Source organism: Streptomyces sp. NPDC017936, from assembly GCF_044328485.1.
Taxonomy (GTDB): domain Bacteria; phylum Actinomycetota; class Actinomycetes; order Streptomycetales; family Streptomycetaceae; genus Streptomyces.
Window position 1 is genome coordinate 567,447 of sequence record NZ_JBIRHK010000002.1, and the last position, 55,052, is coordinate 622,498.

56 protein-coding genes, 2 tRNA genes and 1 pseudogene (2 of these 59 cut by a window edge) are annotated in these 55,052 nt (G+C 73.7%); 43 read left to right on the forward strand and 16 right to left on the reverse strand.

Going from position 1 to position 55,052, the window contains the following annotated elements:
- Positions 1-411: the 5' portion of a GPP34 family phosphoprotein gene (locus tag ACH4F6_RS06020; RefSeq protein WP_397958658.1), read on the reverse strand. 219 nt of this gene lie to the left of the window's left edge; only the first 411 of its 630 coding nucleotides appear in the window; it begins with the start codon at positions 409-411; the stop codon falls past the left edge of the window.
- Positions 412-640: 229 nt separating this feature from the next.
- On the opposite strand from ACH4F6_RS06020, the gene tdh reads away from it, so the two are divergent.
- The 9 genes from tdh (at position 641) to ACH4F6_RS06065 (ending at position 8,209) form a co-directional block, all read left to right on the forward strand.
- Positions 641-1,669 carry an L-threonine 3-dehydrogenase gene (gene tdh, locus ACH4F6_RS06025; protein WP_397958659.1) on the forward strand — a complete coding sequence of 343 codons (1,029 nt, stop codon included), beginning with the start codon at positions 641-643 and terminating at the stop codon, positions 1,667-1,669.
- A gap of 28 nt (positions 1,670-1,697) precedes the next feature.
- Positions 1,698-2,891: a glycine C-acetyltransferase gene (locus tag ACH4F6_RS06030; RefSeq protein WP_397958660.1), complete on the forward strand. Its 1,194-nt coding sequence runs from the start codon at positions 1,698-1,700 to the stop codon at positions 2,889-2,891.
- Between the two features lie 31 nt (positions 2,892-2,922).
- Positions 2,923-3,825: a LysR family transcriptional regulator gene (locus ACH4F6_RS06035; protein WP_397958661.1), complete on the forward strand. Its 903-nt coding sequence runs from the start codon at positions 2,923-2,925 to the stop codon at positions 3,823-3,825.
- A gap of 48 nt (positions 3,826-3,873) precedes the next feature.
- Entirely contained in the window at positions 3,874-5,235 is a 1,362-nt protein-coding gene (locus ACH4F6_RS06040) for a B12-binding domain-containing radical SAM protein (RefSeq protein WP_397958799.1), read from the forward strand.
- A 48-nt stretch (positions 5,236-5,283) separates the two neighbouring features.
- The gene (locus ACH4F6_RS06045) at positions 5,284-5,868 is read left to right on the forward strand and encodes a helix-turn-helix domain-containing protein (RefSeq protein WP_397958662.1); all 585 of its coding nucleotides are present in this window, start codon (positions 5,284-5,286) and stop codon (positions 5,866-5,868) included.
- Positions 5,865-6,386, forward strand: coding sequence for a GNAT family N-acetyltransferase (locus ACH4F6_RS06050; protein ID WP_397958663.1), 522 nt, complete (start codon positions 5,865-5,867; stop codon positions 6,384-6,386). The genes ACH4F6_RS06045 and ACH4F6_RS06050 overlap by 4 nt, the downstream gene beginning before the upstream one ends.
- A 30-nt stretch (positions 6,387-6,416) precedes the next feature.
- On the forward strand, positions 6,417-6,776 hold the full coding sequence (locus ACH4F6_RS06055; RefSeq protein ID WP_397958664.1) for an MmcQ/YjbR family DNA-binding protein: 360 nt from the start codon (positions 6,417-6,419) through the stop codon (positions 6,774-6,776).
- Between the two features lie 148 nt (positions 6,777-6,924).
- Positions 6,925-6,998, forward strand: a tRNA-Pro gene (locus ACH4F6_RS06060).
- Between the two features lie 275 nt (positions 6,999-7,273).
- The gene (locus ACH4F6_RS06065; protein WP_397958665.1) at positions 7,274-8,209 is read left to right on the forward strand and encodes an adenosine kinase; all 936 of its coding nucleotides are present in this window, start codon (positions 7,274-7,276) and stop codon (positions 8,207-8,209) included.
- A 290-nt stretch (positions 8,210-8,499) separates the two neighbouring features.
- Here the strand turns inward: ACH4F6_RS06065 and ACH4F6_RS06070 are convergent, their stop codons facing one another.
- From ACH4F6_RS06070 to ACH4F6_RS06085, 4 genes are read right to left on the reverse strand one after another with little or no spacing between them, the layout of a single operon-like run.
- The gene (locus ACH4F6_RS06070) at positions 8,500-8,928 is read right to left on the reverse strand and encodes a (2Fe-2S) ferredoxin domain-containing protein (protein WP_397958666.1); all 429 of its coding nucleotides are present in this window, start codon (positions 8,926-8,928) and stop codon (positions 8,500-8,502) included.
- A 4-nt stretch (positions 8,929-8,932) separates the two neighbouring features.
- The gene (locus ACH4F6_RS06075) at positions 8,933-9,463 is read right to left on the reverse strand and encodes an NUDIX hydrolase family protein (protein WP_365458600.1); all 531 of its coding nucleotides are present in this window, start codon (positions 9,461-9,463) and stop codon (positions 8,933-8,935) included.
- A 24-nt stretch (positions 9,464-9,487) separates the two neighbouring features.
- Complete coding sequence (locus ACH4F6_RS06080) at positions 9,488-10,624, reverse strand: amidohydrolase family protein (protein ID WP_397958667.1); 1,137 nt, start codon at positions 10,622-10,624, stop codon at positions 9,488-9,490.
- A 1-nt stretch (position 10,625) separates the two neighbouring features.
- Positions 10,626-12,029: a glutamine synthetase gene (locus ACH4F6_RS06085; protein ID WP_397958668.1), complete on the reverse strand. Its 1,404-nt coding sequence runs from the start codon at positions 12,027-12,029 to the stop codon at positions 10,626-10,628.
- Positions 12,030-12,427: 398 nt separating this feature from the next.
- Between ACH4F6_RS06085 and ACH4F6_RS06090 the strand changes: the two genes are divergently transcribed.
- A complete protein-coding gene (locus ACH4F6_RS06090) occupies positions 12,428-13,300 on the forward strand; it encodes a Cof-type HAD-IIB family hydrolase (protein ID WP_397958669.1) in 873 nt (290 codons plus the stop codon).
- Between the two features lie 105 nt (positions 13,301-13,405).
- Positions 13,406-14,647, forward strand: coding sequence for an amidohydrolase (locus ACH4F6_RS06095; protein WP_397958670.1), 1,242 nt, complete (start codon positions 13,406-13,408; stop codon positions 14,645-14,647).
- 111 nt (positions 14,648-14,758) lie between these two features.
- Here ACH4F6_RS06095 and ACH4F6_RS06100 read toward each other — a convergent pair whose 3' ends face one another.
- From ACH4F6_RS06100 to ACH4F6_RS06115, 4 genes are all read right to left on the reverse strand, one after another.
- Positions 14,759-15,103 carry a DUF3140 domain-containing protein gene (locus ACH4F6_RS06100; protein ID WP_397958671.1) on the reverse strand — a complete coding sequence of 115 codons (345 nt, stop codon included), beginning with the start codon at positions 15,101-15,103 and terminating at the stop codon, positions 14,759-14,761.
- An 88-nt stretch (positions 15,104-15,191) separates the two neighbouring features.
- Positions 15,192-15,674, reverse strand: a complete 483-nt coding sequence (locus ACH4F6_RS06105; RefSeq protein WP_397958672.1) for a Dps family protein — start codon at positions 15,672-15,674, stop codon at positions 15,192-15,194.
- Entirely contained in the window at positions 15,671-15,928 is a 258-nt protein-coding gene (locus ACH4F6_RS06110; RefSeq protein ID WP_397958673.1) for a WhiB family transcriptional regulator, read from the reverse strand. The genes ACH4F6_RS06105 and ACH4F6_RS06110 overlap by 4 nt, the downstream gene beginning before the upstream one ends.
- 69 nt (positions 15,929-15,997) lie before the next feature.
- Complete coding sequence (locus tag ACH4F6_RS06115) at positions 15,998-16,798, reverse strand: lysophospholipase (RefSeq protein WP_397958674.1); 801 nt, start codon at positions 16,796-16,798, stop codon at positions 15,998-16,000.
- A gap of 175 nt (positions 16,799-16,973) precedes the next feature.
- Here ACH4F6_RS06115 and ACH4F6_RS06120 point away from each other — a divergent pair, with 175 nt between their 5' ends.
- The 3 genes from ACH4F6_RS06120 (at position 16,974) to ACH4F6_RS06130 (ending at position 21,296) form a co-directional block, all read left to right on the forward strand.
- Positions 16,974-18,161 carry a thiolase family protein gene (locus ACH4F6_RS06120; RefSeq protein ID WP_397958675.1) on the forward strand — a complete coding sequence of 396 codons (1,188 nt, stop codon included), beginning with the start codon at positions 16,974-16,976 and terminating at the stop codon, positions 18,159-18,161.
- A gap of 628 nt (positions 18,162-18,789) precedes the next feature.
- The gene (locus tag ACH4F6_RS06125) at positions 18,790-20,376 is read left to right on the forward strand and encodes an alpha/beta hydrolase (protein ID WP_397958676.1); all 1,587 of its coding nucleotides are present in this window, start codon (positions 18,790-18,792) and stop codon (positions 20,374-20,376) included.
- Between the two features lie 146 nt (positions 20,377-20,522).
- Positions 20,523-21,296, forward strand: a complete 774-nt coding sequence (locus ACH4F6_RS06130; RefSeq protein WP_397958677.1) for a sulfite exporter TauE/SafE family protein — start codon at positions 20,523-20,525, stop codon at positions 21,294-21,296.
- Between the two features lie 49 nt (positions 21,297-21,345).
- Here the strand turns inward: ACH4F6_RS06130 and ACH4F6_RS06135 are convergent, their stop codons facing one another.
- Positions 21,346-21,870, reverse strand: coding sequence for a DUF309 domain-containing protein (locus ACH4F6_RS06135; protein ID WP_397958678.1), 525 nt, complete (start codon positions 21,868-21,870; stop codon positions 21,346-21,348).
- A gap of 98 nt (positions 21,871-21,968) precedes the next feature.
- Here ACH4F6_RS06135 and ACH4F6_RS06140 point away from each other — a divergent pair.
- From ACH4F6_RS06140 to ACH4F6_RS06180, 9 genes are all read left to right on the forward strand, one after another.
- Positions 21,969-22,042, forward strand: a tRNA-Pro gene (locus ACH4F6_RS06140).
- Between the two features lie 217 nt (positions 22,043-22,259).
- Entirely contained in the window at positions 22,260-23,243 is a 984-nt protein-coding gene (locus ACH4F6_RS06145) for an aldo/keto reductase (protein ID WP_397958679.1), read from the forward strand.
- A 47-nt stretch (positions 23,244-23,290) separates the two neighbouring features.
- Positions 23,291-23,863, forward strand: coding sequence for a TetR/AcrR family transcriptional regulator (locus ACH4F6_RS06150; RefSeq protein ID WP_397958680.1), 573 nt, complete (start codon positions 23,291-23,293; stop codon positions 23,861-23,863).
- Between the two features lie 203 nt (positions 23,864-24,066).
- The gene (locus tag ACH4F6_RS06155) at positions 24,067-25,245 is read left to right on the forward strand and encodes an acyl-CoA dehydrogenase family protein (protein WP_397958681.1); all 1,179 of its coding nucleotides are present in this window, start codon (positions 24,067-24,069) and stop codon (positions 25,243-25,245) included.
- Between the two features lie 2 nt (positions 25,246-25,247).
- Complete coding sequence (locus ACH4F6_RS06160) at positions 25,248-26,006, forward strand: SDR family NAD(P)-dependent oxidoreductase (protein WP_397958682.1); 759 nt, start codon at positions 25,248-25,250, stop codon at positions 26,004-26,006.
- 360 nt (positions 26,007-26,366) lie between these two features.
- Complete coding sequence (locus ACH4F6_RS06165) at positions 26,367-27,386, forward strand: sugar ABC transporter substrate-binding protein (RefSeq protein ID WP_397958683.1); 1,020 nt, start codon at positions 26,367-26,369, stop codon at positions 27,384-27,386.
- Positions 27,386-28,462: an ABC transporter permease gene (locus tag ACH4F6_RS06170; protein WP_397958684.1), complete on the forward strand. Its 1,077-nt coding sequence runs from the start codon at positions 27,386-27,388 to the stop codon at positions 28,460-28,462. Before ACH4F6_RS06165 ends, ACH4F6_RS06170 begins: the two co-directional genes overlap by 1 nt.
- A gap of 5 nt (positions 28,463-28,467) precedes the next feature.
- Entirely contained in the window at positions 28,468-29,382 is a 915-nt protein-coding gene (locus tag ACH4F6_RS06175; RefSeq protein WP_397958685.1) for an ATP-binding cassette domain-containing protein, read from the forward strand.
- 39 nt (positions 29,383-29,421) lie between these two features.
- Positions 29,422-29,979 (forward strand): GNAT family N-acetyltransferase, encoded by a 558-nt coding sequence (locus ACH4F6_RS06180; RefSeq protein WP_397958686.1) that lies wholly within the window; start codon positions 29,422-29,424, stop codon positions 29,977-29,979.
- A gap of 33 nt (positions 29,980-30,012) precedes the next feature.
- Here ACH4F6_RS06180 and ACH4F6_RS06185 read toward each other — a convergent pair whose 3' ends face one another.
- The gene (locus tag ACH4F6_RS06185) at positions 30,013-30,468 is read right to left on the reverse strand and encodes a GNAT family N-acetyltransferase (RefSeq protein ID WP_397958687.1); all 456 of its coding nucleotides are present in this window, start codon (positions 30,466-30,468) and stop codon (positions 30,013-30,015) included.
- Positions 30,469-30,651: 183 nt separating this feature from the next.
- Here ACH4F6_RS06185 and ACH4F6_RS06190 point away from each other — a divergent pair, with 183 nt between their 5' ends.
- Positions 30,652-31,899, forward strand: a complete 1,248-nt coding sequence (locus ACH4F6_RS06190) for a serine hydrolase domain-containing protein (RefSeq protein WP_397958688.1) — start codon at positions 30,652-30,654, stop codon at positions 31,897-31,899.
- Positions 31,900-32,076: 177 nt separating this feature from the next.
- Here ACH4F6_RS06190 and ACH4F6_RS06195 read toward each other — a convergent pair whose 3' ends face one another.
- The 3 genes and pseudogenes from ACH4F6_RS06195 to ACH4F6_RS06205 form a co-directional block, all read right to left on the reverse strand.
- Positions 32,077-33,081, reverse strand: a complete 1,005-nt coding sequence (locus ACH4F6_RS06195) for a Gfo/Idh/MocA family oxidoreductase (RefSeq protein WP_397958689.1) — start codon at positions 33,079-33,081, stop codon at positions 32,077-32,079.
- A gap of 77 nt (positions 33,082-33,158) precedes the next feature.
- Positions 33,159-33,969, reverse strand: a pseudogene (locus tag ACH4F6_RS06200) (SDR family oxidoreductase); the annotation flags it as partial.
- Between the two features lie 15 nt (positions 33,970-33,984).
- On the reverse strand, positions 33,985-35,148 hold the full coding sequence (locus tag ACH4F6_RS06205) for a phytanoyl-CoA dioxygenase family protein (RefSeq protein WP_397958690.1): 1,164 nt from the start codon (positions 35,146-35,148) through the stop codon (positions 33,985-33,987).
- A gap of 154 nt (positions 35,149-35,302) precedes the next feature.
- On the opposite strand from ACH4F6_RS06205, the gene ACH4F6_RS06210 reads away from it, so the two are divergent.
- Positions 35,303-36,334 (forward strand): LacI family DNA-binding transcriptional regulator, encoded by a 1,032-nt coding sequence (locus ACH4F6_RS06210; protein WP_397958691.1) that lies wholly within the window; start codon positions 35,303-35,305, stop codon positions 36,332-36,334.
- Between the two features lie 95 nt (positions 36,335-36,429).
- Here ACH4F6_RS06210 and ACH4F6_RS06215 read toward each other — a convergent pair whose 3' ends face one another.
- Positions 36,430-37,590, reverse strand: a complete 1,161-nt coding sequence (locus ACH4F6_RS06215) for a Gfo/Idh/MocA family protein (protein WP_397958692.1) — start codon at positions 37,588-37,590, stop codon at positions 36,430-36,432.
- Positions 37,591-37,837: 247 nt separating this feature from the next.
- Between ACH4F6_RS06215 and ACH4F6_RS06220 the strand changes: the two genes are divergently transcribed.
- The 6 genes from ACH4F6_RS06220 to ACH4F6_RS06245 all read left to right on the forward strand — a co-directional run bounded on the left by ACH4F6_RS06220 (position 37,838) and on the right by ACH4F6_RS06245 (position 43,619).
- On the forward strand, positions 37,838-38,488 hold the full coding sequence (locus ACH4F6_RS06220; protein WP_397958693.1) for a GntR family transcriptional regulator: 651 nt from the start codon (positions 37,838-37,840) through the stop codon (positions 38,486-38,488).
- Positions 38,489-38,552: 64 nt separating this feature from the next.
- Positions 38,553-39,302, forward strand: a complete 750-nt coding sequence (locus ACH4F6_RS06225) for a PIG-L deacetylase family protein (protein WP_397958694.1) — start codon at positions 38,553-38,555, stop codon at positions 39,300-39,302.
- Complete coding sequence (locus tag ACH4F6_RS06230) at positions 39,299-40,009, forward strand: 4-carboxy-4-hydroxy-2-oxoadipate aldolase/oxaloacetate decarboxylase (protein WP_397958695.1); 711 nt, start codon at positions 39,299-39,301, stop codon at positions 40,007-40,009. Before ACH4F6_RS06225 ends, ACH4F6_RS06230 begins: the two co-directional genes overlap by 4 nt.
- A gap of 32 nt (positions 40,010-40,041) precedes the next feature.
- Positions 40,042-41,118: a 4-oxalomesaconate tautomerase gene (locus tag ACH4F6_RS06235; RefSeq protein WP_397958800.1), complete on the forward strand. Its 1,077-nt coding sequence runs from the start codon at positions 40,042-40,044 to the stop codon at positions 41,116-41,118.
- On the forward strand, positions 41,115-42,065 hold the full coding sequence (locus ACH4F6_RS06240; RefSeq protein ID WP_397958696.1) for a catechol 2,3-dioxygenase: 951 nt from the start codon (positions 41,115-41,117) through the stop codon (positions 42,063-42,065). The genes ACH4F6_RS06235 and ACH4F6_RS06240 overlap by 4 nt, the downstream gene beginning before the upstream one ends.
- A gap of 222 nt (positions 42,066-42,287) precedes the next feature.
- Positions 42,288-43,619: an MFS transporter gene (locus tag ACH4F6_RS06245; RefSeq protein ID WP_397958697.1), complete on the forward strand. Its 1,332-nt coding sequence runs from the start codon at positions 42,288-42,290 to the stop codon at positions 43,617-43,619.
- 313 nt (positions 43,620-43,932) lie between these two features.
- On the opposite strand, the gene ACH4F6_RS06250 is transcribed toward ACH4F6_RS06245, so the two are convergent.
- Positions 43,933-44,346: a cupin domain-containing protein gene (locus tag ACH4F6_RS06250; protein WP_397958698.1), complete on the reverse strand. Its 414-nt coding sequence runs from the start codon at positions 44,344-44,346 to the stop codon at positions 43,933-43,935.
- A gap of 242 nt (positions 44,347-44,588) precedes the next feature.
- Here ACH4F6_RS06250 and ACH4F6_RS06255 point away from each other — a divergent pair, with 242 nt between their 5' ends.
- From ACH4F6_RS06255 to ACH4F6_RS06310, 12 genes are all read left to right on the forward strand, one after another.
- Positions 44,589-45,152 carry a carboxymuconolactone decarboxylase family protein gene (locus ACH4F6_RS06255; RefSeq protein WP_397958699.1) on the forward strand — a complete coding sequence of 188 codons (564 nt, stop codon included), beginning with the start codon at positions 44,589-44,591 and terminating at the stop codon, positions 45,150-45,152.
- A gap of 38 nt (positions 45,153-45,190) precedes the next feature.
- Positions 45,191-46,732: a sugar ABC transporter ATP-binding protein gene (locus tag ACH4F6_RS06260; RefSeq protein WP_397958700.1), complete on the forward strand. Its 1,542-nt coding sequence runs from the start codon at positions 45,191-45,193 to the stop codon at positions 46,730-46,732.
- Positions 46,729-47,748, forward strand: coding sequence for an ABC transporter permease (locus ACH4F6_RS06265; protein WP_397958701.1), 1,020 nt, complete (start codon positions 46,729-46,731; stop codon positions 47,746-47,748). The genes ACH4F6_RS06260 and ACH4F6_RS06265 overlap by 4 nt, the downstream gene beginning before the upstream one ends.
- Before the next feature lie 112 nt (positions 47,749-47,860).
- Entirely contained in the window at positions 47,861-48,826 is a 966-nt protein-coding gene (locus ACH4F6_RS06270; RefSeq protein ID WP_397958702.1) for a sugar ABC transporter substrate-binding protein, read from the forward strand.
- Positions 48,827-48,988: 162 nt separating this feature from the next.
- Positions 48,989-49,897, forward strand: a complete 909-nt coding sequence (locus tag ACH4F6_RS06275) for a LysR family transcriptional regulator (RefSeq protein ID WP_397958703.1) — start codon at positions 48,989-48,991, stop codon at positions 49,895-49,897.
- 123 nt (positions 49,898-50,020) lie between these two features.
- Positions 50,021-50,941, forward strand: coding sequence for a VOC family protein (locus ACH4F6_RS06280; RefSeq protein WP_397958704.1), 921 nt, complete (start codon positions 50,021-50,023; stop codon positions 50,939-50,941).
- 49 nt (positions 50,942-50,990) lie between these two features.
- Positions 50,991-52,439 (forward strand): NAD-dependent succinate-semialdehyde dehydrogenase, encoded by a 1,449-nt coding sequence (locus ACH4F6_RS06285; RefSeq protein WP_397958705.1) that lies wholly within the window; start codon positions 50,991-50,993, stop codon positions 52,437-52,439.
- Positions 52,436-53,224 (forward strand): fumarylacetoacetate hydrolase family protein, encoded by a 789-nt coding sequence (locus tag ACH4F6_RS06290; RefSeq protein ID WP_397958706.1) that lies wholly within the window; start codon positions 52,436-52,438, stop codon positions 53,222-53,224. The genes ACH4F6_RS06285 and ACH4F6_RS06290 overlap by 4 nt, the downstream gene beginning before the upstream one ends.
- Entirely contained in the window at positions 53,221-53,592 is a 372-nt protein-coding gene (locus tag ACH4F6_RS06295; protein WP_397958707.1) for a VOC family protein, read from the forward strand. The genes ACH4F6_RS06290 and ACH4F6_RS06295 overlap by 4 nt, the downstream gene beginning before the upstream one ends.
- Before the next feature lie 26 nt (positions 53,593-53,618).
- Positions 53,619-54,404 carry an alpha/beta fold hydrolase gene (locus ACH4F6_RS06300; protein WP_397958708.1) on the forward strand — a complete coding sequence of 262 codons (786 nt, stop codon included), beginning with the start codon at positions 53,619-53,621 and terminating at the stop codon, positions 54,402-54,404.
- Complete coding sequence (locus ACH4F6_RS06305; protein ID WP_397958709.1) at positions 54,401-54,865, forward strand: heme-binding protein; 465 nt, start codon at positions 54,401-54,403, stop codon at positions 54,863-54,865. Before ACH4F6_RS06300 ends, ACH4F6_RS06305 begins: the two co-directional genes overlap by 4 nt.
- Positions 54,866-54,868: 3 nt before the next feature.
- On the forward strand, positions 54,869-55,052 hold the 5' portion of the coding sequence (locus tag ACH4F6_RS06310) for a methionine synthase II (cobalamin-independent)-like protein (RefSeq protein WP_397958710.1). The gene runs 845 nt beyond the window's last position; the window shows 184 of its 1,029 coding nt (coding positions 1-184); it begins with the start codon at positions 54,869-54,871; the stop codon falls past the right edge of the window.

The following is a 55,052-nucleotide window of genomic DNA, read 5'->3' on the forward strand; positions in this document are numbered from 1 at the left end:
GCCGCGGGCCCAGCGTTCGGCGGCGCGGCGGCGGGCCGGCGAGTCCACCGGCTCCGGACGGGCCGGCCGCGCCGCGAACGGACGGCCGCGCGGCCGGGTGAGCAGCCCGTCCGCCTCCAGCCGCGCGATGTAGGCCGCCGCCAGGCCGCGGCCGCGGCGCCACAGCCAGTCCTCGACCGACTCGTACGGCTCCACCCGCACGAGCAGCGACACGGCCTGATCCAGCAGGCCCTCCCGCGGCGCCGGCGGCAGACCGGGGACGAGACGGTCGCCGTCGACGGCGAGCGCTTCCGCGACCACCAGGTCGACCGCCTCGGCTCCCGCGAGGGCCAGGGACAGTTCGCCCTGCTCCACCGGGCGCACGGGCGGCACGTCCAGCGAGACGATCAACAGGTCCTGGGCTGTGGTCATGAGCGGCTCCCCGTCACAAGGTCCTGCGTCCAGGGTCGCACCGCGCCGTCGCACCGCGCCGTCGCACCGCGCCGTCGGGCGTGAAGGAAAGCTGTGGCGCCGCTTAAGAAATCCTCGATGGACCCGCACGGGCCGGCTGGGGCAGATTGCTGGTCGAATCCACCCCTCTCCCCGGACGCGGGCCCCTTCGGCGTGCCCGCGCCCGGCATCTCACCACAGGAGCCGTAGCGTGAAGGCGCTGGTCAAGCAGAAGGCGGAGCCCGGGCTGTGGCTCGCGGACGTGCCCGAGCCCGCCGTGGGCCCCGGCGACGTACTGATCAAGGTGCTGCGCACCGGCATCTGCGGCACCGACCTGCACATCCGGTCCTGGGACGGCTGGGCCCGGCAGGCGATCCGCACCCCGCTGGTGGTCGGGCACGAGTTCGTCGGCGAGGTCGTCGAGACCGGCCGTGACGTCACGGACGTCGCGGTGGGCGACCGGGTCAGCGGCGAGGGGCACCTCGTGTGCGGGAAGTGCCGCAACTGCCTGGCCGGGCGCCGCCATCTGTGCCGGGCCACCGTCGGCCTCGGCGTCGGCCGCGACGGCGCCTTCGCCGAGTACGTCGCCCTGCCCGCCTCCAACGTGTGGGTGCACCGCGTGCCCGTCGACCTCGACGTGGCGGCGATCTTCGACCCGTTCGGCAACGCCGTGCACACCGCGCTGTCCTTCCCGCTGGTCGGCGAGGACGTGCTGATCACCGGGGCCGGCCCGATCGGTCTGATGGCCGCGGCCGTGGCCCGGCACGCGGGGGCGCGCAACGTCGTCGTCACCGACGTCAGCGAGGAGCGGCTGGAGCTGGCCCGGAAGATCGGCGTGAGCCTCGCGCTGAACGTGTCGCGGGCCGGCATCGCCACCGGGCAGAGGGAGCTGGGGCTGCGCGAGGGCTTCGACATCGGCCTGGAGATGTCCGGCCGCCCCGAGGCCCTGCGCGACATGATCGCCAACATGACCCACGGCGGCCGGATCGCCATGCTCGGCCTGCCGTCCGAGGAGTTCCCGGTCGACTGGGCCCGGATCGTCACCTCGATGATCACCATCAAGGGCATCTACGGCCGGGAGATGTTCGAGACCTGGTACGCGATGTCGGTGCTCCTGGAGGGCGGCCTCGACCTCGCGCCCGTGATCACCGGCCGGTACGGCCACCGCGACTTCGAAGCGGCCTTCGAGGACGCCGCCAGTGGCCGGGGCGGCAAGGTCATCCTCGACTGGACCGCGTAAGCCACCTGCATCCCTGAGGAGTTCCCCGATGTTCGACTCCGTGCGCGACGACCTGCGCGCCACCCTCGACGAGATCCGCGCCGCCGGTCTGCACAAGCCCGAGCGGGTGATCGGCACCCCGCAGTCCGCCACGGTCGCCGTCACCGCGGGCGGCCGCCCCGGCGAGGTCCTCAACTTCTGCGCCAACAACTACCTCGGCCTCGCCGACCACCCCGAGGTGATCGCCGCCGCCCACGAGGCCCTGGACCGCTGGGGCTACGGCATGGCGTCCGTGCGCTTCATCTGCGGCACGCAGGAGGTGCACAAGGAGCTGGAGGCGCGGCTGTCGGCGTTCCTCGGCCAGGAGGACACCATCCTCTACTCCTCCTGCTTCGACGCCAACGGCGGTGTCTTCGAGACGCTGCTCGGCCCCGAGGACGCGGTGATCTCCGACGCCCTCAACCACGCCTCCATCATCGACGGCATCCGCCTGTCCAAGGCCCGCCGCCTCCGGTACGCCAACCGCGATCTGGAGGACCTGGAGCGGCAGCTGAAGGAGGCGGCCGACGCGCGCCGGCGGCTGATCGTCACCGACGGCGTCTTCTCCATGGACGGCTACGTGGCGCCCCTGCGCGAGATCTGCGACCTCGCCGACCGCTACGACGCGATGGTCATGGTCGACGACTCGCACGCCGTCGGCTTCGTCGGTCCCGGCGGCCGCGGCACCCCCGAGCTGCACGGGGTGATGGACCGCGTCGACATCATCACCGGCACGCTGGGCAAGGCCCTCGGCGGCGCCTCCGGCGGCTACGTCGCCGCCCGTGCCGAGATCGTGGCGCTGCTGCGCCAGCGCTCCCGCCCGTACCTCTTCTCCAACACCCTGGCCCCGGTGATCGCCGCCGCCTCCCTGAAGGTCCTGGACCTGCTGGAGGCGGCGGACGACCTGCGGGTGCGGCTCGCCGAGAACACGGCCCTGTTCCGCCGCCGGATGACCGAGGAGGGGTTCGACATCCTCCCCGGCGACCACGCCATCGCGCCCGTGATGATCGGCGACGCGGCCCGGGCCGGCCGCATGGCGGAGCTGCTGCTGGAGCGCGGGGTGTACGTGATCGGCTTCTCGTACCCGGTCGTCCCGCAGGGCCAGGCCCGCATCCGCGTCCAGCTGTCCGCCGCGCACTCCACGGACGACGTGCACCGGGCCGTCGACGCCTTCGTGGCGGCGCGGGCGGAACTGGAGGCCTGAGCACAGCGGGCGGACTGAGAGAATCGGTCCCATGATCGAGGCGCGGCGGCTCCACATCCTCCGTGCGGTGGCCGACCACCGCACGGTGACGGCGGCTGCCGCCGCGCTGTACCTCACCCCGTCCGCCGTGTCCCAGCAGCTCACGGCCCTCGAGCAGGAGACCGGCCACCGCCTGGTGGAACGCGGCGCCAAGGGCGTCCGGCTGACCCCGGCGGGCGAGATCCTGCTCGCCCACACCCACCTCGTCCTCGCCCAGCTGGAGCGGGCCGAGGCGGAGCTGGCCGCCTACGGCTCCGGGGCGGCCGGGACGGTCACGGTGGCCGCCTTCGCGACCGGCATCGCCCTGGTGGTCGCCCCCGCGGTGGGCCTGCTCGCCCGCACCGCCCCCGGCATCGGGATCCGCGTCCAGGACGCCGAGGGCGACGCCAGTCTGCCGATGGTGCTGGACCGGCAGGTCGACGTCGCCGTCGCGGTCGAGTACCGCGGGGCGCCGGCCGCCGACGACCCGCGCCTGACCCACGTGCCGCTGTACGCGGAGCCCTTCGACGCGGTCGTCCCGGTCGGCCACCGCCTCGCCGACGCCGCCGAGGTGCCGCTCGCCGAGCTGTCGAAGGACCCGTGGATCGGCCCGTACCCCGGCAACCCCTGCCACGACGTGGTCGTGCTGGCCTGTGAGAGCGCCGGTTTCCAGCCCCGCCTGGAGCACTCCTCGGACGATTTCCGCGCCGTCGTGGCGCTCGCCTCGGCCGACGCGGGCGTGGCCCTCGTACCGCGCTCGGCGCTGCGCGGCATGGACCTGACCGGGGTGGTCGTCCGGCCGGTCGACGGGGTGGCGCCCACCCGCCGGGTCTTCGCGGCCGTCCGCAGGGGCGCCGAGGAGCACCCGCTGATCCGGCCCGTGCTGGACGCGCTGCGGGCGGCCGCCGAGGAGTAGGGAACCGGCCACCGGTCGAACGCGGTCTCGGCTGTCATGCGTGTGACGATGATCCTCCCGGCCCTGACCGAGGCGACGAGCCCGCTGTTCCGCCCCATCAAGTACTCGCTGTTCCCGCCCCTGGGCCTGGCCACCCTCGCCGGCTACCTCGACCCCGACGACGAGGTCACGCTCCACGACGAACACGTCGAGCGCCTCGACCTGGAGGCCCTGCCGACCCCCGACCTGCTGGTCGTCCAGCCGTACATCACCTCCGCCCGGCGCTCCTACGAGATAGCCGACCACTTCCGCGCCCGCGGCGTGCACGTGGCCATGGGCGGACTGCACGTGACCTCGCTGCCCGAGGAGGCCGCGGCGCACGCCGACACGGTCTTCACCGGCCCCGGCGAGGACACCTGGCCGCTGTTCCTGAAGGACTTCCGCGACGGCGTGCCCGCCCGCCGCTACGACTCGACGCTGCGCACCCTCGCCGGACTGCCGCCGGTCCGCCGTGACCTGATCAAGCGCCACCTCTACCTCGTCCCCAACTCGATCGTGGTGTCCCGCGGCTGCCCGCACCACTGCGACTTCTGCTACAAGGACGCCTTCTTCGAGGGCGGGAAGTCCTTCTACACCCAGGCCGTCGACGACGCCCTCGCCGAGATCGACCGGCTGCCCGGCCGCCACCTGTACTTCCTCGACGACCACCTGCTCGGCAACCGGCGGTTCGCCGAGGCCCTGTTCGACGGCATGAAGGGGATGGGCCGCCTGTGGCAGGCGGCGGGCACGGTCAGCTCCGTGCTGAAGCCGGACCTGCTGGAGCGCGCGGTGGAGGCCGGGCTGCGCAGTCTGTTCGTCGGCTTCGAGACCGTCAACGACGCCAACCTCGCCGAGCGCCGCAAGAACCAGAACATCGGCACCGACTACGCGGCGGCGGTACGGCGGCTGCACGACGCCGGGGTCATGGTCAACGCCAGCTTCGTCTTCGGGCTCGACCAGGACGGGCCGGACGTGTTCGACCGGACCGTGGCGTGGGCGGTCGGCCAGGGCATCGAGACGGCGACCTTCCACATCATGACGCCGTATCCGTCGACCGGGCTGTGGAAGCAGCTGGAGGCCGAGGGGCGGATCGTGCACCGGGACTGGGACCTCTACGACACCCGCCACGTCGTTCACCGCCCCAAGGGGATGACACCGCGTCAACTGGAGGACGGGTACTGGCGGGCGTACCGCGACTTCTACCGCTGGTCCAGCATCTGGCGCGGTTCGGCGGCCCAGCCCGGCCCGCACGAGCGGCTGCGGCACCTGGCGTACGCGGGCGGCTGGAAGAAGTTCGAGCCCGCCTGGGACCTGCTGATCCGCTCCCGGCGGGTGGTGCGGGCGCTGCCGGCGCTGGAGCGGACGCTGGCGGCGTTCGGCGGGCGGCGGTGAGCGTAGGCACAGCGCCGGCTGTTTCATGTCCGGGATAGCATCCCGGATATGAAACAGAACGTCACCGACGCCGGGCCGGACCCCGTCGACGCCCGGCTCGGCGCCCGCCTCGCCGAGCTGCGGGCCGGACGCGGCTGGTCGCTCGGCGAGCTGGCGGAGCGCAGCGGGGTCAGCCGGTCCACCCTGTCCCGCGCCGAACGGGCCGAGACCAGCCCCACCGCCGCCGTCCTGAACCGCCTGTGCCACGTCTACGGACGCACCATGTCCCAGCTGCTGAGCGAGGTCGAAGCGGAGCCCGCGCTGCTGCTGCGCGCCGCCGAACAGCCGGTGTGGGAGGACCGTTCCTCCGGTTTCGTGCGGCGCTCCGTGTCGCCGCCGCACCCCGGGCTGCGCGGCGAACTCGTCGAGGGACGGCTCGCCCCGGGCGCCGACCTCGCCTACGACCGGCCGCCCGTACCCGGCCTCGAACAGCACATCTGGGTGCTGGAGGGCGCCCTCGTCGTGACCGCGCAGGACGTCGATCACCGCCTCGGCACCGGCGACTGCCTGCGGCTGCGCGTCTGGGGACCGACGCGGTTCCGCTGCACGGGCGACACGGACGCGCGGTACGTGCTGGCGGTGGTGCTGCCGTGACGACGACGCGTCTGGACTCCGCCCGGCTGCTGGCCTCGGCCGAGCAGCTCGCCGGCCTGCTGGTCGACACGGTGGACGGCGGGGCCTCGGTCGGCTTCCTCGCCCCGCTCGACCGCGCGGCGGCCGTCGCCTGGTGGACGGAACGGGCCGCGCACGTGGCGGCCGGGCGGCTCGCGGTCTGGGCGGCCCACGACGGCGACCGTGTCGTCGGCACCGTCGGCCTGGCCTTCGCCGACAAGCCCAACAGCCGCCACCGCGCCGAGATCGTCAAGCTGATGGTCCACCGGGACGCCCGGGGCCGGGGCCTCGGCCGGCGCCTGCTGACGACCGCCGAACGGGCGGCCGCCGAGGCCGGCGTCACCCTGCTGCACCTCGACACCGAGACCGACGGCCCCGCCGAGCACCTCTACCGCACCGCCGGATGGACCCGGGCCGGGGTGATCCCCGACTACGCGGCCGACCCCGCCGGCGTGCTGCGGCCCACCACCCTGTACTACAAGCGGGTCGGCTCGGGGTGAGTGTCAGGGGCAGGCGCTACGGTGCGCAGCATGCCCGACGCCGAAGACGTACGCCGTATCGCCCTGTCCCTGCCGGACACCACGGAGAAGACCGCCTGGAACATGCCCACCTTCCGGGTCGCCGGGAAGATGTTCGCCACGCTGCCCGAGGACGAGACCTCCCTCGCCGTGCGCTGCCCCAAGGAGGAGCGCGACGAACTCGCCCTCGCCGAGCCCGGGAAGTTCTGGATCGCCGACCACGAGGCCCAGTTCGCCTGGGTCCGGGTCCGGCTGGCCGCCCTCGAGGACGAACGGGAGCTGCGGGACGTCCTGGCCGACTCCTGGCGCCAGGCCGCCCCGCCGCGCCTGCTGGAGGCGTACCCCGGGCTGGGGGTGCCGGCGGAGGGCTGAGCCCGCCCCGCGCGAACGGGCCGGCGCCCCGGCCCCCGGGCCGCACGCCGGGGGCCGGCCCCGGTAAACGGATGCGCGACCACCGACCCGAGTGCGGTATGGTTTCCCTGCACGTTCGACCGGGGGAAACCCCAGGTCAGACGGGCAACGGGACGTGGCGCAGCTTGGTAGCGCACTTGACTGGGGGTCAAGGGGTCGCAGGTTCAAATCCTGTCGTCCCGACTTGCTGGGAAGCAGGTCGGAGGCTGTATCGGAACATCCGGTACGGCCTCTTGTCGTTTCCGCGGACCGGGACGGAACCGCACCCGCCCGGCGCACGGCCGCCGGTCCGGCACGCCCGCCGAGCCGCCGACGGACCCGGACCGGGGAGCGGTTGAATCAACTTGCGGAAAGATTCAGCAAGTTGTTGCCAGCCGCGCGGGCGGCTGCTTCACTCACGACGTGACGCACGTCTGCGAAGCTCGTCACCCGGAACCGAGAGGAACGAGCCGACCGCCATGACCACCGAGACCGACGTCCTCGTCCTGGGCGGCGCGGGCGTGGACACCATCGTCCACGTCCCGCACCTGCCTCTCCCGTACGCCGACAGCTACATGATCCGGCCGGGCATCGTCACCCGCGCCGGCCAGAGCGGGGACTTCTTCGCGCTCGGCGTGAGCGCCCTGGGCCTGCGCACCCACCACATCGACCTGCTCGGCGCCGACCCCGAGGGCGACCTGGTGCGCGCCCTGCACCGGGACCGGGGCGTCCCGCTCACCGAGGTGCACTCCGCCGCCGGCACCAAGCGCGCGGTCAACCTGGTCGACCCGGACGGGCGGCGGCTGTCCCTGTACGACGACACCCGCAGCCAGGAGACCGACCGGCTGCCCGAGGACACCGTGCGCGCGCTGGCCGCCGCCGGCCGGCACGCCCACGTGGTGATCACCCACCCGTGCGCGCACGCCCTGCCGGTGCTGCGCGAGACCGGGGTGACCATCTCGACGGACCTGCACGACTGGGACGGCGCCAACCCGTACCACGAGCCGTTCGCGCTCGCCGCGGACCTGGTCTTCCTGTCCACCACCGCGCTGGCCGACCCGGAGCGCACCATGCGGGACATCGCCGCCCGCGGCCGGGCCCGGATCGTCGTGGCCACCGCCGCGGCCGAGGGCGCGTACCTGCTGGCCGACGGCGAGCTCACCCACGTGCCCGCCGTCGCCCCGCCCGCTCCCGTCGTGGACTCCAACGGCGCCGGCGACGCCTTCGCCGCCGGCTTCCTGTTCGGCTGGCTGGCGGGCGAGGACCCGCTGCGCTGCGCGCGGTACGGCGCCGTCGCCGGCGCCCACGCCTGCACGGTGCCCTCGACGCGCGCCGACGCCATCGGGCGGGACGAGCTCCTCGCCCGCGCGGCGGAGCCGGCCGCCGACGAACAGGGCGCCGGCGTGCCCGGATGAGCCGTGCCCGGACCACCGGCCACGGCCGCCGCGCCACGGCACGCCGGCCCGGTCGCCCAGGGCGGCGACGGGGGCGTCCGGCCCGGTGACGCGCCGCCGCCACGACTGCGGGCCGCGACCGCGCCGGACGTCCGCGGCGGCGACCCCACCGGTCCCGGCGGGCCGGGGAACCGCGCGGGGCGCCGGCCCCGGTACGGCTCAGCGACGCGGCGGCCGACGAGAGGACCGGCCGGCGGCCGGGGGAGGCGCCGGAGCGGCCGGCCGGGGTGACGCACCCCCCGGCCCGGGCCTCATCCGCGGCCGCCGGCCCGCGCCCGGCCGGGCGGGCGGATGAACTGGAGCTCCAGGGTGACCGGGGGCGCGGCGACGCCCGGGCCGCCCGCGGCCGCCCACGCCAGGATCTCCTCCGTGCAGTCGTCGTCCAGGACGAACCCGACCCAGGCGGCCCGGCCGCCGGCCCGGCGTCCGGCGGCGGAGGGCCGGACGACGACGTTGGCCTGGCCGCACGGGCCCAGGCAGTCCGTCGTACGGACCTGGAAGCCGCCGCCGGACGCGGCGGCGGCCGCGCGCAGCCGCTCCGGCTGCCGGGCGTGGTCGTGGCCGGGATGCTTGCGCGCGTCGCCGCAGCAGCAGCCCCGGCACACGACGAGCGTGCAGGGGCGGCGGGCGGCGCCGACCGTCACCGCGCGCCGGTCCGGCACCGCGGGGCGCGGACCCACGCCGTCAGGAGGCGGAGAGACCGACGTGGGCCAGGGCCTGCCGCAGCAGGAAGCCGTGCCCGCCCGGCATCTCGCTCTGCACCGCGGGCGAGGCCGCCTCCTGCGGGTCGAACCACACCAGGTCCAGGGCGTCCTGCCGGGGACGGCAGTCACCGGTCACCGGCACGATGTAGGCGAGGGACACCGCGTGCTGGCGCGGGTCGTGGTACGGGGTGATGCCCTGCGTCGGGAAGTACTCGGCGACCGTGAAGGGCTGCAGGGAGGCCGGGACGCGCGGCAGGGCCACCGGGCCGAGGTCCTTCTCCAGGTGACGCAGCAGGGCGTCCCGGACCCGCTCGTGGTGCAGGACCCGGCCGGAGACCAGGGTCCGGCTGACATTGCCGTCCGGCCCTATGCGCAACAGCAGCCCGATGCTGGTGACTTCGCCGCTGTCGTCGACGCGCACGGGCACGGCCTCGACGTACAGGATCGGCATGCGGGCGCGCGCCATCTCGAGCTCGTCGGCGCTCAGCCATCCGGGTGTGGTCTCGGTCATGTCAGACATTGCTTGATCATACTTTCAGTGTGCGTCGGGAAGCCGGTAGACCCGGCGTGCGTTGCCGGCCCCGGCCCAGCGTGCCAGCCGCAGCGCGTCCGGCAGGCCCAGTTCGTCGGCGTCCACCCGGTCCTGGAGGAGGTCCCCCAGTCCCCGGCGGAACGCCAGCGCGCCGAGCCCGTAGAACTCGGCGACACCGTAGGCGTCGGAGCTGTACAGCAGTTTGCGGAACGGGGTGATCTCCAGCGCCTCCTCCAGGACCGCCCGCGCCCGCGCGGGGCCCACGTGGTGCAGCGTGAGCCCCACGTCGAGGTACACCTGCTCGAACACGGCGGCCAGGTAGGCGGCCTGCCGCTGGTACGGCCAGCAGTGCAGCAGCAGGACCGGGACGGTGCCCGCGGTCAGGTGCAGCCAGTCCGTGAGGTGGGCCGGGTCCGCCCGGTGCAGGCGGATGTCGTTGTCGCCGAAGCCCGTGTGCAGCTGGAGGGGCAGGCCCAGGTCGACGGCGGTCCACAGCAGGTGCCGGACGAGGACCGGCTCGTCCAGCCGGCCGCCGCGCGCCAGCCACCGCCGGGCCGCCCGGGTGACCTCGGCGTCCGGGGGGCGGGCCGGGTCCAGGTCGAAACCGGTGCGGTACGCGGCCACCGACTTCACCCCCACCACGCCCGGCCGCCGCACCGCGTCGAGCGCGGCCGCCCGGAACACGTCGGCGTACTCGCCCGCCTCGACGCCCCGCGCGGCCACCGCCTCCGCCACGGCCTCCAGCCGTACGACCTCCCGCGCGACCCCGCCCGCCGCCTCCGCGAGTTCGCCGGGGGCCGTGACGGGGTGCGGGGCGAAACCGGCGTCCACGCAGAACACGGCGGTCCGGGCGGCCGTCAGGAAGCGCCGGTTGACCTCCCGCGGCCCCAGCTCGGCCCGGCGGGCGAGGTAGGCGTCGGCGGGCGCGTGGCGCTCCAGGTCCAGCAGGGGCGCGCAGTGCCGGCGCACCGCCACGCCCGCCGGGGTGTCGAACGCGGAGACGCCGGGCCAGCGGTCGCCCTCGGTGAGCAGCGCCTCGAAGCCCGCCCGGTCGAGGGGGGCGGTGACCACGCCGTGGCAGTGGTGGTCCACCAGTTCCAGGGCCGCGAGCGCCTCGTGGACCGGGCCGGGGGCGCTCACGTCAGTACACCCAGCGGTAGGCCGCGGCCACCCGCTCGTCGTCCTGGCCGTCCACCGCGTCGATCTCCCCCCGGCGCACGGCGGTCACCGCGTCGGCGAGGACCGGGCCCAGTGCGGCGCGCAGCACCTCGTCCCCGCGGAACTCCGCCACGGCCTCGGCCAGCGAGACCGGCAGCCGGAGCACCCCCCTGGCCGCGGCCTCCCCGGCGGACAGCCGGACCGGGTCGCCGGTGGTCTCCTCCGGCAGGGCCGCGCCCGCCGTGAGCCCGTCGAGGCCGGCGGCGATCAGGCAGCCGAGCGCGAGATAGGGGTTGGCGGCCAGGTCGACGGGCTTGACCTCCAGGTTCGCCTGCTCCGCGCGCCGGCCCGCCGTGCCCCGGACCAGCCGGAGCGCCGCCTCGCGGGTCTCCAGCCCCCAGGCGGTGAACACCCCGGCCCACTGGGACGGCCGGAGCCGCAGGTAGCTGGCCGGGCTCGGCGCGGTCACCGCCGTCAGGGCCGGCAGACGGGCCAGCACCCCGGCTGCGAAGGCCTCCGCGCCGGCCGTCATGCCGTGCCGGCGGTCACCGCCCGCGTGCAGGTTGACGCCGTCGCGCCACGCGGAGAGGTGGACGTGTCCGCCGTTGCCGACGCCGCCGGCCGTCACGGCGGGGGAGAAGGAGACCCGCAGCCCGTGACGGTGGGCCACCGCGCGGATCGTCTGGCGCACGAGCACGCTGCGGTCGGCGGCCCCCACCGGGTCGAGGGCGGCGACGGAGATCTCGAACTGGCCGGGCGCGTACTCGGGATGGATCTGGTCGACGTCCACGCCCTGCGCCGCGCAGGCCGCCAGCAGGTCGGCGGTGTACGCGCTCAGCTCCACCTGCCGGGTCGCGCCGTACGCCGGTCCCGAGGCCGCCGGGACGAACTCCCCGTCCGGCGCGGAGCCCAGGCCGACGGCCCACTCGATCTCGATGCCGGCCTTGAACGCCAGCCCGTGGGCGCGGGCCGCGCCGGCGGTGATCCGGCGCAGGAAGGTGCGGGAGCAGCCCGGATGCCGGTCGCCGTCCTGGGTGATGCGGTCGACCGGCGCCCACGCCCAGCCGGGCTGTCCGGCCAGCACCACCAGCCGGTCGAGATCGGGGTAGAGGCGCAGGTCGCCGTCCGGGGAGCCGAGCACGTCGGTGGCGACGATCCGGTCGTTCGCCAGGAACGTGTCGAAGACGGGGGACATGCCGACGCCCCAGGCCGCCGCCGAGGCCAGCCCGGCGACGGGGACGGTCTTCACCCGGCCCACGCCCGCGGTGTCGACGTAGGCGAGGACGACCCCGTGCACGCCCCGCCCGGACAGCTCCCCGCTCAGGGCTCTGGCCCGTTCCACGTCTCCGGGACGTCCGCCGGGTACGGGATCGGCGAGGGTGCTCATACGTCCTCCACGGTCACGGCCCCTGCGGGCACGGCCTGCACGGACCCCACGGTCACGGCCTCCACGGGCGGTCGCCGGTCAGGGTTTCACGGCCACCGCGCCGTACCGCGGCACCACGGCGGACGAGCCCGGCCCGGCCCGCCGGCGCGAGCGCGACACCGGGTCCGGCGCCGGCGGGCCCGGGCCGTCGAAGAGCGCGGCGACCCCCGCGCCGGTCCGCGGTGTGCCGTCCTCGCCCACGTGCCCGCTCCTTCGCGTCCGCCGCCCGTCGTGCGTCATTGTGCCGCCGCGTGATCGGCGGTGTCCCGGGAACCGGCGCGGCGGTGGACACGCCCGCGGGTGCCACGGGCTCCCCCGGTAGGGTGACATTCCGGTCACCCCCGCACAGGAAGCACGACATGCCCTACTCCGACGCCCCCCTTCCGGCCGCTGCCCGGCCGTCGGCCGCCGCTGCCGCCGGCATACGCCTCGTCGTCACCGACATGGACGGCACGCTGCTCGACGACGACAAGCGGGTGCCGGAGGGGCTGTGGGAGGTGCTCGCGCGGCTGCGGGAACGGGGGGTGCTGTTCAGCCCGGCGAGCGGACGGCAGTACGCGACGCTGGCGCGGGAGTTCGCCGAGGTAGCCGACGGCATGGTCTTCATCGCGGAGAACGGCACCTATGTCGTCCGCGACGGCGAGGAGCTGAGCTCCGACCCGCTGGACCCGGGCGTCGTCCGGGACGTCGTCGCGGCGGTGCGGCGGCTCGTGGCCGGCGGGGCCGACGTCGGCGCCGTCGTGTGCGGCAAGCGGTCCGCGTACGTGGAGCGGGCCGACGAGGCCTTCCTGGCCGAGGTGCGCAGGTACTACGTGCGGCACCGGGTCGTCGAGGACGCCGCGGCCGTCGACGACGACGTGATCAAGGTGGCGCTGTACGACTTCGGGCCGGCCGAGCGGACCACCGCCCCGGCCCTGGCGTCCTTCGCGGACAGCCACCAGGTCGTGGTCTCCGGCGAGCACTGGGTCGACGTCATGAACCGCACCGCCAACAAGGGCGCGGCCCTGCGCCGGCTCCAGCGCGACCTGGGCATCACGCCCGCGCAGACCGTGGTGTTCGGCGACTACCTCAACGACCTGGAGATGCTGGACGCCGCCGACTGGTCCTTCGCCATGGCCAACGCCCACCCGGAGGTCGTCCGCCGGGCCCGCCACCTGGCCCCCTCCAACAACGACAACGGCGTGCTGCGCACCGTCGTGCGCCTGCTCGACCTGCCGGTGACCGGTCTCTGACGCGGCGGCCGGATCCGCCGTGTCGGCGGGGGCTCCCGTTCACCTCGCTCTCCTAGGCTGCGGGACGGACTCCGCGCCCGTGCGGGAAGAGGAGAGGGGAACGCCGTGAGCGAGCCGGCCGCCGTCGCACGTCTCGCCCGGGAGGTGACCTCCGGGCTGGACGCCGCGGACCTGGAGGACTTCTACCGGGACCTGCACCGCCACCCCGAGCTGTCGTTCCGGGAGCACCGTACGGCCGCCCGCCTCGCGGCACGGCTGCGCGCGGCCGGCTACGAGGTGACGGAGGGCGTCGGCCGCACCGGCGTGGTGGGGGTGCTGGCCCACGGGGACGGGCCGGTGGTGTGGCTGCGCGGCGACATGGACGCGCTGCCCGTGCCGGAGGAGACCGGCCTCGCGTACGCCTCCACCGTCGACGGCGTGATGCACGCCTGCGGTCACGACCTGCACGTCACCTGGCTCGTCGGCGCCGCCGAGGCGCTCGCCGCCGCCCGCGGGCGGTGGTCCGGCACGCTCGTCGTGGTCGGTCAGCCCGCCGAGGAGGCGGGCGGCGGGGCGGCGGCGATGGTCGCGGACGGGGTGCACGAGCGCTTCCCGCGCCCCGACGTCGTCTTCGGCCAGCACGTCACCCCCGGCCTCGTCGGCTCCTACCCGCACACCCCGGGACTGATCCTGTCGGCCTCCGACGACGTCGAGGTCGTCGTGCCCGGCGTCGGCGGGCACGGCTCGCGCCCGGAGTCGACGGTCGACCCGGTCGTGGCGGCCGCGTACGTCGTCACCCGGCTCCAGACCGTCGTCTCGCGCGAGGTCGCCGCGGACGAGCCGGTGGTGCTGACGGTGGGACGCTTCCACGCGGGGACGAAGCCCAACGTCATTCCCGCCGAGGCGCGGCTCTCCCTGAACCTGCGCACCCGGGACACCCGGGCGCGCGAGCGGGTCCTCGCCGCGGTCCGGCGGATCGTCGAGGGGGAGTGCCGGGCCGCGGGCTGCCCCGCGCCGCCCGGGTTCACGGTGATCCCCGGCTGCCCGGCGACGGTCAACGACGCGGCCCTGGACGAGGAGATCGCGGCCGTGCACCGGGCCCTGTTCGGCCCGCACACCGTGATCGACTTCGGCCGGGCGATGGGCAGCGAGGACTTCTCCCGGCTCGCGCCCGACGGGGTTCCGTACGACTACTGGTACGTGACGTCCACGCCGGCCGGGGTGTGGGAGGCCGCGCCGGGCGAGGAGCCGGCGGAGAAGATCGACCGGGTGCCGGGCAACCACAGTCCGCTGTTCGCCCCGGACCTGTCGGTGGTCGTCCCGGGCGTGCGGACGCTGGTGTCCGCCGCGCTCAGCCGCCTGGCGTGAGCGCGGCGGGGCCCCTCCGGGAGTTCCGCGTCCGGTACGGCGGCGCGGGAGGCCGCCCGAGCCCGCGGCCGCGTCCGGCGGGACCGGGAGGTCCCGCCGGACGCGCGCGGTTCAGGGCTTGAGCGGGTCGTGACCGATCGTCATCAGGCGGTGCCGCCGACGGGTGTCCTCCTCCGTCGTCACCGTCTCCGGCTCGTTCTCCGGATCGGCCTGCGCGGTCACCGCGTCCACGACCTTGCGCATCACCCGGATGTCGTCGTCGGTGAGGTCGGTGCGCCGCTTCTGCAGGACCGCCAGCACGTGCTGACCGGTCGGGGTGCCGGCCTCCTCGGGCAGGGGCTCCGCGTTCTCGTCGGCGTCCCGTACCCGCAGCCAGGCGGCCAGCTCCTGCGAGGTCATGTTCACCACGCGGTGGAAGTCCTCCCACAGCGCGTCGAGTTCTAGGGCGTCGGTCATGGTGTGCCCCTTCGGTCGGTGGATGCCGCTTCACCCGGGGCGTGCGGCTGCGTTCCGTGTCCGCCGCCGCGGGCGGTGAGGCGGTGGGTCAGTTGTCGCGCGGCCAGTTCTCCGCCTCGAACATCCACCGCTGCTTCTCCAGCTCCGAGGTGATGGCGATCAGCAGGTCCTGGGAGACCGGGTCCGCCTCCTCGGTCGCCTTGATCCGCTCCCGCAGCCGCCCGATGGCCGCCCCGAGCGTCTCGGCGAGCAGCTGGACGACGTCCTCGTCGCGCAGCCAGCCGTCCTTCGGGGACGGCAGGGTGAACGCCGAGGCGATCGTCTCCGGGCGTCCGTCGGGCGCCAGGCCCAGGGCCGCGGCGCGCTCGGCGACCGTGTCCGCGTAGGAGCGGGCCGTCGAGACCACCTCGTCGAGCTGGAGGTGGATCGAACGGAAACGCGGGCCCACGATGTTCCAGTGCGCCTGCTTCCCGATCAGCGAGAGTCCCAGCAGGTCGACGAGGGTGTTCTGCAACGCGTCGAAGGTGACCTGACGGTCCGGTTCGGGAAGGGGGCTCTTCACCACAGTCATACCGGGGTTCTCCTAGTCGCGTCGTCTCTGGTGATGCGGAGCAGGTCGGCGCGTTCCTCCTCGCCGGTGCCGCCCCACACACCCGACATCGGCCCGCTGCCGAGCGCGTAGTCGAGGCAGGCGGCGGTCACCGGGCAGCGGGCGCAGACGCGCTTGGCGTCCGCGGTGTCCCGCAAGGCCGGTCCGGACGTGCCCACGGGGAAGAACAGCTCGGGGTCCTCACCCGTGCAGGCGGCACTGCGCAACCACTCCATGGGGGCGCGGGTGCCCCGGGCGAACCCGTGCAAACACGAGGGCGTCGCAGGTGGACGGGCACTTCGGCCTCAGGGCGCGAGCACCTCGTCGAGGAAGCGCGTCAGGTCCTCGAACACCTCGGCCCGGTTCGTCTCGTGGAACACCTCGTGCCGGGCCCCGGGGTAGATCCGCTCGGTGAGGCGGCCCCCGCCGAGCCGCTCGACGCCGATCCGGCTGCCGCCGGGCGGGACGAGCCGGTCGTCCGCGCCGTGCAGCCACAGCAGCGGGAGCGGGCCGACGTCACCGCCCTCGGCGACGGCGTCCAGGGTCCGTACGAACGCCTCCAGCGTCGGCCGCTTCATCGGACCGTGCCACACCAGCGGGTCGGCGGCGTAGGAGGCGCCCACCGCCGGGTCCCGGGAGAGCGCGGCCGGGCTGACCGGGGTGTCCGGGATCGGGTCGAGGGCGAGCAGGCGTCCGGGCAGTTCCCAGACGCCGACGACCGGCCCGGACAGGACGAGCGCGGCGAGCCGGTCGCCGTGGTGCTGGGCGTAGCGGGCGGCGATCAGCCCGCCCATGGAGTGCCCGATCACCACCACCGGCAGATCCGGGTGCGCGGCCCGCGCCAGCCCGGCCAGGGCGTGCACGTCGGCGACCACGTCCTCGAAGTCCTCGATCACCACCCGCTCGCCGGCCGACCGCCCGTGACCGAGGTGGTCGACGGCGTACACCGCCGCGCCGTGCGCGGTCAGGACACGGGCCGGTTCCTCGTAGCGGCCGGCGTGCTCGCCGTAGCCGTGCACGAGCAGGGCGACGTACCGGGGGCGGGGGTGCGGCCACTCGTACGCGGTCAGCGGGCCCCGGGTGCCCCGCAGGGCGTGTTCGGCCATGTGTCCTCCAGCTGCGTCGGCGGGGTCCCCGGGATCTTCCCAGGGGGCGGAACCGAGGTCTATAGTCCGAAACTAGCGGTGCTAATTAACGGGCGGGTGGCCGGCGAGCCGGTGCCGGTCGCCGGAGCCGCGGATCAGCGCCGGTCCACAGCGTCGTCGGTCAGGAGTCCCCCTCGTGCGTCCCGTCCACTTCGCGGCCGCCCGCCGCACCCCCATCGGCAAGCTGCGCGGCGCGCTGTCCTCCGTGCGGCCCGACGACCTCGCCGCCGCGGTGATCCGCGCCCTGGTCGCCGACGTGCCCGCCCTGGACCCCGCCCGGATCGACGACGTCTACTGGGGCGCCGCCAACCAGGCCGGCGAGGACAACCGCAACGTCGCCCGCATGGCCGCCCTGCTCGCCGGCCTCCCGGAGACGGTGCCCGGCGCCACCGTCAACCGGCTGTGTGCCTCCGGACTGGAGGCCGTCACCGCCGCCGCCCGCACCATCGCCGCCGGGGAGGCCGACATCGTGCTGGCCGGCGGCTCCGAGTCGATGAGCCGCGCCCCCTTCGTGCTCGCCCGCCCCGACGAGGCCCTGCCGCACCGCGTCGAGACCGTCGACACCCGGCTCGGCTGGCGCCTGGTCAACCCGGCGATGCGGGACCTGCACGGACTGCTGTCCATGGGGGAGACGGCCGAGGAGGTCGCCGAGCGGTACGGCATCACGCGTGAACGCCAGGACGAGTTCGCCCTGCGCAGCCACCGGCTGGCCGCCCTGGCCCGCAAGAACGGCCACTTCGACGACGAGCTCCTGCCGGTGAGGCGCCCGGACGGCGTGGTCGTCGACACCGACGAGGGCGTCCGTGAGGACACCTCCTACGACCGCCTGGCGGGGCTCAGGCCGGTCTTCCGGCCGGACGGCACGGTCACCGCCGGCAACGCCTCGCCGATGAACGACGGCGCGGCCGGCCTCCTCCTGGTCAGCGAGGAGGCCCTGAACGACCTGGGACTGGAGTCCCTGGGCCGCTACGTGGCCGGCGCCTCCGCCGGCGTCCACCCCGACGTGATGGGCATCGGCCCGGTCCCCGCGACCCGCAAGGCGCTCGCCCGCGCCGGCTGGCGCGTCGACGACGTCCGGGAGGCCGAGTTCAACGAGGCCTTCGCCGCCCAGGCGCTGGCCTGCGTGGACCAGCTGGGCATCGACCCCGACCTGGTCAACCCCAGCGGGGGCGCCATCGCCCTCGGCCATCCGCTGGGCTGCTCGGGCGCCCGCATCCTCACCACCCTGCTCCACCGCATGCGGCGCACGGGCGCGGACCGGGGGCTGGCGACGATGTGCGTGGGCGTCGGCCAGGGCAGCGCGGTGCTGGTGGAACGCCACTGAGCGCTCCGCGGGCGGCGGGCGCGGCACGCGGCCGGTCGTGCGCCGCGCCGTCCCCCGCGCCCCTCGGGGGCGCCGCCGAAGCCCGGCGTGCCGCATCCGGTGCCGCGGCTCGGAGGGAGCCGCAGGAAGAGCGTCGCACCGGCCGGGCGCCACCCCACCGGCTTCCTTCCGCGGGTCCGGTCCCGGGGAACGGGCACACCGGCACGTCGATGCCGGCGAGGACCGCGGGCCGCCGCCCTCGTCCCGGCGGCTCGCCGCTCGGGTCACGCACCACCGCCGACGGCCGGCGGGCGCCCGGCTCGAGCGCACGCCGCCCACGGCCCTCCGTCTCCGGGAGGGCCGGGCCACTCGCCCGCCGGCGTCGTGCCGCACCGCCGGGCCCGTGACGCGCGCACTCGACGCGGATCACGCGTTCGGCCTACTCGAACCACCCATGGGGCACAGTCTGTGGTCACCTGATCACAGGACGGAGCGCGGTGCGCGGTGAGCCCTCCGCGACGGGCCGCCCACCGCCGCACGGCGGTCGGGGAACCGCCCCGCGACCGTCCGGACACCGAGTGACCCCAGGCCCTCCGTGAAGCCCGACCGGCGGGCCCGGACCTCATGGGCGCACGAGGAAGGCATGGCGATGACCCCTGCACGAGACACCCGCCGCACACCCGGCGTCGACCGAATACCCGGGCGGAGGCTGCGCGGCAGGGTGGCGCTGCTGGGTGCCGGCGGGCTGCTGCTGGCCGCTCCGTACGCCGCCTGGCCGGGAACCGCCCCCGCCGTGACGCGGCCGGCCGGGGCGGACGGCACCGCCGCCGACGCGGCCGTCCCGCCGGGACTGCGGCGCTACTACCGGCAGGAGCTCCTGTGGGAGCCCTGCTCCGGCGCCCCCTCGTTCCAGTGCACCACCATGAAGGTGCCGCTGGACTACGCCCGTCCGGACGCGGGCGACCTCCTCCTGGCGGCCACCCGGAAGAAGGCCACCGGCGGCGGCGCGCGGATCGGCTCGCTGTTGGTCAATCCCGGCGGGCCCGGCGAATCCGCGGTGAACTTCCTGGTGGGGGGCACCGCCGACCAGTTCTCCCCGTCCGTGCGGGCCGCCTACGACCTGGTCGCGGTGGACCCGCGCGGCGTGCAGTTCAGCACCCCGGTGGTCTGTGAGGGCGACGTCCCCACGACCCCTTCGGGCGCCGGCCGCCGGACGCCGGCCGACGCGGCGGAGATCGCCGACAACGACGCGCTGTACGGGGAGATCAGCGACGCGTGCGCACGGCACGCCGGGCGGCTGCTTCCCCATGTCGGCACCCTGGACGCGGCCCGGGACATGGACGTGCTCCGTGCGCTCCTGGGCGACGACCGGTTGCACTACCTCGGCTTCTCCTACGGCACCTACCTGGGCGCGACCTACGCCGACCTCTTCCCCTCCCGGGTGGGCCGGATGGTGCTCGACGGCGCCATCGACCCGGCCATGAACGGCTACCAGCGCTTCCTGCAGGCCGCGACCGGCTACCAGGTGGCCTGGGACTCCTTCGCCGCCGACTGCGCCGCCCGCGCCGACTGCCCGCTGGGCCGCTCCGTGAAGGAGATCAGCCGCGGACTGGACACGCTCCGGCGCTCCCTGGACCGCGCCCCCCTCAAGCAGGGCAAGGACGTCTCCGTCACGGGGGACCTCCTCCTCGGCGCGGTCACGACGGCGCTGGCGATCCCCGCGTGGGAGCTGCTGCGCGACGCGCTGCGGGGAGTGCTGGCCGGTGACACCACCGCGCTGCAGCAACTCCTCGGCTCCGCGGAGGACACCTCCAGCAACGCCGGCGACGCGTTCTTCGCCATCAGCTGCCTGAGCCACCCCCTCGCCCCGCGGTTCACCCCCGCGCAGGTCCAGGCGGCGCTGCCGCAGTTCCTGAGGTCCTCGCCCCAGTTCGGCGCGTTCTACGCGCCCGATCTCATGCAGTGCGCCCACTGGCCCGTCCCGCCGGTCCAGCCCTCGCACGCCGTCTCCGCGCCGGGCGCCGCTCCCATCCTGGTCGTCGGCACCACGCGCGATCCCGCCACCCCGTACCCCTGGGCCGAGGCGCTCGCCCGCCGGCTCTCCTCCGGGCGTCTGCTCACCTACGACGCCGACGGGCACGTCGCGTACCTGCGCGGCAGCACCTGCGTCGACACCGCCGTGGACCGTTATCTGACGCTGGGTCAGCTGCCCCCCGTCGGCGCGATCTGCACCTGACGGGACCTCACCCTCCCGGCCGGACCGATGCGGCGCACCGCGGCCCGCCTCCCGCACCGCGGCCGGCGCCGGGCCCCGGGCCGGCGTCGGCAGGCGAGACGTGCCTTACGGCCACCGATCACGGGGACATAGCATCGGTCCCCGCGATGAACACGATGACTCTGTGGCACCTCACCGGCTGGGACTTCGCCGCCCTCGCCTGCGCGGCCCTGCTGGTCGGCTTCTCCAAGACGGCCGTGAGCGGCGCCAACACGGTGAGCCTGGCGATCTTCGCCGCCGTCCTGCCCGCGCGCGCCTCCACGGGCGTCCTGCTGCCGATCCTGATCGCCGGGGACGTCCTGGCCGTCCTCACCTACCGGCGGCACGCCCACTGGCCCACGCTGTGGCGGCTGTTCCCGGCGGTCGCGGCCGGCGTGGTCGCGGGCACGGCGTTCCTGATGCGGGCCGACGACGCGGTCGTCCGCACGTCGATCGGCGCGATCCTGCTCTTCATGGCCGGGGTCACGGTGTGGCGCCGCCGCACGACGCACAGCGCCGACGACCCCGACGCCGTCGTCACCCGGGCGGGCCGGGTCAAGGCCCGTTCCTACGGCGTCCTCGGCGGCTTCACCACGATGGTCGCCAACGCGGGCGGCCCGGTGATGTCGATGTACCTGCTGTCGGCGGGCTTCCGCAAACTCGGCTTCCTCGGCACCTCCGCGTTCTTCTTCCTGATCGTCAACGTCTCCAAGGTGCCGTTCAGCGTGGGTCTCGGCCTGATCGACGGGCACTCGCTGCTGCTGGACGCCGTGCTCGTCGTGTTCGTGGTCCCCGGGGCGCTGCTCGGCAAGTGGGCGGTGCACCGCATCAACCAGCGGCTGTTCGAGCAGCTCGTCATCGCGGCGACCGTGCTCGGCGCGCTGCAGCTGCTCCTGCGGTAGCCCCGGCGGCGCCGGCCGGGACCACCGCGCGCCGCCCCCCCCGCGGCCGTCACCGCAGGCGGGGCGCCGCCTCCCGCGCGTCCACCGGTGCGCCGGTGACCTCCACGGTCCCGGCCAGCCGCCGCGCCCAGCCGGCCAGCCCGGCCAGGTCGACGCCGTACGGGCGCGGCTGCCCCGCGGGGCCGCGCGCCCACTCCTCGACCGCCCCGGCCCCGCGCCGCAGCAGCCGTGCGCCGCCCGTGACGTTCCCGCGGGCCGCGTGCGTCAGGCCCACCGCGAGCTGCGCGAGCCCCCGCCACAGCGCGCGCTCGGCCTCCGGGCCCGACTTCCAGGCGTCCTCGAACACCTCGTGCGCGTGGAACGGCTTCCCGTCGTCCAGCAGCGCCTGCGCCTCGGCGACCGTCTCCCGCGGCGTGCGCACGACCCCCTCGGGCTGCCGGGCCACCCCGGCCGCGCCGTACGGCAGGGGCCGCCCCAGCCCGTCCCGGGGCCGGGCGTTGCGCGCCCGCCCCTCCTCGTCCCGGTCCCGCCCTCCGGCACTCCGGCCGTCGTCCCCGCGCCCTGTGCTGTCCATGAGGTGATTGTCCCGCGCCGGTCCCCTCTTCGGCGCAGCGCCCGGGGTGGGGTAAAGTGCTGTTCGCGCGATCACGCGGAACCCCGCGGGAAGCGCACCGGGACGTGGCGCAGCTTGGTAGCGCACTTGACTGGGGGTCAAGGGGTCGCAGGTTCAAATCCTGTCGTCCCGACTTGCGAGCAGCAGGTCACAGGCCGTATCGGAGATCCGATACGGCCTTTCTGCTGGTGGCCCCCGGTGCGTCCGCGCGGCGGCCGTCGACCCGGTGCCCGGCGGGCGGGCGGGGCGCGGAAGCGGGAGAGGCGCCGACGGCCTTGCACTGAAGTGCACTTCAAGAGGAAGACTCCTGGGCGAGCCGGCGGAGCGCCGGCCGTACGGGAGGGACCGGCATGAAGTACCGCACCATCGGAAGCGACCCCGCCACCCGGCGCGAGGTCAGCGTGCTCGCGCTCGGCACGATGCTGTTCGGCTCGGTGACCGACGAGAAGACCTCGTTCGCGATCCTCGACCGCTACGTCGAGGCGGGCGGCACCTTCCTCGACACGTCCGACAACTACGCGTTCTGGGTGGACGGCGGCCAGGGCGGCCAGAGCGAGGAACTGCTCGGGCGGTGGCGGCGCAGCCGCGGCGTCGGGGACGAGGTCGTCGTCGCCACCAAGCTCGGCGCCCGGCCGCTGGCCCCCGGCACCAGCTACACCGACAACGCCGAGGGACTGTCGGCGAAGGTGATCCGGGAGTCGGCCGAGCGCAGCCGCGAACGGCTCGGCGTGGAGCGGCTGGACCTGCTCTACGCGCACATCGACGACCACGCCGTCCCGCAGCGCGAGACGGTCGAGGGGTTCGCCGCGCTGGTCGAGGAGGGCACGGTCGGACTGCTCGGGGTGAGCAACCAGGCCGTCTGGCGGGTGGAGCGGGCCCGCGCCCTCGCCGCCGCGGCCGGCCTGCCCGGCTACGAGGTGCTCCAGTACCAGCACAGCCACCTGCGCCCGCGCTGGGACGTGCCCAGCGAGCTGTTCCCGGACGGCAGCCTGGGGCACGCCGGCCCGGAACTCCTCGGCTACCTGCGGGCGGAGCCCGGACTGACCCTGGTCGCCTACTCGCCCCTGCTCAAGGGCGCCTACACCCGCCCGGACAGGCTGCCGCAGGACTACGACCACCCGGGCACGCCCGCCCGCCTCGCGGTGCTGGGGGAGGTCGCCCGGGAGGCCGGCGCCACCGTCAACCAGGTCGTGCTGGCCTGGCAGCTCGGCGGGGAGCTGCCGGTCGTCCCGCTCGCCGGGGTGTCGTCGGTGGCGCAACTGGAGGAGAACCTGGCCGCGGTGGACCTGGAGCTGACCGGGGACCAGCGGGCCCGGCTCGACGCCGCGCACTGACGACCGGACGGTGACCGGGGAGTAACCCGGGAGGCTAGGCTGGGATCATGCCCGCCACCCGCCGTACCGCCCGACAGGCCGATCTGCTGGAACGACTCGTCGCGCTGCTCACGGCGGAGGGCTTCGCCGACCTCACGCTCGACGGCCTCGCCGAGCGGCTGCGCTGCTCGAAGACCACGCTCTACCAGCTCGCCCGCAGCAAGCAGGGGCTGGTGGTGGAGGCGGTCAAGCACTACTTCCGCGGGGCGACGGAGGCGGTCGAGAAGCGGGTGGCGCAGACCGTCGACCCCTCGGACCGCGTCCGGGTGTACCTCTCCACGGTCGCCGAACAGCTGCGCCCGCTCTCGCGCCGGTTCCTCGACGACGTGGCGGACTTCCCGCCCGCCCGCGAGGTGTACGAGGCCAACACGCGGATGGCCGCGGAGCGGGTGCGCCAGCTGATCGCCGAGGGGGTCTCCGGCGGCGCCTTCCGCGACGTGCACACCGCGTTCGTCGGCGAGGTCGCCGCCGCGACCATGCGCCAGATCCAGCAGGGCGAGCTGAAGGCGCGCACCGGGCTGACCGACGCGGAGGCGTACGAGCAGCTCGCCTCACTGATCGTGCACGCCGTCTCCTCCTGAGACGGCCCCCGCCCTCCACGGCCGCCCGCGGTCCCCGCCCGGCACGGCCGTTCAGGCCGCCCGTGGCCCCGCCTCCGCGGCCGCCCCGGCGGTCCGTGATCCCCACCTCCGCGACTGTTCCGTTGCGCTCGCGGGGAGTACTGTGAATGATACGTTCGTACGCACTCCAGTATCACTTCCAGTACTCCTCCGTGGAGGTCACCATGCCTGCCACTCGCGCCCTGCCGACCGAGGAAGCCGTCGAGCTCATCCGGCTCACGCGCACCCTCGCCGCCAAGGAACTCGCACCCCGGGTCGCCGACGCGGAGGCGGACGGGGCGTTCCCCCGGGACGTCTTCCGCACGCTGGGCCGCAGCGGGCTGCTCGGCCTGCCGTTCGCCGAGGAGGACGGCGGCGCCGGCCAGCCCTACGAGGTGTACCTCCAGGTGCTGGAGGAGGTCGCCGCGGTCTGGTCGAGCGTCGCCGTGGGCCTCTCCGTGCACGCGCTGTCCTGCTTCCCGCTGGCCCGGTTCGGCACCGAGGAGCAGCGGCGGACCTGGCTGCCGGACATGCTGGGCGGGGAGCTCCTCGGCGCGTACTGCCTGTCCGAGCCGCACGCCGGCTCCGACCCCGCGGCCATGCGCACCCGCGCGGTGCGCGACGGGGACGCCTACGTCCTCAACGGCGCCAAGGCGTGGACCACGCACGGCGGGTACGCCGACTTCTACACGGTCATGGCCCGCACCTCCGACGACCGCGCCCACGGCATCTCCTGCTTCCTGGTCCCGGCCGGCACCCCGGGTCTCAGCGCCGACCCGCCGGAGCGGAAGATGGGGCTGACCGGATCGGCGACCGCCACCATGCGGCTCGACGACGTGCGGGTGCCGGCCGCCCGCCGGATCGGGGAGGAGGGGCAGGGCTTGCAGATCGCGCTCGCCTCCCTGGACTGCGGCCGCCTCGGCATCGCCGCCGTCGCCACCGGCCTCGCCCAGGGCGCCCTCGACCACGCGGTGCGCTACGCCCGTGAGCGGGAGACCTTCGGCAAGCCGATCATCGAGCACCAGGGGCTGGCGTTCGTCCTCGCCGACATGGGCGCCGCGATCGAGTCCGCGCGGGCCACCGCCCTGTCCGCCGCCCGGCTGAAGGACCTCGGTCTGCCCTTCACCCGGGAGGCGTCCATCGCCAAGCTCGTGGCCACCGACAACGCCATGAAGGTGACCACGGACGCCGTGCAGGTCCTCGGCGGGTACGGCTACACGCGCGACTTCCCCGTCGAGCGCTACATGCGCGAGGCGAAGGTCATGCAGATCTTCGAAGGAACCAACCAGATCCAGCGCATGATCATCTCCCGCGCGCTGGACCGGAGCGAGGGCGGTGTGCTCACCGTCCTCGGCAAGGAGTGATGATGCAGCTCGAGAACACCGCCGCCCTCGTCACCGGCGGTGCGTCCGGCCTCGGCGCGGCCACCGCCAAGGCGCTCGCCGAGCGGGGCGCGACGGTCTTCGCCCTCGACCTCAAGGACGGCATCGACAAGGCCCCCGAGGTCGCCGGCGTCACCTACGTCCCCGCCGACGTCACCGACCCCGAGCAGGTCGGCGCCGCCGTCGCCGTCGCGGCGGGCGCCGGCGTGCCGCTGCGCACGGTCGTCAACTGTGCCGGCATCGGCCCGTCGATGCGGATCCTCGGCAAGAAGGGCGTCCACGACCTCGGCCTGTACGCGAAGGTCATCCAGATCAACCTGATCGGCACCTTCAACGTGCTCGCGCTCGCCTCGGAGGCCATCGCCGCCACGGAGGCCGACGGCGACGGCCAGCGGGGCGTGATCGTCAACACCGCGTCCATCGCCGCCTACGACGGCCAGATCGGCCAGGCCGCCTACTCCTCCTCCAAGGGCGGCGTCGTCGGCCTGACCCTGCCCGCGGCCCGCGACCTCGCGCAGTACGGCATCCGGGTGTGCACCATCGCCCCGGGCATCGTGGAGACGCCGATGCTGGCCACCGTGTCGGAGGAGTTCCGTTCCTCGCTCGCCGCCGGGGTGCCCTTCCCGCGCCGCCTGGCCCGGCCGGAGGAGTACGCCGAGCTCGCCCTGGCGATCGTCGACCACGACTACCTCAACGGCGAGACCATCCGCATGGACGGCGCCCTGCGGATGGCCCCGCGCTAGACCGGCTCGCCGTTTCAGGACCGGGACGCGCGGTAGGCGTGCGAAGGCGGCCGCCGCGTCGGCGGCCGCCGGGACGCGTTCCGCCGCGGCCGGCGGCCGCGGCCGGCGCCGGTGGGTGACTTCCGTGCGCACGGGGTAGGGATCGCCTCCTCGGGTGCGGGCGCCGCCCCCCGGGCCGACGACACTTTGTCCTTACATTCGAACTTGCTGGTGAAATAATGTCTTAACAAAGTCTTGACAGTGGGCGTCCCAGGGGATTGGATCCGGTCCCAGCAGCGCAGCAGCAGCCCGGTTCCGGCGGCCCCGGCCCCCGCAACCCGGCGACCGGCCCACCCTGTCGCACAGTGAGGTGCAGGAACGATGGACAGCTCTTCCCCCTCCCGCTCCCGCAGAACCGCACCGGTCGTGGCCGTGGCCGCGGCCCTCGCCCTGGCCGTCGCGGGCTGCTCCAGCAGCTCCGGCGGCAAGAAGGCCGAGGAAGGAGGGGACGACGCCTCCGCGGGCAAGGCCACGACGCCCCGGATGACGGTGGCCCTCGTGACCCACCAGTCGCCCGGCGACACCTTCTGGGACATCGTCCGCAAGGGCGCCGAGGCGGCCGCCGCCAAGGACAACGTCAAGCTGGTCTACTCGGCCGACCCCAACGCCGGCAACCAGGCCACCCTGATCCAGAACGCCGTCGACCAGAAGGTCGACGGCATCGCCGTCACCCTCGCCAAGCCCGACGCCCTCAAGGACGTCATCGCCGAGGCGAAGGCCGCGGGCATCCCCGTCGTCGGCCTCAACTCCGGTGTGAGCGAGTGGAAGAAGCTCGGCCTGCTGGAGTTCTTCGGCCAGGACGAGACGGTGGCGGGCGAGGCCCTCGGCAACAAGCTGAACACGCTCGGCGCCAAGAAGGCCGTCTGCGTCATCCAGGAACAGGGCAACATCGGCCTCACCCAGCGCTGCGACGGGGTGAAGAAGACGTTCTCCGGCTCCCTGGAGAACCTCTACGTCAACGGCACCGACATGCCGTCCGTGAAGTCGACGATCACCGCCAAGCTCAAGCAGGACTCCGCCGTCGACCACGTCGTCACGCTCGGCGCCCCCATCGCGCTGACGGCCGCGCAGTCGGTGTCCGAGTCGGGCGGCAAGGCGAAGGTCGCCACCTTCGACCTGAACAAGGAACTGACCGGCGCCATCAGCGAGGGCACCATAGAGTTCGCGGTCGACCAGCAGCCCTACCTCCAGGGATACCTGGCGATCGACTCGCTGTGGCTGTACAAGAACAACGGCAACTACATGGGCGGCGGCGAGCAGCCGGTGCTGACCGGCCCCGCCTTCGTCGACGAGTCCAACGTCGAGGCGGTCGCCGCGTACGCCGCGAAGGGCACCCGGTGATGAGCATGACCCCGCACGCCGGGCCGGCGGTGACCACACCGCCGGCCTCCGGCCCGAAGGAGACCGACGGCCGGACCGCTCGACGCCCCCTGGCCCTGCGCCTGCTGGCCCGGCCCGAGGTCGGGGTCTTCCTCGGCGCCGTCGCGGTGTGGGTGTTCTTCCTCTTCGCCGCGCCGCCGGTGCGCGACGGCAGCTCGATGGCCAACATCCTCTACCAGTCCTCCACCATCGGGATCATGGCGCTGCCCGTGGCCCTGCTGATGATCGGCGGCGAGTTCGACCTCTCGGCCGGCGTCGCCGTGATCAGCTCGGCGCTCACCGCCGCCATGCTCAGCTACCAGCTGACGCTGAACGTGTGGACGGGCGTGATCCTCGCCCTGGTGTTCTCCCTGGGCGTCGGCCTGTTCAACGGCTGGATGCTGATCAGGACCGGCCTGCCGAGCTTCCTCGTCACCCTCGGCACCTTCCTGATCCTCCAGGGCGTCAACCTCGCGGTGACCAAGCTGGTCACCGGGAACGTCGCCACCGACGACATCAGCGACATGGACGGCTTCAGCCAGGCCCGGTCGGTCTTCGCCTCCTCCTTCGACGTCGGCGGGGTCCAGGTGAAGATCACCATCGTGTGGTGGCTGGTCTTCGCGGCCCTGGCCACCTGGGTGCTGCTGCGCACCAGGTACGGCAACTGGATCTTCGCGGTCGGCGGCGACAGGGAGAGCGCCCGGGCCGTCGGCGTCCCGGTCACCTTCACCAAGATCTCCCTGTTCATGCTGGTCGGCTTCGGCGCCTGGTTCGTCGGCATGCACCAGCTGTTCTCCTTCAACACCGTGCAGTCCGGCGAGGGCGTCGGCCAGGAGCTGATCTACATCGCCGCGGCCGTCATCGGCGGCTGTCTGCTGACCGGCGGCTACGGCTCCGCGATCGGCCCGGTCTTCGGCGCGTTCATGTTCGGCATGGTGCAGCAGGGCATCGTCTACGCCGGCTGGAACCCCGACTGGTTCAAGGCCTTCCTCGGCGTGATGCTGCTCGGCGCCGTCCTGATCAATCTGTGGGTCCAGCGCACGGCGACCCGGAGGTGACCCCCATGACGAACGAGAACACCGGCACGCACGGCGCCGTCCTCGCGGACACCCCGCCCCCGGACGGGGACCGCCCCCTGGTCGAGCTGCGCCACGCGGGCAAGTCGTACGGCAACGTCCGCGCCCTGCACGGCGTGAGCCTGACCGTGCACCCCGGCGAGGTCACCTGCGTCCTGGGCGACAACGGCGCCGGCAAGTCCACCCTCATCAAGATCATTTCCGGGCTGCACCGGCACACCGAGGGCGAGTTCCTCGTCGACGGCGAGAGGGTCCGCTTCTCCACCCCGCGCGAGGCGCTCGACCGCGGGATCGCCACCGTCTACCAGGACCTCGCCACCGTGCCCCTGATGCCGGTGTGGCGGAACTTCTTCCTCGGCTCCGAGCTGACCAAGGGGCCCTGGCCCGTCCGACGCCTCGACATCGACCGGATGAAGAAGACCGCCGACCGGGAACTGCGCGACATGGGCATCGTCCTGGACGACCTGGAACAGCCCATCGGCACCCTCTCCGGCGGTCAGCGCCAGTGCGTCGCCATCGCCCGCGCCGTGCACTTCGGCGCCCGCGTCCTCATCCTGGACGAGCCCACCGCCGCCCTCGGCGTCAAGCAGTCCGGCGTGGTGCTGAAGTACATCGCCGCCGCCCGCGACCGCGGCCTCGGCGTCATCTTCATCACCCACAACCCCCACCACGCCTACATGGTCGGCGACCACTTCAGCGTCCTGCGCCTGGGCACCCTCGAACTCTCCGCCTCCCGCGACCGGGTCAGCCTGGAGGAACTCACCAACCACATGGCGGGCGGCGCCGAACTCGCCGCGCTCAAGCACGAACTGTCCCAGGTCCGCGGCGTCGACGTCGAGGAGCTCCCGGAGGAGGAGGACCTCACCGCGCCCGTGGCGAAGACCGGCGACGGAACGGCCTGACACGGCCCCCGCCCGGCACCCGTCCCCTACGCTCGGGGCGTGGACGACACCGGAGTGCGCCTGGAGGCCGACGCCACCGCGTCGGCCTCCGCGCTGTCGCTGCGCCCGTGGCGCCCGGCGGACGCGGCCGGCCTGGCGGAACTGTTCGCCGACCCCGCCGTGCGCCGCTGGTCGAGCGCGACCGTGGCGGACGAGGCGGACGCGCTGCGCTGGGTGCGGGAACAGCGGCGGGGCTGGGAGACGGGCCGGCGCCTCGCCTTCGCCGTCCTGGAGGTCCGGCCCGGGGACGACGGGGGGCGGCCGGCCGGTCACGTCGTCCTCAAGGACCCGCACGGCCCGGCACCGGAGGTCGGCTACTGGACCGCGGCCCACGCCCGCGGCCGGGGCGTGGCCCCCCGGGCGCTGGGCGCCCTGACGGACTGGGCCTTCACCGCCTTCGCCGGGCTGAGCCGCCTCGCCCTGCTGCACCAGGCGGACAACACCGCGTCCTGCCGGGTCGCGGAGAAGACCGGCTACGGCTTCGACGGCCTGCTGCCGGCCGCCCCGCCCGAGTTCCCGCTCGACGGGCACGTGCACGTGCGCAGGCGCCCCGCGTAAGGGGCGCCGCGGCGCGGGCGTGCCGTCACGCCGTCAGGTCCCGCACGCCGTCAGGTCCCGGGTGAACACCACCCGTGGCTGTCCCGGCCCGTTGTACTCCTCCTCCAGCCGCACCGCGAAGCCGAGGCGGCGGTGGAAGGCGACGGAGACCTCGTTGCCGGGCGTCGTGATCGCCTTGAGCCGGACGGCGCCCTGGGCGCGGGCCGCCCCGGTGAACGCCTCGTACAGGGCGCGGCCCAGCCCGGTGCCGCGCGCGTCGTCGCGGGTGGCGACCAGGTGGACGTAGCCGGTGCGGTCCGGGGTGACGAAGCCGATGAGGTAGCCGAGGACGCCGTCCGCCGTGCGGGCGACCAGGCACGTGGAGCCGAACTCGTGGACCAGCGGCAGCAGGTGCAGGGCGCGCAGGTCACGCTCGCCCCAGTAGCGGTGGTGGTCGGCGAGGGCCTGCCGGATGTCGGTGACACGGGCGGGCGTGACGGTGACGGACATGGCGCCGATCATGGCAGAAGGGGCCTGACGGGACCCGGGCCGTACCGGCCCGCGGGCGACGGCGCCGACGGGCAGGGACACGGGGGCGCTCCTATGCTGGTGCCGATGGGCCGCACGCGGCCCGTGCCTGCCGCCGGTGCGGCTGTGGCCTGCGGCGAACGTCTCCTCGTGGGGAGTGAGCCCATGACACGTCCGCGCCGTCGACCGTGCAGGGGTCTCGTCGTGGCAGCCGCGGTGGGAGCACTGGTCGCGCCGGCCGCGGGCGGCGCCTCCCGCGCGCTGCCGTACCCGGCCGGCGCCGTCGTCCCGGCCGCCTCCCCGACGCCGTCGCCGTCCGGCGACGAGGTCCGCGACCTCACCCCCGCCGTCCGGAGCCGGATCGACCGGGCCGTGCGGCGGGTCATGGAGCAGGCGGAGGTCCCCGGCGTGAGCGTCGGCGTCTGGACGCCCGACGGCCGGTACGTGAAGTCCTTCGGCGTCGCCGACAGGAGCACCGGCGAGGCGATGCGGCCGGACCTGTTCACGCGGATCGGCAGCGAGACCAAGACGTTCACCGTGACCGCGCTGCTCGAACTGGTCGACGAGGGGCGGGTCGGCCTCGACGACACCGTCGACCGGTACGTCGACGGCGTGCCGAACGGCTCCCGGATCACCCTGCGCCAGCTCGCCGGCATGCGCAGCGGGCTGTTCAACTACTCCGAGGACGAAGCCTTCTTCAAGGCCCTGACGGCCGACCCGCGACGGGAGTTCACCCCGCGGCAGCTGCTCGGCTACGCCTTCGGGCATCCCGTGCTGTTCCCGCCCGGCCAGAAGTTCGACTACAGCAACACCAACCTGATCCTGCTCGGCCTGGTCGTCGAGAAGGCGGGCGGTCAGGCGCTCGGTGACTACATCCAGGAGCACGTCCTCGACCCGGCCGGCCTGGACGACACGCTCTTCCCGAAGGGCGACGAGTTCCCCGAGCCGCACGCCCAGGGCTACACGAACCAGACCGCGACCGGGAAGGTCGAGGTGTCCACCGACTGGAACCCCTCCTGGGGCTGGGCCGCCGGGGCCATGATCTCCACCCTGGAGGACCTGCGCGTCTGGGCCCGCACGGTGGCCACCGGTCAACTGCCCGACGGCGAGCGGCTGATCAGCCCGGCCACCCAGGAACAGCGGCTGACCACCCCGCCGTCCACCGTCCCCGGCGCCGGTTACGGCCTCGGCATCTTCGACGTGCGGGGATGGATCGGCCACAACGGCTCCCTGCCGGGCTACGAGTCCCTGACGATCTACCTGCCGTCGGCGCGGACCACCCTCGTCGTGGTGCTGAACACCGACATCGACCACAAGAACCAGGAACCCAGCACCCTGTTCGGCGACGCGATCACCACGATCATCTCCCCGGACCACGTCTTCGACCTGCCGGCGCAACCCGCGGCGACATGAGGGGACCCACCGGACCGGTCGCCCGGAGGGCGGGCCGGTGTGCGGCCCCGCCGGGTGGGCCCGCCGGGGGCGGCCCTCGCCGGGCGGATCCACGGTGGGCGGCCTGCGGTGGGCGGCCTGCGGTGGGCGGGTCCACGGCGGGGCCCGCCTCCTCGTGTCGTCCGCGGGCGTCCTCCGTCAGGAGGCCCGCACCTCCGCGATCGTGACCGGCCGGTGCTCGTGCAGCGACAGCGTGCACGCCTCCGCGATCCAGCCGGCCTCCAGGGCGTCCTCGATCGTGCAGGGGGAGGGCCGGGCGCCGGCCACCACCTCGGTGAACGCGGCGAGTTCGGCGCGGTAGGCGGCGGTGAAGCGGTCCATGAAGAAGTCGTGCGGGGTGCCGGCCGGGAAGCTCGCGCCGGGCTCCACCGACCGCAGCGGCAGCCTGTCCTCCAGACCCACCGCGATGGAGTCCCGGAAGCCGTGGATCTCCATGCGGACGTCGTAACCGCGGGCGTTGTGGCGGGAGTTGGAGACCACGGCGATCGTGCCGTCGTCCAGGGTGAGGACCGCGCCCGTGGTGTCGGCGTCACCCGCCTCCTTGATGTACCCGGCGCCCCGGTTCCCGCCGACCGCGTACACCTCCGTCACCTCGCGGCCCGTCACCCAGCGGATGATGTCGAAGTCGTGCACCGAGCAGTCCCGGAAGATGCCGCCGGAGGCGGCGACGTACGCGGCGGGCGGCGGCGCCGGGTCCAGGGTGGTCGAGCGGACCGTGTGCAGCGCGCCCAGCTCACCCGAGCGCACGGCCGCCCGCGCGGCGGCGAAGCCGGCGTCGAAGCGGCGGTTGTAGCCGATCTGGACGGGCACGTCGCCGTCCCGGACGGCCGCGAGGACCTCGACGCCCTCGCCCATGGTCCGGGCGACCGGCTTCTCGCAGAAGACCGGCACGCCGGCCTCGACGGCGGCCAGGACCAGACCCGGGTGGGCGTCGGTCGCGGCGGCGATCACCACACCGTCCACCCCGGCGGCCAGCACGGCCTCGGGGGAGTCCGCGACCTCGGCGCCGAACCGCTCCGCGGCGGACTTGGCGGCCTCGGTGAACGGGTCGGCGACGACGAGCGACTCGACGGCGTCGAGTCCGAAGAGGGTCTCGGCGTGGAAGGCGCCGATGCGGCCGAGGCCGAGGATTCCGATGCGCATGCGGTTGCAGCTCCTTGAGGTTCCGCCGGATGGCGGGGGAGGGGTCCCGGATCCTGTCTGTCCGGCGAACGGGTCTGGTCGAGACCGCCGAGCACGTTCTGGTCCCAGTCGATCACCGAACCGGTCACCACGCCGGACCGCTCGGACAGCAGGAACACCACGAAGTCGGCGGTCTCGTCCGGCCGGCCGGGCCTGCCCGTCGGCAGCCGCGCGGCCGCCCGTTCGCGCCAGTCGTCGCCGGCGCCGTGGAAGGCGCGCCGGGTCGCGTCCTCGCCCTCGGTCGTCGTCCAGCCGGTGTTCAGGCCGTTGACGCCGATCCGGTCGAAGCGATGGGCGTGCGCCGCGATGGGGGGTCCCCCCGCGCGAGCCAGGCCGAGCGTGGGGGAGGGTCAGACCGACCAGCCCGGCCTTGGCGGCGACGTACGGGGCGAGGAACGGCTGTCCGCCGTGCGCCGACGACGTGATGATGTCGACGACCGTGCCGGGCGCGCCGCGGCCCAGCATGTCCGCGACGGCCGCCTGCAGGGCGAAGAACGGCGCCTTGAGGTTGATCGCGATGCGCTGGTCGAACAGCTCGGGTGTGGTGTCCAGCAGCGTGCCCCGCGCGGTCAGCCCGGCGGGGTTCACCAGGCAGTCGACCCGGCCGTGCGCCTCGACCGTCCGGGTGACGGAGGCCTTCGCCCGCCCGGCGTCCGCCAGGTCGGCCCGCACGAACACCGCCGTGCCGCCCGCGGCCGCAGGCTCCGTCACCAGGGCCTCACCCGGCTCGGGGCGCCGGCCGGTGACGGCCACGACCGCGCCCTCGCGGACGGCGGCCCGCGCGACGGCGGCGCCCAGGCCCTGGCTGCCGCCGTTGACCAGGACGGCCTTGTCGTCGAGAAGTCCCACGGGTCCGGCCTCCCCTCAGCTCGCGCGCCGTTCGGCGCCGGCCCGCAGCTCGTCCCGCAGGGCCCGCGGTGTCCGGCCCTCGCGCAGCGCCCGCCGGACGGTGTCCGCCTGCGAGGGAGGGGCCAGGCCGTCGACCGGCGGGTCGCTGTCGAGGTTGGTGGGGAAGGGGTAGCCCTCGGCGCTCGCCGCGATCACCCGCTCCAGCCAGGCCCCGTCGACGCCGTCGGCCGCCCGCTTCAGCAGCACGGGGTAGACCGCGTTCGCCACCGCCTCGCGGTCCACGGTCTCCATGGCCCGGCCGAACGCGGACGACACCTGCAGCAGGTTGGCCGTGCGGCGGATGCCGGCCGAGCGGTTGGCGCCGGCGGCGTGGAAGAGGGCCGGGTTGAAGAACACGGCGTCGCCCTTGGCCAGCGGCAGCTGGACGTTCCGGGCGTCGAAGTACGCCCGGAACTCCGGCAGCCGCCACGCGAGGTAGCCGGGCTCGTACTTCTGCGAGTGCGGCAGGTACATCGTCGGGCCGGACTCGACGGGCATGTCGCAGTGCGCCACCGCGCCCTGGAGCGTGAGCACGGGGGAGAGGCGGTGCACGTGCGCCGGGTAGGCGGCCGCGGCCTCGTTCAACAGGAACCCCAGGTGGTAGTCGCGGTGCGCGGTCTGGGCCGTGCCGCTCGGGTTGACCACGTTGACCTGGGAGGTGACCTGGTAGCCGGGGCCGAGCCAGGCGGTCGAGACCAGGGCGAGCAGGTCGTTGGCGTAGTAGTCGGCGAACGCCTCGGGGTCGAGGAGCGCGGCCTTCTCCAGGGCGTTCCAGACACGGTCGTTGGCGCCCGGCCGGGCGAAGTGGTCGCCGGCGGCGGCGCCCGAGGCGCGCTGCTCGGCGATCAGGGTCTCGAAGACGGCGGTGAGCCGGTCGACGACGGCGGGGTCGGGGAAGGCGCCCCGCAGGACGACGACGCCGGGGCCGTCGGCGAGCGCGCGGACCAGCTCGTCGCGCACCGACGGCGCGTCGGCGGCCCGCAGCCGGTCCCCGTCGTAGACGAGGGCGTTGTCCTCCACCGACGCGGCGTACGGGTAGTCGGCGGGGTTTGTAGCGCGCTCCACGAGTGTGCGGAAGGCGTCGAGGTCGCAGTCCCGTTCGGACAGCCGGGCGGGAAGGCCTGCGTGAGTGAAGGACATCGTCGTCCCTTCGGTCGCGGGGAGCTGCGCTGTGCTGCGCTGTGCTGTGCTGTCATTCTTGTCAGCACAAAGCCCTCGAACAACCGGCAGCGAGCCGTCAAAAACCCCTCAAGAACCCCCTCGAGACGTCGGGACGACCTTCCAGGAGACCGCTGTGGGCCACCCCTTCCCGATCCGTGAGATCGCACGTCAGGCCGGCCTGAGCGAGGCCACCGTGGACCGGGTCCTCAACGGCCGGGGAGGGGTGCGCGCGTCCACCGCGCAGGAGGTGCGCCGGGCCATCGCCGACCTCGACCGGCAGCGCACCCAGGTGCGGCTCGTCGGCCGCACCTTCATGGTCGACGTCGTCGCCCAGGCGCCGGAACGGTTCACCTGCGCCGTGCGCACCGCCCTGGAGGCCGAACTGCCCTCCCTGCACCCGGCCGTGCTGCGCTCCCGCTTCCACTTCCGCGAGACCGGCCCCGCCGCGGACCTGGTCGCCACGCTCGACCGGATCGCCCGGCGCGGCTCCCAGGGCGTGATCCTCAAGGCGCCGGACGTCCCCGAGGTCACGGCGGCCGTCGGCCGGCTGGCGGCCGCCGGCGTCCCCGTCGTCACCCTCGTCACCGACCTGCCCGCCAGCGCCCGCCTCGCCTACGTCGGCATCGACAACCGGGCCGCCGGCGCCACCGCCGCCTACCTCATGGGCCAGTGGCTGGCCGGGCGCCCCGGCCACGTGCTCACCAGCCTCAGCAGCGGTTTCTTCCGCAACGAGGAGGAGCGCGAGATGGGCTTCCGCAGCGCGATGCGCGCCCGGCACCCCGAGCACGCCCTCGTCGAGATCGCCGAGGGCCAGGGCCTGGACGCCACCCAGTACGACCTCGTGCGCGCCGCCCTCGACCGGGACCCGGACATCCGCGCCGTGTACTCCATCGGCGGCGGCAACATCGCCACCCTGCGCGCCTTCGCCGACGTCGGCCGCGCGTGCGAGGTGTTCGTCGCCCACGACCTCGACCAGGACAACACCCGTCTGCTGCGCGAGCACAGGCTGTCCGCCGTCCTCCACCACGACCTGCGCCAGGACATGCGGGAGGCCTGCCACGTCGTGATGCGGGCCCACGGCGCGCTGCCGCCCGCGGGCCCCGTCGTGCCGTCGCCGATCCAGGTGGTGACGCCGTACAACATGCCTGCGGCGCCGTCGGCCTGACCGACCGTCAGGCCCGTTCGGCGGTCCGGTGCCCGCCGGCCTGTGCCGGCCTGACCGGTCGTCCGGCGCGCGCCGGCCCGCGCCGGCCGTCCGGTCTACGCCGGCCGCACGTCCTCCCACGTCCCGCTGCGCGCCGACCGCGCCATCGCGTCCAGCGCGGCCGCGCTGCGCACGGCGTCCGTGAGCGTCGCCCCGTACGGCGTGCCCTCCGCGATCGAGCGCAGGAAGCGGTACGCCTCGATCACCTTCAGGTCGTCGTAGCCCATGGCGTTCGCCGCGCCCGGCTGGAACGCGCCGAACTCGCCGGCGCCCGGTCCGACGTACACCGTGCTGACCGGCTGGTCCTGGTACGTCGTGCCGCGGCTGACGGCCAGCTCGTTCATCCGGCGGAAGTCCCAGAGGACGGCGCCCCGGGTGCCGTGCACCTCGAAGCCGTAGTTGTTCTGCTCGCCGACCGAGACCCGGCAGGCCTCCAGGACGCCGCGGGCGCCGGAGGCGAAGCGCAGCAGACAGCTCACGTAGTCCTCGTTCTCGACGGGGCCGAGGACGCCTCCGGGGGCCAGGGCGTGACCGGCCGTCGCGCCGGCGGGACGGGCGCGCCGGGGGATGAAGACGGCGGTGTCGGCGGTCAGCGAGGTGATCTCGCCGAGCAGGAAGCGGGCCAGGTCGGCGCCGTGCGACGCCAGGTCGCCGAGCACCCCGCTGCCCCCGCGCTCCCGCTCGTAGCGCCAGGTCAGGGCGGAGTCGGGATGGGCGGCGTAGTCGCTGAACAGCCGGATGCGGACATGGGTGACCGTGCCGATCTCCCCCGAGGCGATCAGCTCGCGGGCCGCCTCCACGGCGGGCGCGTTGCGGTAGTTGAAGCCGACCGCGCCCTGGACGCCCGCCTCGGCGACCGCGTCCGCGACCGCCCGGGCGTCGCCGGCCGTGAGACCCACCGGCTTCTCGATCCACAGGTGCTTGCCCGCCCCGGCCATCGCGACGCCGATCTCGCGGTGCAGGAAGTTCGGCGCGGTGACGCTGACCGCCCGCACCCGCGGGTCGGCGGCGACCTCGCGCCAGTCGCGGGTCGTGGCGGCGAAGCCGTACCGCGCGGCGGCCTCCTCCGCCCGCCCCGGCACCTCATCGGCGACCAGGACCGGTTCCGGGCGTACGGTCAGCCGCGGGAAATGGTGGAGCACGCGCGCGTAGGCCTGTGTGTGCACGCGCCCCATCCAGCCGAACCCGACGACCGCGACCCCCAGCGCATCCACCATGGCAGCCCCTCTGTGGACCGGTCCCGCACCTTGTCCAGGTCACCCTGGGCGGCGCTCTCCCGGGATGTCAACCAGCACCGCCGCCGCCCCCGGACCGCGGGGAACGGTCCGGGGCGGGTGGGCGGCGCCGGCGCCGACCGGGCGCGCGGTGTCGCCCCGATCCTGCCCGCCATACGGCAAACAAAATTGTTGACAATCTTGTTTGGCTAGATTTAGGTTCGACAGGCACTCACTCAGGGAGGGCACGATGCCGAAAGAAGCCCGTCCGAGCACCGGGGAGCAGGCCAAACAGCACGCGCTCGCGCAGCTGCGGCAGGCGATCCTGCACGGCGAGATGGCTCCGGCGCAGCGGCTGGTGGAGAACGAGCTCGCCGAGCAGTTCGGTGTGACGCGGGCCAGCATCCGCGCGGCGCTCATCGACCTCGAGTCCCAGGGGCTCGTGGAGCGGATCCGCAACCGCGGCTCACGGGTGCGGGTGGTGACCGTGGACGAAGCGGTCGCCATCACCGAGTGCCGCATGGCCCTGGAAGGGCTGTGCGCGGCGAAGGCGGCCGTCGCGGCCAGCGACGAGCAGCTGGGTCAGCTGACCGAGCTCGGCACGGCGATGACCAAGGCGGTCGCCGACGGGGAGCCGGTCACCTACTCGGACCTCAACCACGAACTGCACGTCCGCATCCGGGAGATCTCCGGTCAGCGGACGGCGCAGGAGCTGCTGGAGCGGCTCAACGCCCAGCTGGTGCGTCACCGCTTCCAGCTGGCGCTGAGGCCGGGGCGCCCGCAGCAATCCCTGAACGAGCACCTGACCATGATCGAAGCGATCCGGGCCAGGGACCCGCAGGCGGCCGAGACGGCCGTCCGCGCCCACCTCACCAGCGTGATCGAGGCGCTGCGCGACTGAGCCGCAGTCACCGTGCACGACGCGCAGGGGCGGGCGCCCACCTGTCACCAAGGAGATGTCACCCATGACCCAGGCCAACGCGCCCGCCACCCCACGATCGACCCTCGTCGTCACCGCCCACGCCGGGGACTTCGTGTGGCGTGCGGGCGGCGCCATCGCCCTGGCCGCCTCCCGGGGGGAGAAGGTCACCATCGCGTGCCTGACCTTCGGCGAGCGCGGCGAGTCCGCCAAGGCGTGGCGCGAGGGCAAGAAGCTCGACGAGATTAAGGCGATACGCCGGGACGAGGCCGAACGCGCCGCCGCCGTCCTCGGCGCCGAGGTCCGCTTCTTCGACGCGGGCGACTACCCGCTGGTCGCCACCGCCGAGCTGACCGACCGGCTCGTGGCGGTCTACCGCGAGACCCAGCCCGACGTCGTGCTCACGCACCCGACCGAGGACCCCTACAACGGCGACCACCCGGCCGCCAACCGCATGGCCCTGGAGGCCCGCGTCCTCGCCCAGGCCATCGGCTACCCGGGACCGGGCGGGATCATCGGCGCGCCGCCCGTCTTCTACTTCGAGCCGCACCAGCCCGAGATGAGCGGCTTCAAGCCCGAGGTGCTCCTCGACATCACCGAGGTGTGGGAGACCAAGCGCAAGGCCATGGAGTGCCTCGGCGCCCAGCAGCACCTGTGGGACTACTACACCGACCTCGCGGTCCGCCGGGGCGTCCAGCTCAAGCGCAACGCCGGCCCGAACCTGGGCCTGGCGCACCGGACCATGGCCGAGGCGTACATGCGTCCCTACCCGCAGATCGCGAAGGAGCTGGCGTGAGCGGCGTGATCGTCACCGGCCCGCCGAAGGCGGACCTGAAGGACGTCGACGCGCTGGCCGGCTTCGGCGTGGCGACGGTGAGCGAGGCCATGGGGCGGACGGGCCTGCTGGGCCCGGAGATCCGCCCCGTCCAGCAGGGCGTGCGCGTCGCCGGCACGGCCGTCACCGTGCTCAGCTGGCCCGGCGACAACCTCATGATCCACGCGGCCGTCGAGCAGTGCGGCGAGGGCGACGTCCTGGTGGTCACCACCACCTCGCCGTCCACCGACGGCATGTTCGGCGAGCTGTTCGCCACCGCGCTGAAACAGCGGGGCGTGCGGGGCCTGGTGATCAACGCCGGCATCCGCGACACCCAGGAGCTGCGCGAGATGGACTTCCCGGCCTGGTCCCGGGCGGTCTCGGCGCAGGGCACGGTGAAGGCCACCGGCGGCTCCGTCAACGTGCCCGTCGCCGTCGACGGCCAGGTGATCCGCCCCGGCGACGTGATCCTCGCCGACGACGACGGCGTGGTGGTGGTCCCGCGCGAGCGCGCCCGCGCCACCGTCGAGGCGTCCGAGGCCCGCGAGGCCAAGGAGGCCAGGTCCCGCGCCGCCTTCCTCGACGGCGAACTCGGCCTGGACCGCTACGGGTTGCGCGACACGCTCAAGCGGCTGGGGGTCGAGTACAAGAGCTACGAGGAGTACACCGGCGAGGGGGCGGGGTCGTGACCCGCGTGCCCGAGGAGGTGCCCTGCCTGCTGATGCGGGGCGGCACCTCCAAGGGCGCCTACTTCCTCGCCCGTGACCTGCCCGCCGAACCCGCCGAGCGCGACGCGCTGCTGCTGCGGATCATGGGCAGCCCCGACGCCCGCCAGATCGACGGCCTGGGCGGCGCCCACCCGCTCACCAGCAAGGTCGCCGTGGTCTCGCCCTCGGCCGGCCCGGACGCCGACGTCGACTACCTGTTCCTGCAAGTGGCGGTCGACAAGCCCGAGGTGAGCGACCGTCAGAACTGCGGCAACATCCTCGCCGGCATCGGCCCGTTCGCCGTCGAACGGGGGCTCGTGACGGCGGGGGAGGAGGAGACGTCCGTCCGCATCCGCATGGTCAACAGCGGTGACCTGGCGACGGCGACCTTCCCGACCCCCGGCGGGCGCGTGGACTACACGGGGGACGCCGGGATCTCGGGCGTGCCCGGAACGGCGGCGCCCGTGGTCGTCGAGTTCCCGCCGGGCGCCGGCCCGCTGCTGCCCACCGGCAACGTCCGCGACGAGATCGACGGCGTGCGGGTGACCTGCGTCGACAACGGCATGCCGACCGTCCTCATCGAGGCCGCCTCCCTCGAGGTCACCGGCTACGAGTCGCCGGCCGAACTGGAGGCCGACGAGGACCTGGCCGGCCGGCTCCGCTCGATCCGGCTGCGGGCGGGCCGGCTGATGGGCCTCGGCGACGTCTCGGACGCCACCGTGCCCAAGCTCACGCTGCTCGCCCCGCCCCGCGAGGACGGCGCGATCACCACCCGCACCTTCATCCCCGTGCGCTGCCACACTTCGATCGGGGTGCTCGGCGCGGCCGGCGTGGCCGCCGGCCTGCGGATCGAAGGAGGCGTGGGCGCGGACCTCGCACGGCTCACGCCCGGAAGTGACCGGATTCGCATCGAACACCCCACCGGCTTCCTGGACATCGAAAGTAGCCTCGGCAGCACCCCCGACGGGCTGCCCTCCGCCCGCCGCACGGCCGTGGTCCGCACGGCCCGCAAGATCTTCGACGGCACCGTGTTCCCCCGGTCCGCCGAGACGGCACCCATCCCCCCGCACCCCGAAGGAGGTCACCGATGACTCCGCCGCTCGGCGACATCGCCCACATCGGCCACGCCCAGCTCTTCACCCCGGACCTGGACGCCAGCGTCGGCTTCTTCACCGACTACCTGGGCCTGACCGTCAACGGGCAGGACGGCGACACGGTCTACCTGCGGACCTTCGACGACTACGAGCACCACAGCCTGGTGCTCACCGCGCGGGAGCGGCCCGGCCTCGGCCGGCTCGCCCTGCGCACCTCCAGCGAGGAGGCCCTGCGGCGCCGCGTGGAGGCGATCGAGGAGGCAGGCGGCACCGGCCACTGGGCGGAGGACGAGCCCGGCCTCGGCAAGCTCTACGTCACCACCGACCCCGACGGCCACGAGCACGCCCTGTACTGGGAGAGCGAGCACTACCGGGCCCCCGACGAGCTGCGGCCCGCGCTGAAGAACCAGCCGCAGGCCAAGCCCAACCGGGGCGTGGGCGTACGGCGCCTGGACCACGTCAACTTCCTCGCCGCCGACGTCCTCGCCAACGCCGAGTTTCAGCAGCACGTCCTCGGCGCCCGGCCCACCGAGCAGATCCGGCTCGACAGCGGGAAGATCGCGGCGCGCTGGCTGACGTTCACGAACAAGTCGTACGACGTCGTCTACACCTCCGACTGGACCGGCTCGGCCGGCCGGCTGCACCACATCGCCTTCGCGACCGACACCCGCGAGGACATCCTGCGCGCCGCCGACCTCGCGATCGACAGCGGCGTGTTCATCGAGACGGGACCGCACAAGCACGCCATCCAGCAGACGTTCTTCCTGTACGTCTACGAGCCCGGCGGCAACCGGATCGAGCTGTGCAACCCGCTCACCCGGCTCGTGCTGGCGCCCGACTGGCCGCTGATCACCTGGACCGAGGAGGAGCGGAAGAAGGGCCAGGCCTGGGGCCTGAAGACCATCGAGTCCTTCCACACGCACGGCACGCCACCGGTGGCCTAGGAACCGGCGGAACGGGGGTGGGCGCGCACTGCGGTGGGCGCCCACCCCCGGCGTCTCCGGACCTCGCCAAGATCGTCGATGAGATTGTTGACAAAAGCGTTGACACTCCTGGGGCGGGTCCTTAGCGTCTAGCGCACACCGGGTCAGCCGCACGAGCCGCGTCGGCCCGCATCACCTGAGTCCCCCTCCAGGGAACGCCTCCTGGACGAGAGGAAAACAACGATGTCCTCCTCCCCCGCTCTGTCCGCCCGCGGCAGCAGACTGGCCCTCCTGGTCGTCGGCCTGTGCTGGCTGGCCGTCCTCTTCGACGGCCTGGACATGTTCATCTACGGCTCGGTGCTGCCGCACCTGCTGGAGACGAAGACCTTCGGCCTCACCCCGGACCAGGCCGGCGACCTCGGCAGCTACGCCACCTTCGGCATGCTCGTCGGCGCCCTCGCCGCCGGCACCGTCGCCGACCGGATCGGCCGCAAGAAGCTGATGGTCGCCTGCGTGATCCTCTTCTCGCTGGCCTCCGGGGTGTGCGCGCTGGCGGACAGCGTGGCCGTCTTCGGCCTCGGCCGGACCCTGGCGGGCGTCGGACTCGGCGGTCTGCTGCCCACCGCGATCAGCATGGTCTCCGACTACGCCCCGCGCGGCCGCGGCGCCCTCGTCATCGGCCTGCTGATGACCGCCCACCACGCGGGCGGCATCCTCTCCGCGTACGTCGCCAAGTGGCTGATCGACCCGGTCGGCTGGCGCGCCGCGTTCTGGGTCTGCGTGGCGCCGCTCCTGTTCGCCCCGGTGCTCGCCCGGTTCCTGCCCGAGTCGCTGAGCTTCCTCGTCGCCAAGGGCCGCACCGAGGAGGCCCGTGAGCTGGCCGCCCGCTACGACGTCGAGCTGCCCGCCGCCAAGTCCGGCAAGCAGGGCACGGCCGACCGCTGGACCAACCTGGTCAACCTCTTCCGCGGCGGCGAGTGGGTCCAGACCGTGCTGTACTGGCTGGCCTCCTTCGGCGGTCTGCTCCTGGTCTACGGTGTCGCCACCTGGCTGCCCACCCTGATGCGCGCCGAGGGCTACGAGCTGGGCTCCGCGCTGTCCTTCGTGGTCGTCTTCAACCTCGGCGGCATCGTGGGCATGCTGGTCGCCGGCCGGGCCGCCGACCGCTTCGGCGCCCCGCGCATCTCGGCCATCTGGTTCGCGCTGACCGCCGCCGGCGTCTTCCTGCTCAGCGTCCACATGCCGATGACCGTGACGATGATCGTCGTCTTCCTCACGGGCGTCTTCCTCAACAGCGCCCAGACGATGATCTACGCCACCGTCTCCATCCGCTCCCACCCCGGCAACCGCGCCACCGCCGTCGGCTGGACCTCCGGCATGGGCCGCTTCGGCGCCGTCTTCGGCCCGTGGCTCGGCGGTCAGCTGCTCGCCGCCGACCAGGGCGACTGGGGCTTCACCGCCTTCGCGCTCGCCGGTGTCTCCTCCATGGTCTTCATCGGCATCGCCGCCCTGCGCGGCGCGAAGCCGGCCGACGGCCAGGACAGCCCGCAGGAGAAGCAGCTGGCCGCGCACTGAGCGGACCGGGCAGCCGGTCAGGGGCTGCCCGGCCACCGGGGGCGAGGACGGACGCCGGCCCCGCACGAGGGACGTGCGGGGCCGGCGTCCGGCGTGTGCGGGGCGGGCCGGCCGGACCGGGCGGCCCGCCCCGCACCCGTGCCCCCGCCGAGGCCGAACCGGCCGGCGCGCTGCGCGCCCGGGGCGCCGCCGGGACCGGCCGACCCTGCGCGCCGGCGCGGGCCGTCCGTCGCACGCCACCGCGCGTCGTGCCGCTCCACCGGTGCCCGCGGCCGGGCCCCCGGCCGGAAGGAGCCGTGCGGGGGCATCTCGGTCAGTCGTCCGACCCCATCTGGTCCTCCGCCGACAGGTGCTCCACCGTCTTCCCCGTCTCGGTGAACGTCCGCGTCACATGGCCGGAGGAGTACACCCACAGGATGCGCAGCGGGCGGTCGCCGACGTTGCGGAAGAGGTGCGGGACGGGGGAGGGGATGTACGTCGTGTCGTACCGCTCCAGCCTGGTCACCTCGCCGTCGACCCACACCTCCGCCTCGCCGTCCAGGACGGTGACGTGCTCGTCGCAGTTGTGGGAGTGCAGGGGCGCCCCGGAGCCGACCGGGTAGACGCTCATCCCGCTGGTGATGCGGTTCTCGCCGTGCGCCGACGGCGTGGTGATCAGCGGTGTCGTCACGACCGAGCCGCCGCGGTCGAGCAGCGGCACCGACGCGGCCTTGATGATGGTGGTCATCCGGAGTTCCTCGTTCCTCTCCACTTCCCGAGCCCTTGCGTCGAACGACGTTAGGCCGCCGCCCCGTGAACGGGGGGCCTCCGGCGTGCAGTTTTACCTTGCGCTCCGAGAAGGGTGAGCTGCCCGGACACGGCTGTACCTTCACCTGGCACCGCACGGCTCTCGGACCCGTGCCCGTAACGCGCCGGAAAGAAAAGGCAGGTATCGGCCAGATGAGGCTCCCCGTTCTCGACCAAGAGGAAATGGATGCGCGGCAGCAGGAACTGGCCGCCCGCATCGCCGGCCGCCGTGGCGCCGTCCGCGGTCCCTTCCGGGTCTGGCTGCACAGCCCGGAGATGTGCGAGCGGGCCGAATCCCTCGGCGCCTTCGCCCGTTTCGACTGCAGTCTCCCCAGGCACCTGCGCGAGCTGAGCCTGCTGATGGCCGCCCGCAACTGGGACGCGCAGTACTCCTGGAACGCCCATGTGCACCAGGCCGTCGAGGCCGGCATCCCGGAGGCCGCCGTGAAGGCGATCGCCGAGAAGCGCGAGGCGGTCTTCGGCAACGACGCCGACCAGGCCTTCTACCAGTTCTGCCGCGAGGTCCTCGAGGACCACTTCGTCACCGACGCCACCTTCGCCCGCGCCCTGGAGCACTTCGGCGCCAAGGGACTGGTGGACACCATCGGCGCGCTCGGCAACTTCACCATGCTCGGCATGTGCCTGAACACCTTCCAGGTGGACCTCCAGGCCGACAAGGAGCCCCCCTTCCCGGACGTCCGCGGCCACGGCCGGGTCGTCCCCGGCACGGACCCGTCCCGGCCGTGAGCTCCCCGACCGTCCAGGGAACGCAGGGAGGAGCCGCTGTGACCCCGACGAATCCGGTGGTCCCCGAGGCCGGCAGCGGCCGCACGGGGCAGCCGCCCGCCGTGCTGCGGGTGCGCGGCGTGACCAAGCGCTTCGGCGGCGCCGCCGCGCTCAAGGGCGTGGACCTCGACCTGTTCCCGGGCGAGGTGCACGCGCTGATGGGCATGAACGGGGCCGGGAAGTCGACGCTGGTGCAGGTCCTCGCGGGCGTCCACCAGGCCGACGGCGGCACGGTCGAGGTCGACGGCCGGCAGCGGACGGGCCTGAGCGTGCGCAAGGCCCGCAGGCTCGGCATCTCGTTCGTGCCGCAGCGCCGGGAGCTCGCCATGGGGCTGACGGTCGCCGAGAACGTCCTGCTGGGCGACCTGCCGACCAGGGGCCGCGCGGTGAGCTGGAGGGCGGTCCGGTCCGAGGCGGCGGCGGCGCTGGCCGGCCTCGGCATCGACGTCGCCGTGGACCGCGTCGCGGGCACGCTGACCGTGGCCGAGCAGACCATGGTGGAGGTGGCGCGCGAGGTGCGCCGCGGCGGCCGGGTGCTGATCCTCGACGAACCGACCGCGTGTCTGAGCGCGAAGGACGCCGACCGGATCCGCGCCCTGGTGCGCAGGCTGCGCGACGAGGGCGTGGCGATCGTCTACATCTCGCACTACATCGACGAGGTCATGGCGGTCGCGGACCGGGTCACGGTCCTGCGGGACGGCATGCTGGTGCGCAGCGCGCCCGCCGCGGAGATGGACGCCGCCGCCCTGGTGCGCAGCATGGTCGGACGGGACGTCGTCTCCACCCGTCCCCGGCGCCCCGCCCCCAAGGACGAGAGCGGCCTCACCGTGCGCGGCCTGACCCACGGGCGGGCCATCCGGGACTTCGGCGTGACGGTGCGCAAGGGCGAGATCGTCGCCGTCCTCGGACCGGCCGGCGACGCCCAGTCGCGGCTGTTCGACCTGCTGTCCGGCCGGCGGCGCCCCGACGCCGGCGAGATCCACGTCGAGGGCCGCCCGGTGCCCCTCGGCCGGGTCCGCGCCTCCCTCTCCAGCGGTCTGCGCTGCGTCACGGGCGACCGGCGGGCCCTGGGCCTGGTGGCGGGGCTGTCCCTGGACGAGAACCTGATGATGGCGGGCGACCGTTTCGCGCGCCGCAGGCTGCACCGGCGCGGTGAACTCGCCCGCCGCGCCGCGCCCCTGCGCGACAGCTACGGCGTGGTCGCCCTCACCGGCAACCCGCCGGTGGGTTCCCTCTCCGGCGGCAACCAGCAGAAGGTCCTGCTGGGCAAGTGGCTGGAGACCGAACCGGTCGCCTGCTTCCTGGAGGACCCCACCAACGGCGTGGACGTGGCCGCCATGGCCGACATCCACACCCTCGTCGACGACCTCGCCTCCCGCGGCGTGGCCGTACTGCTCGCCTCCTCCTCCGCCGAGGAGGTCATGCGCCTGGCCGACCGGGTCGTCGTCGTGAGCGCCGGCCGCACGGTCGCCGAACACGACATCAACGCCATCACCCGCGACGAACTCGTCGCGACCGCCCTCGGAGGTCGACCGCAGTGAGCCTGAAAACCCCCTCCGCCTCCCCGGACGTCGCGGCCGGCCCGCCCCCGGACGAGTCCTCGGTGCGCGGCCCCCGGAAGCTGCTGCACCTCCCGCACGGCGGTCTGCTCCTCGTCCTGGTGCTCGTGGCGGTCTTCACCGCCGTGCAGGCGGACTCCTTCACCGGCCAGCAGAACCTGCTCAACGTGCTGCGGCAGGTCAGCGTCAACGCCGTCATCGCGGCCGGGCTGACCCTGCTGATGACCGCGGGCGGCATGGACTTCTCCATGGGCAGCAACGCCGCCGTCACCCTGTCGGTCGCCGCGCAACTGCTCCACGACGGCTGGTCCACTCCGGCGGTGGTCGTCGTCGGCCTGGCGCTCGCCACGGCGATCGGCCTGGTCAACGGTCTGGTGGTGACCTTCACCCGGGTCGCCCCGTTCGTGGCCACCCTCGCCTCCGCGATGCTGCTCGACGGTGTCGCCCTGCTGGTCCTGGACGGCATGAGCGTCACCATCGGCGACAGGATGACCGGCCTGGGCAACGACGAGCTCGCCGGCATCCCGTACCTCACGGTCGTGGCCGTGCTCGTGCTGGCGCTGACCGGCGTGACGATGAAGTACACGACCTTCGGCCGGGACGCCTTCGCCATGGGCGGCAACGAGCACGTCGCGCGGCTGAGCGGCATCAACGTGCCGGCCCGCAAGCTGGCGCTGTACGCGCTCGCCGGCGCGCTGGCGGGCCTGGCCGGTCTGATGCTGCTGTCACGGCTCGGCGCCGCCGCGCCCAACACGGCCGGTCTGATGACCCAGTTGACCGCCGTGGCGGCCGTGGTGATCGGGGGCACCTCGCTCGCGGGCGGCCACGGGACGATCCTGGGCACGGTCCTCGGCGTGATCCTCCTGGGCGTCGTCGCCAACGCCCTCAACCTGCTCCAGGTCGACAGCAACTACCAGTTCGTCGTCACCGGCGGCGTGCTGCTGGTCGCGGCGGTCGTCAACGAGTTCCAGCGCAAGTCCGCGCCCGGCGGCCACTGACACCGCGTCAGGACGCCCCGCGCCCACCGTCCTCGCGCATCCCCCCACCTCGTGCGCGCCCCCTCACCCGTCACCGCACCTTCTCTTCGACGACGCAGGAAAGGCCAGCCCCATGACGCCCCTCGCCAGATCACCCCGCCGCGCCGCCGCGGTCTCGCTCGCCGCGGTCGCCGCCCTGACGCTCGCCGGATGCGGCTCGCAGGACGACGGCGGCGCCGGCGCCGGCGGATCCGTGTCCCTCGGCTTCGTCAACGGCTCCACCACGCACTTCCACACCTGTCTGCTCAAGGCGGTCGAGCAGGAGGCGAAGGCCCAGGACGCCGAGGTCTACTCGGCCAACTCCAAGCAGGACGCCGGCACCGAGCTGTCCAACATCGAGGACATGATCGCCCGGAACGTCGACGCGCTGATCGTCCAGACCGTGAACGTGGACGCCCTGGAGGGCGACATAGCCAAGGCCAAGGCGGCCGGAGTGCCGATCTACCTCACCTCGGTGGCCACCTCCGACATGTCCGACGTGCTCGGCGCGGCCGTGGTCGACCTGAAGAAGGTCGGCGCCCTGGACGCGGGCTGGATCGGGAAGGACGCCGCCGGCAAGGACGTCACGGTCGGCATCGTCGCGGGCGCCCCCGGCGCCGCCTCGGACCTGCTGGTGGGCGGCTTCAAGAAAGCTCTCCCCGCGAACGCGAAGGTGGTGGCCGAGCAGCCCGGCATGTTCAACCCGGCCAAGGCGCAGGACGTCGCCGAGAACATGATCCAGGCCCACCCCGACCTCGACTACGCCTTCGTGGCCAACGAGGAGATGGCGTTCGCGGTCCGGAAGGCCTTCGACGCGGCCGGCGCCGAGAACGTCAGGATCGTCTCCGTGAACGGCACCGAGGAGGGCGTCGCCGCGGTCGAGGACGGCCGGCTCTCCGCGACCGTCGCGAACTCCGCCCTGACCATCGGGCGGACAGCGGTGAAGAACACGGTCGGACTGCTCGACGAGAGCAAGGGTGTTGACAAGATCTCCAACATTCCTCTTGTGTTGGTCACCGAGGACAACGTGAGCGAGGCTCCCCAGTACTGCCCCCAGTAGGGCCCCACCGGGAACCGGCGCCCCCGCAGCGCGTCCGAGCCGCAGCATTCCGCCATGAGGCCACCCCGGCCCGGAACCGATGTCCGGTCGTCGTGGCCTCGTGGGAGGACCCTTCGCTCCCCGCCGTCCGCCGCCGGGCGGGGAGTGCCGTCGGAGGAAAACATGGATCGCTTGCTCCTCATGCACAGTTTCGTCACCGTCGCCCGGGCCGGAAGCTTCAACGGAGCCGCCAGGAAACTCGGCTCCTCGGGCTCCCTGGTCTCCCGGCACGTGGCCGAGCTGGAACGACAGGTGGGGGTCCGCCTGGTCAACCGCACCGCCCGCTCGGTGAGCCTCACCGAGCCGGGGCAGCGGTACGCGGAATTCGCGGCCCGGATCCTGGACGAGATCGAGGCGCAGGACGCGGCGATCGCCGACTCCCACGACCGTGCGGAAGGCACGCTCAGCATCATCTGCCCGAAATGGATAGGCAGCCTGGACCTCGGCGACGCGATAGCCGCCTTTTCCGCGGCCCATCCGAAAATCCAGGTCCGTTTCGAACTCGGCGGAATGTCCGACCGCACCTACGACTTCCTGGACAGCGGATTCGACGTCGCCTTCCACACCCGGGACCTGCGCGACTCCAGCGTCCGGCTGAAGAAGATCGCCTCGCTGCCGTTCGTGCTGTGCGCCTCGGCGGACTACATCGAACGCCGCGGCGCCCTCACGCACCCCAACGACGTCGCCCACCACGACTGCCTGGTGCACGTCAACGACCCGGTCTGGCGCATCGGCCACGGCCACGCCAGCACCCTGCACAAGATCCGCAACATCGCCTTCTCGTCCAACTCCTACCTGGCCCTGCAGAAGGCCGCCGTCCACGGCCGCGGCATCGCCCTGCTGCCCCAGCGGCCCGCCTACGACGACCTCGTCTCCGGCGCCCTGCGGGTCCTGCTGCCGGAGCTGGCGGTCCCGGACCGCCCGCTGTACGCGATCCACGGCCCCGGCCAGGACACCCCGCGCAAGATCAGCGTGTTCCTGGACTTCCTCTCCGCGTGGTTCTCGCAGAACCCCATCCCGGCGATCGGATGACGGCGCCGGCCGGTCCGGGGCCACGGCCGCAACAAACGATTGCGCATTCCGTCGGACCCGGACCGTTGAGGCCCTCACCACCCCGAACCTACGCTCACCGGGCGACCCGGAAACGAGGAATCCATGGGAATCCAGAGAATTGAATCGGTCACCTACGGCATCGCCGACCTCGACGTATGCGTCCGGTTCTTCGACGACTTCGGCCTGTTCCTGGTGGAGCGGACCGGCGAACACGCGGTGTTCGAGACGCTCACCGGGCAGACGCTGCACCTCGACACCGACCCGGGCCCGCTGCTCCCCCCGCCGGTGGAGGACGGCCCGACCCTGCGCGAGGTGGTCTGGGGCGTCGACACCCGCGAGGAACTCCGGCGGCTGGTGACCGCCGTCGGCCGGGACCGCACGGTGCGCGAGAGCGCCGACGGCGTCTTCCGCACCGTCGACCGCAGCGGCTTCGGCGTCGGCCTCACCCTCGCCCGTCCGAAGAAGACGGCCGTCGAGCCCCGGCCCGTCAACTCCCCGGGCAGGGTGACCCGCTGGAACACCGCCCTGGAGCCGCTCACCCGCGCCCACCCGCTGCGGATGTGCCACGTGGCGCTGAACATCGCGAAGGAGGGCAAGGACGAGGCGGTCGCCTTCTACACCGGCCTCCTCGGCTTCCGCCCCACCGACGTCGTCGAGCCCATGGGCGTCTTCCTGCAGGCCCCCGGCGACGACGACCAGCACACCATGCTGCTGTGCCACCGCCCCGACCGCGTCGGCGTCAACCACGTCGCCTACGAGGTGCCCGGCTTCGACGACGTGATCGAGGGCGGCAACTTCATGATCGAGCGGGGCTGGCGGGAGGCCCGCAGGCTCGGCCGGCACACCATCGGCTCCAACGTCTTCCGCTTCCTGCACGCCCCGTGCGGGGGCCGCGTCGAGTACGCCGCCGACATGGACCGCGTCGACGACACCTACGAGACCCGCGTCCACGAGACGACCCCGCCGCACCACATCTGGGCCCTGCGCACCCACCGCGACCAGGACGCCGCCGCCGGCGCCTGAGGCCTGACGGCACCCCGACCCACCCCCCAGCCTGAGAGGGCACCCACCCATGACCACCGACCACGGCTACCCCGCCGTCCGCCTGTACATCGCGGGCGAGTGGTGCCAGGGCGGTACCGGACGTACCGCCCCGATCGTGAACCCGGCTACCGAGGAGGTGATCGGAGACGTCCCCCTGGCCGCCCCCGCCGACCTGGACCGCGCGCTCGGCGCCGCCGCGGAGGGCTTCAGGACCTGGCGCGCCACGCCCATGGCCGAGCGCACCGGGATCCTGCACGCCGCCGCCGGCCTGCTCACCGAGCGCGCCGCCGAGGTCGGGCGGATCATGACCCTGGAGCAGGGCAAGCCCCTCGCGGAGGCCACCGGCGAGGTCCGCCGGGTCGCCGGCACCCTGCGCTGGCACGCCGACGACGCCCGCCGCGCCTACGGCCGCATCGTCCCCTCCGGGCCCGGCACCCTCCTGACCGTGCGCCGCGAGCCGATCGGGCCCGTCGCCGCCTTCGTCCCGTGGAACTTCCCGGCGGGCGGCCCGATGCGCAAGATCTCCTCCGCGCTGTCGGCCGGCTGCTCGATCGTCCTCAAGGCCTCGGAGGAGACCCCGGCCACGGCGATGGAACTGGTGCGCTGCTTCGCCGACGCCGGGCTCCCGGCCGGGGTGCTCAACCTCGTCTTCGGCGAGCCCGCCGAGGTCTCCGCCCACCTGATCGCCTCCCCGGTGATCCGCATGGTCGCCTTCACCGGGTCCGTGCCCGTCGGCAAACTGCTCGCCGCGCGGGCCGGCGAGGTCATGAAGCCGTCCCTGATGGAACTGGGCGGCCACGCCCCGGTGATCGTCTGCGCGGACGCCGACCCCGTGAAGGCCGCCCGCAGGGCCGCCCGGGCGAAGTTCGCCAACGCCGGCCAGGTCTGCACCTCGCCCAGCCGTTTCCTCGTCCACGACAGCCTCGTCGGGGAGTTCACCGCCGAGTTCGTCCGGGCGGCCGAGGCGGTCGTCGTCGGCGACGGGCTGGCCGAGGGCACCACCATGGGCCCCCTGGCCAACGAGCGCCGGCTGAAGGCGCTGGAGCGGCTCACCGCCGACGCCGTCGCCCGCGGCGCCGAGGTCCTCACCGGCGGTGAACGCCCGGACCGCCCCGGCTACTTCTTCGCGCCGACCGTCCTCACCGACGTGCCCGAGGACGCGGAGCTGCTGCACGAGGAGCCGTTCGGGCCGATCGCGCCCGTGCTGCCCTTCACCGACCTCGACGAAGCGCTCGCGACCGCGAACGCGCTGCCGTACGGGCTGGCCGCCTACGGCTTCACCGACTCCGCCGCGACCGTCGAGAAGCTCTCCGACGAACTGGAGGCCGGCATCCTGTCGATCAACCACTGCGGCGGCTCCGTCCACGAGGCGCCCTCCGGCGGCGTCAAGGACAGCGGCTACGGCCGCGAGGGCGGACCCGAGGCGCTCGACGCCTACCTGGTCACCAAGCGCGTCTCCCACCTGCTGGTGCCATGAGGTACGCACGGCTCTCGGTCGGCGGCCGACCGGTGTGGGGACGGGTGGGGGAGACGGACGTCGAACTGCTGTCCGGCTCGCCCCTCGAGGAGGACCCGCAGGTCATCGGCGCCGTCCGGCGCGACACCGCCGTCTGGCTGCCGCCCGTCGTCCCGCCCGTCTTCTACGCCGTCGGCATGAACTACCCGCGCCACGTCGAGCACGCCGCGAAGCGCGGCGACGCGGCCGCCGTCCTGCCGGACCGGCCCGAGGTCGGCTACCGAGCCAACAACGCGCTCACCGGCCACCTCGCGCCGATCGTGAAGCCGGCCGAGGTCGAGGGCCGCTTCGAGGCCGAGCCCGAACTCGTCGCCGTCATCGGCCGCACCCTGCGGCACGCCACCCGGGACGAGGCCCGCGCGTCGGTCTTCGGCTGGACCATCGGCAACGACGTCAGCGCCCGCACCTGGCAGCACCAGGACCGCACGTTCTGGCGCAGCAAGAACAGCGACACCTTCAAGCCCATGGGCCCCTGGATCGAGACCGACGTCGACGCCCTCGCGCAGACGACCACCCTGCGGGTCAACGGCGGGGAACGGGCCTCGTTCCCCACCGGAGACATGGTCTTCGACCCCTTCGACTACATCGTCGAGATCACCAAGCACATCACCATGCACCCCGGTGACGTGCTGTGGATGGGCGCCGAGTCGACCTGTCAGATCGAACCGGGGGACACGGTGTCGGTCGAGATCGGCGGGATCGGCGTGCTGTCCAACCCCGTTCGTTCCGAAGGGAATCCGTCATGAGCGCAGAACCCCGCTACATCCACCACGTCAACTTCCCCACCACCGACCCCGACCGCACCGCCGAGTGGTACTCCAAGGTCTTCGGCATGAAGCGGATCACGCCCAAGTCCAACACGCGCGTGGTGCTGATGACCCGCGGCACCTTCGACCTGCACTTCACGCCGGTGGAGGAGATGGAGCGCATGGCGCCCTACCACTTCGCCGTCGAGGTCGACGACTGGGACGACTTCCTCGCCCACCTCGAGGAACTGGGCATCCGCCACACCCGCCCGATCCAGCGGCCCGAGAACCAGTCGAAGTTCTGCTACATCCACGACCCCGACCACACCATGATCGAGCTCGTGTACCACGCCAAGCGCCCCAACTGAGCACCGCTGATGAGGAGTTACCTTCCATGCCCTACGCCGACTCCGACGGCACCTCGATCTACTACGAGCGTCACGGCAGCGGTCCGGCGATCCTGTTCGTGCACGGCAGCGGCGGTCACCACGCCGCCTGGTGGCAGCAGGTCGCCGCCCTGCGCGACGAGTTCACCGTGGTCACCCTCGACCTGCGCGGTTTCGGCAGGTCCGATTCGTCCATGCCGGAGTTCGACGGTCAGGACTTCCCCGGCGACGTCGTCGCCGTCCTCGACCACGAGGACCTGACCGACGTCATGCTGGTCGGCCAGTCCATCGGCTCCGTCGCCGCCCTGCGCGCCGGCCTGCTGCGCCCCGAGCGCGTCTCCTCCGTCGTCCTCGGCCACTCCCTGGGCGGCATCAGCCACCCCGAGCTGCGGGAACTGGCCGCCGCCGACCGCGCCGAAGCCGTCAAGCTCCCCGTCGTCGACCGCCTGCTGACCAAGCCGTTCCAGCGGGAGCGCGCCGACCTCACCTTCCTGTTCCAGCAGATGGGCACCTTCAACGCCGCCCGGATGCAGGACCTGCGCAACCTCGACACCGACGGCCCCTCCCTGGAGGAGATCCGGGCGTCCGGCGTGCGGGTCGCGTTCCTCGCGGGCGAGAAGGACGCCGTGCTCGGCGTCAAGACGGTCACCCGCGCCCACGAACTGCTCCCCGACTCGCGCCTGGAGATCGTCCCGGGGGCCCCGCACTCCATGTACTGGGAGACGCCGGGCCCCTACAACGAGGCCGTCGCCCGGCTGCGCCGCACCCTCACCGCACCGGAGGAAGCCGCATGACCACCCTGACCCTGGCCGCCGCCGAGGAGATCATCGAAGCCGCCCACCAGCGGGCCCGGGCCCTCGGGAAGGCGGTGAGCGTCGCCGTCGTGGACGCCGGCGGTTTCCCGATCGCCATCCGCCGCCCGGACGGCGCCCGCCCCCTCACCCCGGACATCGCCCGCGCCAAGGCGTACACCGCGGCCGTCATGCAGCGTCCCGGCACGATGCTGAAGAAGTGGCAGGAGAGCCAGCCCGTCTTCTTCTCCCAGCTCTCCCAGCTCCCCGGCGCCGCACTGCCGATCCTGGCCACCGAGGGCAGCGTCACCGTCAAGAAGGACGGCGAGGTCATCGGCGGCCTCGGCATCGCCGGCGGCACCGCGGACGAGGACCAGAAGATCGCCGACGAGGTCCTGGAATCCCTCGGCTACGAACTGGACTTCGCCGCCTGGGGCGTCGCGGGAACCGGAAAGGACGCGTGACCCATGGCGGACACGTTCAACTACCGCATCGACCACCACGGCAGCCTGGTCCGCCCGCCCGAGCTCACCGCCGCCCGCGCGGCCGGTGACCCGGAGGCGCTGCGGGAGGCCGCACTCGGGGCGGTCCGGGACGCGGTGGTGTTCCAGCGCAAGCTGCGCTCCACCGTCGTCACCGACGGCGACTTCC

Bases quoted from the DNA above. Each gene is read 5' to 3' on its own strand.
- ACH4F6_RS06220 (WP_397958693.1), top strand. From the start codon at position 37,838: ATGCCGAAAGAAGCCCGTCCGAGCACCGGGGAGCAGGCCAAACAGCAC.
- ACH4F6_RS06150 (WP_397958680.1), top strand. From the start codon at position 23,291: ATGCCCGCCACCCGCCGTACCGCCCGACAGGCCGATCTGCTGGAACGA.
- ACH4F6_RS06035 (WP_397958661.1), top strand. From the start codon at position 2,923: ATGATCGAGGCGCGGCGGCTCCACATCCTCCGTGCGGTGGCCGACCAC.
- ACH4F6_RS06100 (WP_397958671.1), bottom strand. From the start codon at position 15,103: ATGACCGACGCCCTAGAACTCGACGCGCTGTGGGAGGACTTCCACCGC.
- ACH4F6_RS06040 (WP_397958799.1), top strand. From the start codon at position 3,874: ATGATCCTCCCGGCCCTGACCGAGGCGACGAGCCCGCTGTTCCGCCCC.
- ACH4F6_RS06115 (WP_397958674.1), bottom strand. From the start codon at position 16,798: ATGGCCGAACACGCCCTGCGGGGCACCCGGGGCCCGCTGACCGCGTAC.
- ACH4F6_RS06090 (WP_397958669.1), top strand. From the start codon at position 12,428: ATGCCCTACTCCGACGCCCCCCTTCCGGCCGCTGCCCGGCCGTCGGCC.
- ACH4F6_RS06170 (WP_397958684.1), top strand. From the start codon at position 27,386: ATGAGCATGACCCCGCACGCCGGGCCGGCGGTGACCACACCGCCGGCC.
- ACH4F6_RS06245 (WP_397958697.1), top strand. From the start codon at position 42,288: ATGTCCTCCTCCCCCGCTCTGTCCGCCCGCGGCAGCAGACTGGCCCTC.
- ACH4F6_RS06295 (WP_397958707.1), top strand. From the start codon at position 53,221: ATGAGCGCAGAACCCCGCTACATCCACCACGTCAACTTCCCCACCACC.
- ACH4F6_RS06215 (WP_397958692.1), bottom strand. From the start codon at position 37,590: ATGGTGGATGCGCTGGGGGTCGCGGTCGTCGGGTTCGGCTGGATGGGG.
- ACH4F6_RS06305 (WP_397958709.1), top strand. From the start codon at position 54,401: ATGACCACCCTGACCCTGGCCGCCGCCGAGGAGATCATCGAAGCCGCC.
- ACH4F6_RS06190 (WP_397958688.1), top strand. From the start codon at position 30,652: ATGACACGTCCGCGCCGTCGACCGTGCAGGGGTCTCGTCGTGGCAGCC.
- ACH4F6_RS06270 (WP_397958702.1), top strand. From the start codon at position 47,861: ATGACGCCCCTCGCCAGATCACCCCGCCGCGCCGCCGCGGTCTCGCTC.
- ACH4F6_RS06185 (WP_397958687.1), bottom strand. From the start codon at position 30,468: ATGTCCGTCACCGTCACGCCCGCCCGTGTCACCGACATCCGGCAGGCC.
- ACH4F6_RS06195 (WP_397958689.1), bottom strand. From the start codon at position 33,081: ATGCGCATCGGAATCCTCGGCCTCGGCCGCATCGGCGCCTTCCACGCC.
- ACH4F6_RS06075 (WP_365458600.1), bottom strand. From the start codon at position 9,463: ATGACCGAGACCACACCCGGATGGCTGAGCGCCGACGAGCTCGAGATG.
- ACH4F6_RS06155 (WP_397958681.1), top strand. From the start codon at position 24,067: ATGCCTGCCACTCGCGCCCTGCCGACCGAGGAAGCCGTCGAGCTCATC.
- ACH4F6_RS06105 (WP_397958672.1), bottom strand. From the start codon at position 15,674: ATGACTGTGGTGAAGAGCCCCCTTCCCGAACCGGACCGTCAGGTCACC.
- ACH4F6_RS06175 (WP_397958685.1), top strand. From the start codon at position 28,468: ATGACGAACGAGAACACCGGCACGCACGGCGCCGTCCTCGCGGACACC.
- ACH4F6_RS06125 (WP_397958676.1), top strand. From the start codon at position 18,790: ATGACCCCTGCACGAGACACCCGCCGCACACCCGGCGTCGACCGAATA.
- ACH4F6_RS06045 (WP_397958662.1), top strand. From the start codon at position 5,284: ATGAAACAGAACGTCACCGACGCCGGGCCGGACCCCGTCGACGCCCGG.
- ACH4F6_RS06235 (WP_397958800.1), top strand. From the start codon at position 40,042: ATGCGGGGCGGCACCTCCAAGGGCGCCTACTTCCTCGCCCGTGACCTG.
- ACH4F6_RS06250 (WP_397958698.1), bottom strand. From the start codon at position 44,346: ATGACCACCATCATCAAGGCCGCGTCGGTGCCGCTGCTCGACCGCGGC.
- ACH4F6_RS06135 (WP_397958678.1), bottom strand. From the start codon at position 21,870: ATGGACAGCACAGGGCGCGGGGACGACGGCCGGAGTGCCGGAGGGCGG.
- ACH4F6_RS06225 (WP_397958694.1), top strand. From the start codon at position 38,553: ATGACCCAGGCCAACGCGCCCGCCACCCCACGATCGACCCTCGTCGTC.
- ACH4F6_RS06275 (WP_397958703.1), top strand. From the start codon at position 48,989: ATGGATCGCTTGCTCCTCATGCACAGTTTCGTCACCGTCGCCCGGGCC.
- ACH4F6_RS06300 (WP_397958708.1), top strand. From the start codon at position 53,619: ATGCCCTACGCCGACTCCGACGGCACCTCGATCTACTACGAGCGTCAC.
- ACH4F6_RS06240 (WP_397958696.1), top strand. From the start codon at position 41,115: ATGACTCCGCCGCTCGGCGACATCGCCCACATCGGCCACGCCCAGCTC.
- ACH4F6_RS06165 (WP_397958683.1), top strand. From the start codon at position 26,367: ATGGACAGCTCTTCCCCCTCCCGCTCCCGCAGAACCGCACCGGTCGTG.
- ACH4F6_RS06055 (WP_397958664.1), top strand. From the start codon at position 6,417: ATGCCCGACGCCGAAGACGTACGCCGTATCGCCCTGTCCCTGCCGGAC.
- ACH4F6_RS06110 (WP_397958673.1), bottom strand. From the start codon at position 15,928: ATGGAGTGGTTGCGCAGTGCCGCCTGCACGGGTGAGGACCCCGAGCTG.
- ACH4F6_RS06065 (WP_397958665.1), top strand. From the start codon at position 7,274: ATGACCACCGAGACCGACGTCCTCGTCCTGGGCGGCGCGGGCGTGGAC.
- ACH4F6_RS06160 (WP_397958682.1), top strand. From the start codon at position 25,248: ATGCAGCTCGAGAACACCGCCGCCCTCGTCACCGGCGGTGCGTCCGGC.
- ACH4F6_RS06280 (WP_397958704.1), top strand. From the start codon at position 50,021: ATGGGAATCCAGAGAATTGAATCGGTCACCTACGGCATCGCCGACCTC.
- ACH4F6_RS06285 (WP_397958705.1), top strand. From the start codon at position 50,991: ATGACCACCGACCACGGCTACCCCGCCGTCCGCCTGTACATCGCGGGC.
- ACH4F6_RS06085 (WP_397958668.1), bottom strand. From the start codon at position 12,029: ATGAGCACCCTCGCCGATCCCGTACCCGGCGGACGTCCCGGAGACGTG.
- ACH4F6_RS06145 (WP_397958679.1), top strand. From the start codon at position 22,260: ATGAAGTACCGCACCATCGGAAGCGACCCCGCCACCCGGCGCGAGGTC.
- ACH4F6_RS06130 (WP_397958677.1), top strand. From the start codon at position 20,523: ATGAACACGATGACTCTGTGGCACCTCACCGGCTGGGACTTCGCCGCC.
- ACH4F6_RS06205 (WP_397958690.1), bottom strand. From the start codon at position 35,148: ATGTCCTTCACTCACGCAGGCCTTCCCGCCCGGCTGTCCGAACGGGAC.
- ACH4F6_RS06290 (WP_397958706.1), top strand. From the start codon at position 52,436: ATGAGGTACGCACGGCTCTCGGTCGGCGGCCGACCGGTGTGGGGACGG.
- ACH4F6_RS06255 (WP_397958699.1), top strand. From the start codon at position 44,589: ATGGATGCGCGGCAGCAGGAACTGGCCGCCCGCATCGCCGGCCGCCGT.
- ACH4F6_RS06030 (WP_397958660.1), top strand. From the start codon at position 1,698: ATGTTCGACTCCGTGCGCGACGACCTGCGCGCCACCCTCGACGAGATC.